The sequence below is a fragment of the Pedobacter sp. R-06 genome (assembly GCF_049913135.1).
In the GTDB taxonomy this organism is placed as follows: Bacteria; Bacteroidota; Bacteroidia; order Sphingobacteriales; family Sphingobacteriaceae; genus Pedobacter.
In genome coordinates this window covers 4,094,477-4,152,147 of record NZ_CP183977.1, presented here as the reverse complement: position 1 = coordinate 4,152,147, position 57,671 = coordinate 4,094,477, and the positions used below count along the sequence as shown (strand labels likewise).

Genomic DNA, 57,671 nt, shown 5'->3' with positions numbered 1-57,671 from the left:
GGCGCATATGCAACATATTGGGCATCCGCTTTTTAATGATGCAATGTATGGTGGTGATAAGATTTTAAAAGGAACTACGTTTAACAAGTACAAACAGTTTGTAGATAATTGTTTTGAATTGCTGCCCCGTCAGGCTTTACACGCACAAAGTTTGGGTTTTATTCATCCCACCACAAAGGAGTATATGTATTTTGAATCGCCATTACCACCCGATTTTAAAGCTGGCTTAACCAAATGGGAAAATTACATTGCTACATCATAAAATATGCTTCAAGAGTACCTTTTATTTAATGATGAATTTCAAGCAGTTGATCTTCCGATTTTAACAGCTTCGAACAGAAGCTTCAAATTCGGTGATGGGCTGTTCGAAAGCATGCGAATGATCAATAATAAGCTGCAATTTGCCGATTTACATGCCGATAGATTAACGGCTGGCATGAAAGCGCTTAAAATTGATGGTCATGTTTTAATGGACGATTATTTTCTGCGCCAGAAAACCGCCGATCTGGCCAAAAGGAACAAGTGGAATGGCAATGTTCGTTTTCGCCTTTCTGTATACAGGGGAGGAGCTGGTGTTTATACACCTGAAACTAATAAAGCAGGTTACATTTTAGAGGGAATTCCTTTAAAAGCATCTACATATGAGTTGAACAGCAAAGGTTTGATCATTGATGTTTTTGATGAAATGACTAAACCCGTTAATAAGCTCTCGAATTTTAAAACAGCCAATGCGCTGCTTTATGTAATGGCCGGACTTTTTAAAAGCCAGAACCGTTTGGATGAAGCGATGATTCTGAACCAATATGGCTTTCTTTGCGAAAGCATCAGTGCCAATGTTTTTGTAGTGTACAATAAACAGATTTATACCCCCTCACTTGCTGAAGGTTGTATAAGTGGTGTAATGCGTACAGCCATTATGCAGTTGTGCAAAATGAACGATATGCCTTTAATTGAAGCGCAGATTAATCCCGAAATATTAAAAGAAGCTGAAGAAGTTTTTATCACCAACGCCACACAAGGCATTCAATGGGTAATGGGTTACGGCAGGAAACGTTATTTTAACGAGGTATCGAAATTTTTGATCGAAAAACTGAATGCTTTGTAATCTGGTTCATTGGTCATTAAGAGATTAGTGTAATTGGTTCGTCATCTCGACTGAAGTGTAGCGAAATGGAGAGATCTTTAACCTAAATTAATTATTTTTTTGGAAAGCAATACCTGTGCTAATCGGTTCGGGCTGGTCCCGGCCTTTGCTTAATCCCGATAAAATTTCACTTCATAAGATAAATATTACTTTAATCGGGATAACGCTGCCGGTCGGGTTTATTTAAGCAAGGGCAGTTCTACTATGCGATTTAAACCCAAATAGTTGCAATTTTGTGGCCACCTAAACCCGATCAAAGCGGGATGCCTCCCGATTTTACATCGGGATCAAATTGGCAGAAGCGGGAGCGGGACTGTTTTAACCTAAAAACTACTATACCTGCTTTCCAAAAAAGAATAGTCTAAGTCGGTCGTCATCCCGATTGAAGAGTAGCGAAACGGAGGGATCTTTAAAGTTGATTCATATCCTATACAGCTAAATAGATTTAGCTTCGCTGAGCACTACGTGGTTCTCGACTTCGTTGCACTCCGCTCGAAATGACGTATCTTCTATAACCGCATTCCCCTTAAAAAATCTTCGATCAACATCCGCTTTTTTCCTTCGTACTGGATATCTAAAAGTTTGATAAAACCATCTTTAGCTGCAAATTTTAAATAAGTTTTACCATCGGTTAAAAAACCTCCGGCTACAATGCCTGGCTCTTTATCTTCTATTTCGGCCTTAAATACCTTTAAGTTTTTCTCGTTGAGCACGGTAAAAGCGGTTGGGTAAGGGCTTAAACCGCGGATTAAATTATGGATGGTTTGCGCCTGGTTGTTCCAGTCGATTTTGCAATCTTCCTTAAAAATCTTCGGAGCATGTTTTAAATCAGTATTTTGTGGCTGCGGCTGCTCTATTATATTATTGGCTTCGATAGCACGTAGTGTTTTTACCAGAAGATTTGCGCCAACAACCATTAGTTTATCATGCAACTCACCCGCAGTTTCGTCGTCGGCAATGGGAACGCTATCGCTGAGGATAATATCGCCCGTATCGATTTCCTGTTTAAGGAAAAATGTAGTTACACCACTTTCTTTCTCACCATTTATAATGGCATGGTTAATCGGGGCTGCACCACGGTATTGCGGTAACAACGAGCCATGTAAATTGATGGTTCCTTTAGCGGGCATATTCCAAACTATTTCTGGTAGCATCCTAAAAGCCACCACCACTTGCAAATCGGCTTGATATGATCTTAATTCTTCAATAAACTCAGGGTTTTTTAACTTTTCAGGCTGTAGCACAGGAATTCCTTTTTCTACCGCATATTTTTTTACTGCACTTTCATTCAGTTTTTGGCCACGGCCTGCAGGTTTATCTGGTGCAGTAACTACTGCAACTACATCAAAATTGGCTTGTACCAAGGCATCTAAAGAGGCTACCGCAAAATCGGGCGTACCCATAAAAACTATTTTCATAAAGAAAGTGTTGTGTTTCTAAAAATAACGTGGCTACCCACATTTAAGTTTTGCAAAATAACTAAAAATAAATCCATACTAATAGGCAAAAAATGGTACAAGGCAAAGATGTTGTTAAGGCAAGTGGATTGGTGTATGTAACTGATGCCATGCCTGGTATTTACCGTAAAGGAAAACCCGGAAAATTTTATTATGAAGATAAAGATGGAAACAAAATCACAGAAGAGAAACATCTCAACAGGATAAAGGCCTTAGTTATTCCACCCGCATGGCAAAATGTGTGGATTGCCAATAAGCCAAATGCATATTTACAGGTTACCGGTATTGATGCTGCAGGCAGGAAACAATATAAATATCATGCAAAGTGGACAAACCGCCGTTCGGAAGATAAATATTTTCGTTTATTGGAATTTGGAAAAGCATTACCCAACGCCCGGAAAAATCTGGAAAAAGATCTTCGCAGGAAAGATTTCGATGAGCGTAAAGTATTGGCTATTTCGGTAGACGTACTGCAAAAGACGTTAATCCGCGTAGGTAACGAGAGTTATAAACAACTTTACGGTTCTTTTGGCTTAACTACACTTCGCGATAAGCATGTTAAAATCAACGGCAGTAAAATTACGATGGATTTTATAGGTAAAAAGGGTGTTCAACAGAAAGTAGAACTGAATGATAGATCCTTAGCCAAACTGGTTAAAAAATGCAGGGACATTCCGGGGCAGGAATTATTCCAATTTTATACTCACGGAAAAGAACATAAAAGTATCGATTCAGGCAAAATAAACGCTTATATTAAAGAAATTACAGGCGATGATTTTACAGCAAAGGATTTTAGGACCTGGGGCGGAACCTTAGAGGCATTGCGTCAGTTTTCAAAGTGCAGTGCTGATGAAAGTTTTAATTTAAACTCTAAAAAGGCCATAGTTGCCGTGTTAGATTGTGTAGCGAAAAAGTTGGGTAATACCAGAGCCGTATGTAAAAGTTCTTACGTGTATCCACTGTTGCTTACCGCTTACGAAAATGATGAGCTGGGGAAATACATGAAAAAAATGAATAATAATAAAATAGCCGGAAAACTAGGTCTGGCGCACGATGAAAAAGTTTTGTTATCATTTCTGAAAGCGAATAGTAAATAGAAAACCCATTATATTTGTCTTTTCATCCCAATATGCATATTAATCTTGAAGATAAAGCTGCCGTTTTTTATACATTGATTGAAGAATCTCCGATGCCTATTGCATTGTACATTGGAGAAAAAATGGTGATCAAAGTAGCCAATAAGGCAATACTTAAAGCTTGGGGCAGAGATAATAGTGTTATCGGACAGGAACTTGCCGTTGCACTACCGGAATTAAAAGACCAACCTTTTTTAGGGATTCTGGAAGAGGTTCGCCAAACAGGCATTGCTTACGAAACCAAAGAAGACCGGGTATTGCTGCTCAATAATGGTGTACTGCAGACCTTCTATTTTGATTTTATCTATAAACCCTTAAAAGATGATCACGGGCAGGTTTGGGGTATTGTTAATAATGCTACCGATGTTACCGAACTGGTAAACGCAAGGTTGAAAGTAAAAGCGAGTGAAGAACTTTTCCGTAAAATGATCCAGGATGCACCCGTAGCCATTGGTATTTTAAGAGGTGAAAATTTTGTGATCGAACAGGCAAATGAAGACCTGTTAAAATTATGGGGAAAAACAAAAAGTGTTATCGGACTCGATTTAATTGATGGTTTACCAGAACTAAAGGGGCAACCCTTTCCCGATCTGTTGACCCATGTTTATAAAACAGGGGAGCCACATTATGGTTATGAAACCATGGCCAGGATAGAAAGAGATGGTATCCTTCAGGATTATTATTTCAATTTCGTGTATGATCCAATCCGCGATCAGCACAACGTTGTAACCGGGATTATGGTAGTAGCCAATGAAATTACTTCTTTGGTACACTCTCGGATGGAAATGGCCAAAAGCGAAGAACGTTTCCGTAACTTGTTGCTGGATACACCCATGGCCACTGGTTATTATGAAACTGAAGATATCATCATTTCTTTAGCGAACGATGAAATGCTGCGGTTTTGGGGTAAAGATAACAGCGTAATTGGTAAGCCAATGGAAGAGGCTATTCCTGAACTAAAGGGGCAGCCTTTTATCGATATTCTGAAAGAAGTTTACCGTACCGGGATCCCTTATCATGCCGATCAGCAAGAAGCTTTATTGCCTGTTAATGGTAAGCTGGAGAAAGTATGGTTCAATTTTACCTACAAACCTTTAAGAAATGCAGAAGGCGAGGTTTATGCCATTTTACACGCTGCAATGGATGTTACCAAGCAGGTACAGCTTCAGCAGCAAAAAGACGAGTTTTTGGGAATTGCCAGTCACGAACTTAAAACACCTGTAACCAGCATCAAAGCTTATGCCCAGGTACTGGAGCGGATGATCAGGAATGAAGGCGATGAAAAGAAAGCGGCAATGGTACACAAAATGGACCTGCAATTAAACCGTTTGACAGGATTGATCGGTGATCTGCTTGACGTAACCAAAATCCATTCGGGAAAAATGACTTTTAATCCGGTAAATTTTGATTTTGATCAGGCTGTAGCCGAAATTGTAGAAGAAATGCGGCACGTTAGTGCTAAACATCATATTAATGGCGAGCTAAAAAGTAAAGCTACGGTATATGCTGATAAGGAGCGGATCGGTCAGGTCATCACCAATTTCTTATCAAATGCCATCAAATACTCTGCTGACGCCAAACAGGTTGATGTGAAAACAGAAGTGGTAGACAGGGAAGTAATTTTAAGTGTTAAAGATTATGGTATTGGCATTTCAAAAACACTACAACACCTGGTTTTTGATCAGTTTTACCGTGTAGATGGAAACCAGCAGCATACCTACCCGGGCCTGGGCCTCGGACTTTATATTTCTTCGGAAATTATAAAAAGTGAAGGTGGAAGGATTTGGGTGGAAAGTGAAGAGGGGCAGGGCGCTACTTTTTACTTCGCTTTAAAAATCTGATTCCATTAATCTGTTAATCAATGGAATCAGTTATTATTATTCTTTCGGCGCCTTTTTGATCGGATGTACAGGTTGCTCCTCTTGCTCCCGCTGCTTAGCCGGATTATTGGTTTTAGGTGCCTTATTAGGTGTGCTGTCGTTTTTATGCCTCACCGTTTTATGATCAACAGGTTCTCTGCCTTTAGGTACTTCTTCCTGGTAATTGCTTCCTGGTTTATTGCTTTTAATTTTTGGACCGCTCATAGCTAAAATGATTGAATTTTAAATGATTGAATAGCACAGTATTATCATTATCTATAATAACAAACCTCTTTCTGTTAAGTTTGAAAATAATCGCAAGGGCAATCCAACTTCTCTCACTCAATAATTCAATCCTTAATTATAAAGCAAATATTTCTTACGCATGGTTTTGTAAGCACTTAGGCCCGGTTCCCAGCTTGCTCTGATTTCTGCTTCACTTTTCCCATCGATTACCTGTTGCCTGAAATCTGCCACACCAACTAATCTTTCGATAGTACCCATTTCTTTACTTAACTTGGTATTAAAGAAATCTTCTTTTCTTGGCGAAGCTTTATATAGTTCGATTAACCAGCTGATATTTACCTGCTTTGATTTTATCAGTTTTGAGGTATCGTAGGTTCTTAAATCCAGTCCATAACAAACCTGATCCTGAAACAATGGTGTTTCTGACATTCCTTTTATACTTTTTGGCGTAAAACTAAAATCGAATTTTCCTTTAAGGTATGGTGCCCCAACAATGGTAAATGGAAACATCGTTCCGCGGCCATGGTTTAAATAAGTGCCCTCAAATAAGCAGGTAGATGGATAAAGTAAAATAGATTGCTGCGTATTCAGGTTAGGAGAGGGTTTAACTGGTAAAGTATACTCCATATCATGATTGTAATTGGCATTTTTGATAATGGTAATCTTGCATTTCACCTTATCTTTCAACCAGCCTTCGCCATTTAACATCTGTGCATATTCGCCAACCGTTAAACCATGGGCAATAGGGATAGGTTGTGCGCCAATGCCCGATTTAAATTTTGGATCTAAAATCGGCCCATCAATTAAATAACCATTTGGATTGGGGCGGTCTAAAATCAACAGTGTTTTATTATTTGCTGCACAAGCTTCCATAACGTGCTGTAAGGTATTAATATAGGTGTAAAAACGGACACCAACATCCTGGATATCAAATACCATAATGTCGATATCTGCTAAATCTTCAGCCGTCGGTGTACTGTGTTTGCCATAAAGTGAAATGGCTTTTATGCCTGTTTTGGTATCAACATCATCGTTAACAGTAACGCCTGCACTGGCATTGCCTCTAAAACCATGCTCAGGGCCAAATATCTTCTGGATTTTAACACCTCGTTTCAGCAGGCTATCAACTGAAGTCTGTGTGCCGATAATCGATGTGGGGTTAACCACCATACCAACACGTTTTCCTTTTAAAAGTGGCAGGTATTTTTCGGTCTGCTCTGCACCGGTTTTAATTGTAGATGGCAGTTTAACAGTCCTGATCATCAGTTTTCTGTTTTCAGGGCTTTTCTTTCCGAGAACTTCCTGTTCAAGTGGTTTGGGTTGTCCGCAGGCCGTTAATGCAATTAAACTGGTTAAAGCAAAGCTGATGTAATTTTTCATTTTGAGTATTATTCTAATCTTCCGGTATTATAACAAAACAATTTACAATATATTTCAATTATGCTATTGGTATTTTCTTGTTACAACTTAATGATTGATGTTTAAAGTTGGTTATTTATTTTCGAAAATGCCATTTTTAAAAAGGAATTGAGCATTTTTGTTAATACAAATTGATTAAATTGAATTTCGAATATTTCATAGCTGGGCGGATAGCCATTAAATCTGAGCGTACTTTTTCAAAACTTATTGTCCGCATTGCAATAGCAGGCGTGATGCTGAGTTTGGCTGTTATGATTCTCTCTATAGCCATTATTAAAGGCTTTAAAACTGAAATCCAGGATAAAGTTAGGGGCTATTTGGGCGATGTGCAGATTACCCGTTACGACCTGAATAATTCATTTGAGCATTCTCCATTCGTACTTGATGGAGAAACAAAAAAAATGCTCAAAAACAATCCCGATATTGAATATTATTATCCTTTTGCTACAAAACCTGCTATCCTTTCGGCCAATAATGAAATTGAAGGCATTAATTTTAAAGGGATAGATAAAAACTACAAGTGGGATTATATTAAACAGCACATTATCAGCGGAACCATTATTGATTTTTCTGACAGTACGGCTGCTATGCAAGAACTGCTCATTTCGAATTATACGGCTAATCGTTTAAAACTCAAAACCGGTGACGATTTTATCATGTATTTTGTTCAAAACCAGTTGCGGCCGCGTAAATTTAAAATTGTTGGTATTTACGATATTGGTGTAGAAGATATTGATAAGGGTTTTGTATTGGGCAACCTAAATATCATTAAACGCCTGAATAACTGGGAAGCCAACGAAATTGGTGGTATAGAAATCAGGATTAATGATTTTAACAAACTTAAACCTATTGCCAATAATATTTATGAAAAGCTTCCACGCAATTTGCGCTCGTATTCTATCGAAGAAAATTTTCCAAATATATTTACCTGGCTAGGACTTCTTGATGTAAATACAAAAGTGCTTTTAATCCTGATGCTCATTGTAGGCGTAATTAATATGGTTACTGCATTGTTGATTATGATTTTAGAGAAAACAAATATGATCGGGATGCTAAAATCTTTTGGGGCCACTAACTGGAGCATTATGAAAATTTTCCTTTACAATGCAGCTTATTTAATTGGTATTGGCTTATTACTGGGGAATATTTTGGGTTTAGGTCTCGGTTTCTTACAGCAGTCCACTCACATTTTCAAACTTAACCAGGCCTCTTACTTTTTGGCTTATGCACCAATAGAATTTCATTTTATCGATGTGTTGCTGCTTAACATCGTTACCGTAGTGGTGTGTTTAACGGTTTTGATTATCCCTTCGTTATTGATCAGCAAAGTTTCTCCGCTTAAAGCAATCAGATTTAAATAAGGAAAAAACTTGGGTCACCGGACAGATCATTTTCCGATGCCCAAGCAAACCTAAACTTAAGTTCTTGTCAACTCAACTTTTACACTGTGTGTAACAATAGTTTTCTGGAGTTGAGGATATGGTGTGATATCGATTAATTTGAGTGAATAATCTATACCGTTAATTTTAATGTTTGTTACACTTCCTAAGGTGCCACATTCTCCTTTGCATAAGATAATTTCCTGATCAATATTATTGCCTGTTAACTTGAAGTATGCTGTTGCACCTCCAGCACTAATGCAATCGGCATTTATTGGGCAACGGCTATCGCTAATCGATTTTAATACTAATGTAGATGCACCGATTGATTTTGAAGTGTTGATTTCAAAATCGTAATTCGTCGTTTTTGTTTCAGATTTCTTCTCACATCCCAAAACAAAAATAGATAAGGCAATAAAGAAGAATATTAAATTTTTCATTTGAATGAGGATTAATTACTTCTTTTTAAAATATATTCATAATCTACGGTAGCGTAAGAGGTAGCCGGCGAAAGATCTGTTTTTGTAGTGAACCTTTTTCTAAGGGTTAAATCTACTCCGCTGCTTCTAATATCGTATTCACCGTTTAAAATCATATTCCAGTCAAAATCTGCTGTCCAAACGCCCTCATCGGTAAAATATCCGATCCCATTTTTAAAGTTATAGGTTCCCTTACCTCCCGATGGTTTCAGGTTAGCATCAACACCCGGTGTAATACTGAATTTTCCATCCTTTAACGAAATTGAAATTGGACGTGTTACCGGCACAGACTTAACACTATTGGTAATTACCAATACACCTGTATAATTGCCATCCAATAAAACATCCACATTTGTAGATTTTTTACAGCCTATTGATAGGATCAGTGCAAAGAGGAAAATACAGATTTGAACTTTCATACCCCTAAAACGGAGTTCAAAGTCAAAACGCTACACTTAAATTGAAATCCAGTCTATACCTTGAGTACTATGGATAAATTCAGTCCGTGGTTCGAGGTTTAAATACGGATAAGTAACTTTCGAAAGGTATAAGCCTGTTGGGTGAGCGGGCAATGATAGTTTTGAAGGTTGTAAGGTAATCAGTTCGCTTTCAAATTCGTCATAGCTAAGTTCTCCTTTGCCAACCATGAGGATTTTACCCATAATAATGCGGATCATTTTGCCTAAAAAGCGGTTGCTGGCAATATGAAACCTCAGCCTGTCGCCTTTTGGATTTACAAATAAATCGGCCTCCATTACATTGCAGATGGTATGCTCGTATTTATCAGGATGTGTACAAAAGGCCCTGTAATCTTTGTATTGGGGTAATAATTTTACAACGGCTTTCATTTTATCAAAATCTAGATTGTTTAATTGATAAAAGGAGCTTTGGGTGCTTAAAAAAGGATCTTTATAGGTATGGATAAAATAATCATATTTCCGTTGTACAGCATCAAACCGGGCATGCGGTTTCCCCTCCATTTTAATAATGTCGAATACTGCGATATTATATGGTAAAGCTTTATTCAGGATGTAAAGCAGATCGAAATCAATCTCTTTTTCTATATCGGCATGAAAAAAAAACTGACTGGCATGTACATGCGCATCAGTCCGCCCGCAGCCGTTAATAGCAGTCGGCGATTTTAAAATCTTCGATAGGGTTTGTTCAATAACTTCCTGAACGCTTTTTACCCCAGGTTGTTTTTGCCACCCACTAAAGTATTGGCCTTGATAGGCAATGTGAAAGAAATACCTCATTTTTCAGCTGCAATTTTACGGAAATTTTAGCAGCAGGAATATTAAATCATACTTTTGTGCCGTAAATTTTAATCATGGATTTAATAAACTGTCCTTGTGGAAGTGGAACTACCTTTAACCGGTGTTGCCAGCCTTATCATTTAAAAGTGAAAGCAGCACCAACGGCAGAGGCTTTAATGCGTTCCAGATATTCGGCTTTTGTAGTAGCTGACGCGGATTATCTTTATGATACCACACACATTAGTAAAAGAAAGAATCATTCGAAGACTGCATATCTAAATAGTGCGAAGAATACCAGATGGCTAAAACTCGAAATTGTTTTTTCTGATTTTGATATTGTGGAATTTAAGGCTTATTACCTCAATAAGAAGTTTCAAACAGAAGTATTGCATGAAAAATCTAATTTCAGGTTAGAAGATGGGAAATGGTATTATGTTGATGGAGAATTTTATGAATAAGGCTGAAATCGCAAAATTCATATAAAATTTGCGATTCCATTCGCAGAATTAATATAAATTTTGCGATTCCATTCGCAGAATTAATATAAATTTTGCGATTTTACTCCTTTTAGCTATATTTTCTTTGCTTCGTTCCAATAAATGTCCATTTCTGCAAGGGTCATATCAGCCAGGGCTTTTCCGTTTTCTTTTGCTTTGGTTTCGAGGTATTGAAAACGTTTGATAAATTTTTTATTGGTTTTTTCCAATGCATTTTCAGGATTGATGTTAATGAAACGTGCATAATTGATCAAAGAAAAAAGTACATCGCCAAATTCTGATTCTGCTTTTTCAATATCAATAGCCGTATTATCGGCAACGTTAAATTCAGTTTTAAACTCCTGTAGTTCTTCTTCTACCTTTTCCCAAACCTGGTTTTTATCTTCCCAATCGAAACCTACACCGCGGGCTTTTTCCTGAATGCGGGCAGCTTTAACCAGCGCCGGTAATGAAGATGGAACACCTGCCAACACCGATTTGTTGCCTTCCTTTAGTTTAATCTGCTCCCAATTGCGTTTAACGTCTTCTTCATTCTGCACTTCAACATCGCCATAAATATGTGGATGCCGGTTTACCAGTTTATCGCAAACCCCGTTTAAAACATCTGTAATGTTAAAATCATTGGTTTCGGAAGCAATTCTCGAATAAAAAACCAGATGCATCATCACATCGCCGAGTTCCTTTTTGATTTCGTCTAAATCGCCCTCTAAAATGGCGTCGCTCAACTCATAAGTTTCCTCTATAGTTAAATGACGCAGTGTTTCCATGGTCTGTTTTTTATCCCACGGACATTGTGTGCGTAGTGTGTCTAAAACAGTGAGTAAACGGGTAAAAGCATCAGCTGGATTACTGGCAACTGCAGGAATTGGATTGTTAGGCATGTTTTATGGTTGAGCTATATTTATCGAACGCTAAAGTACCAAACCCAAGCGATTAAGAAAAGCTGAAAAGGTATTCTGAACCATAAATATTTTGGTCCCGGCCCTGGTTTATGCAGATCTTCGTAATTGATGCGGTGTTTGGCAGCGTAAATATTGGCAGGTAAAATAGCAATATAAAAAATAATTAAGGCGATCCCGGTAAAATATCTGGTGCTTTCAATCGCCAGGCCAATGGCAAATAAGATTTCAAGAACACCTGTTAAAAGTACAATTTCTACTTTTTTAGGAATAAATAGGGGAACCATAGCAGCCATACTGGTTTTAAACTTGAAATGCCCTATAGCTGTAAAAAGTAACATCACGCCCATGGCGATATTACCTGCAAAAATATTTCCTTTATCAAATGTGGTATGGCCACCAAAGGCTAATAGGGCAACATAAACGATAAGTAATACAAATAAAGGTTTCATTTATTATAATTTTTAACTTACTTGATCAAATTAAAGGCAATTAAAATCGTTGCTACGAATAAGACAACCAAGCCCGATAGAAAGACAAAATCGGCAACTTTTTCTAACTTTTTACTTGTGTTTCTTTCTCTTCTCATAGAGATAAAAGATAAGATACAGCTGGTCATAAAAAACATTACGGCAGCTACAGCAAATTCATCAATTATGGAACCATCGGTCAGTGCGAGTTTTTTTAATGAAGTAAGCACAATAAAGCAGATGCCCAACAGATTGGCAGAAGTGCTTAAAATATGAGGCGATCTATTTTCGGACATACTAATCCTTCTCTTCTAATTTAATCTTTTTTGTAATCCGATAAATGCGTTTCTTTTTGTCGGGCTTATGCTCTTCGCCCATTAAAATGCCCCAAGGTTTTAAATTATCGACTCTATCGAAGATTATTTTTAATATGGCCAGATAAGGTATACATAAAAACATACCCGATATTCCCCAGATCATTTCGCCAACTACAATACCAATAAAGGCAAATAATGCATTTATTTTTACTTTCGAACCCACCACCAAAGGCATTAGGATGTTTCCATCTATGGCATGAACACCAACAAAAGCAATTAAAACCAGAAGTACTTTCCCTGCACCTGCTGTTGCAAAGGTGATTAAACAACTTATCAGTAAAGCAAAAAATATCCCTAAATAAGGTACAACGTTAAAAATCCCGGCCACCAGGCCTAACAGCACTGCGTATTTAACCCCTAATAAACTCAGTACAGTAATCATTAATACCGTAACAATAAGCATCTGCAGAAATAAACCGATGATGTATTTTTTAATGATATACTGGATCTGGCTAACAATTTCTGAAACTTTTTCTTTGTGTTCTTCTTTAAAAACAGAGGTTAAGAAAGTGAATAAAACACGGCGGTAATTTAAAATGAAGAAAGTAAATAAAAGCGTGAAGCCCAAAAATAATAGGGTAGAAGACAGTGTGGCCAGGGTTGTAGCAACAATAGCAGCACTGGTAGCCAAAGCTTTTTCGGTACTATCATTTAAATAATCGAGTTGTTTCTGAGAATTTACACCAAAGGTGTGCGAAATCCATTTCTGTAGTTCATGGTAAGAAACATTAGCTTTCTCTTTAAGCAAAGGCCAATCGGCCCATAAATCGCTCAGCTGATTGCCAAAAAAATATATGATTCCACCAATTACAGCTATCATTAGCACTACTGAAACAAGAGTAGATAAGCTTCGTTTAAACTTAAATCTCTGCTCCAAAAAATTGCCCACAGGCAACAGTAAAATTGCCATTAAAAAAGAGAAAAGCAGCGGTGCCAACAGCGATTGACCTAAAATGGCGATGTAGGTTAAGCTTATCAAACAGAAAAGAACCAAGGCAAGCTTGGGTAGGAACGATAATTTGTCTTTCATATAATTTTAAATCCTGTTTAATACAAAATGCCCGATTAATTGTTTCACCAATCGGGCACTTAAATATAAGAGATTATTTTTTAATAGATACTTGCTTTGTCTAAAAGTGAAATATCTTCTGGCGATAATTTCAGATTCGCTGCATCCGTAAAAGATTTTAACTGGCTTAAATCGGTAACGCTTGCAATAGGCGCTGTAATTGATGGATGATAAATTAACCAAGCCAGTGCTACCGAAGCCGGCTCAACATGGTGTTTTTCTGCAACCTCATCCAATGCCGCTAAAATTTTAAAGCCACGTTCGTTCAGGAATTTTTTAATGCCTCCACCACGCTGGCTTTTATTTAAATCATCTTCGCTACGGTATTTTCCGGTTAAAAAACCACTGGCCAACGAATAATAAGTCACTACGCCCAAGCCAAAATCCAGGCAGATCTTTTCGTGTTCCTGCTCAAAGTTTTCTCTGTCGTAAAGGTTATATCCTGGTTGGTAAACTTCGTAACGAGGCAAGCTATGTTGGGTGGCGTAAACCAACGATTCTTTTAACCGATCTGCAGAAAAGTTTGAGGCCCCGATCCAACGTATTTTGCCAGCTTTAATTAACGTTTCGTAAGCACTTAAAGTTTCTTCAACCGGGGTATTTTCATCATCGTAATGAGAAAAATAGAGATCGATATAATCTGTTTGCAGGCGCGATAAAGAATGTTCTACTTCATTAATGATATAATCTTTCCTTAACGATTTACCCTGGCCCATATCTGAGCCAACTTTTGTCGCAATAATGATATCATGGCGTTTGTTTTGTTTTTTAAGCCAGTTACCAATAATCGTTTCCGATTCACCACCTTTATTTCCAGGTGCCCAACGCGAATACACGTCGGCTGTATCGATAAAGTTGAATCCACTTTCTACAAAATGGTTTAATATTTCAAACGACTTTTGTTCATCGATTGTCCAGCCAAAAACGTTTCCTCCAAATACAATAGGCGCAATATTTAAATCGGTTTTTCCTAAAATTCTTTTTTCCATGGTATGAATGTTAATAGTATACTAACAAATCCTAGTGCAAGCGGTTTTCGCGTGGGGCTAAATTATATTAAAATGAGAGGAGGATAATTTTTGGAAAGCAATCAATTAAGCTGGGCAAGCGCGAGCCGAAACAATCTTGCATCACAAGCCTATTACTTTTTTAAGAAAAGCAATACCTGTGGTGCTTCGGTTTCGGCTGGTCCCGCCCTTTGCTTAATCCCGATAGATAAAAGGTTAAATACAATCATCATCAATCGGAATAACGCTGCCGGTCGGGTTTATTTTACCACAGATAATAGTACTTTTTAAGCCTCCTAAACTCGATCGAAGCGGGAGCGGGACTGCGGTAAGCTAAAAGCTTCTGTACCTGCTTTCCAAAAAAAACTGATTTAACAATCTTCGTTCGATAGTTATCGGTGAGGCTAGATGATGGTGTGCTGAAGCAATTTTCTGTCGTAATTTCTGTAATTGCTATTATTAAACCTTTAAACTTCAGCCTTGGTTGCCCTAAGCATTTCCCTTTTTCCGGGGGCACCAGGTAATTTTTCGATGGTAAATCCGCAGGCTTTAACGGCTCTTTTCAATTTTCCGGTAATGGCGTAGGTAACAAAAGTTCCGCCTGGTTTTAAGAAACTGCAGGCATGTGCAATAATTTCATCGCTCCACATTTCGGGCTGGTGCTGCACAGAAAAGGCATCATAATAAATCACATCAAATTTTTGGTCGCTCTGGTATTCGGCCAATGTAGTATGCGGAATTTCCAGGGTGCAAAGTGATGTTAATTGTTGAGGTGTTTTTAATGCATCAGGATAATTTGAAATAAAATCGGCCCATATTACTTCAGGAACATATGCAGCGTAACCTGTTTGCTCAATTACTGCTGTAGTAAGCGGAAAGGCTTCGATACTGGTATAGTTAAGTTTAATGTTATTCGCTGTACAATGCTCAAAACTCAAGATAAAGTTCAGTCCGGTGCCAAAACCAACTTCCAAAACCGAAATTTCAGTTAAATTAGCAGAGGCAAATTTTAATCCTGCATCAATAAATACGTGTTTGCTTTCCTGTAATGCGCCATGTTTACTGTGGTAATGTTCGCCTATAGTTTCATTGTAGAGTGTATTCGAACCATCAGCAGTAGGCGTTATAATATTCATGAGCTAGGATTTAAAGGATTCTTGGATTTCAAGATCATGGTGCAAATATAGGCACAGGATTAATATGATTTCTGGATTTCAGGATAAATTGGCCAGAGATAGAAATAGGATTAATATGATTCTTGGATTTCAGGATCATAGGGCAAATACAGGCACAGGATTAATATGATTTCTGGATTTCATGATAAAATTTGACCGGAGAAAAGTAAATCTGCCGTAGTTTTCGGACCTCGGACTCCCGACCTCCGACTTTTTCTCTTTCTGCTTTAATCTTTTGTTCTTAGCTTTGGTCTTACCCTAAACCCTAAACCCTAAACCCTAAACCCTAAACCCTAAACCCTAAACCCTAAACCCTAAACCCTAAACCCTAAGTATGGATATAGAATCTTTCAGAGAATATTGTTTGAATTTACCTGGTACAACCGAGGGAATGAAATGGGGACATTTATGCTTTATGATTGAAGAAAAAATGTATTTCATTATCGCTATTGATGAAGATAACAGTTTCTCTATAAAGTGTGATCCCGAAGAGTTTGATGCATTAACGGCTAGAGATGGCATACAGCAGGCCCATCATATGGCTAAACGACAATGGATACGTGTTGATAACCTGGAGGTGTTTAATGAAACAGAACTGAAAAAAAGAGTGGCCGATTCGAGAGCCATGGTTTTAGCTAAATTACCGAAGAAAACACAGGCAAAGTACGCCTAAGTTTTGCCATAGAAGCATTGAAGAAAAGGAATGTCTTTATTGCAAGTTTTTTTATACAAGTTTCTTTAAGGCCATAATGTAGCCGATATGCATGCCCTCGTGGAAAGGGATAAAATTTATCGCATCTTCTATTGAGTTTAATTTCATGCCGTAACGTTTATCCCAAGAATCGAATTCTACGAAAATCCCACTGGTATAATCTGCTGCCAGACGATCCATACTGTTTAAGAGCATATCAAAAATCGAAGCAATCTCTTGTTTTTCAATAAATTTATCTGGTTTTGTACCGCTTAAAAATGCCGAAAAGTGTTCTTCTTTAAGGGTTACTGCTAAGCCTGATCTTACATAACACATATTTTGCTGCGCAGCGGTTAAATGCGCAATATTCCAGATGATGTTATTGTTAAAACCTGTAGGGATTTTATTTAACTGTTCGATGCTCAAATCCTTTACCAGTTCTAGTATAAAAGCCCTGGTGTTTTTGATCTGGGTAATGGTAGCAAGTGTATTAGTCATATAATTGTTTTATAGACAGTAACTTACTGCTCGTTTTTGGTTTCTTTCTTTTGCGTATCATCTTTTTTTATGCCTTTATCAGCATTCAGTTCTTTCGACTTCATAATATTAAAACGATACATTTCTTCAATCCCGACAAGTTTCCGCGTGCATTTATCAATATCGGTACCTTCTTCCCATAAATAAGGGCGGAAGCTATAAGTTTTGGTGCCATCTAAATTTGCAATAAACTGGTTCCAGCTGCTCCAACGTAAGCCTTTATAAAATTTAGAAAGATCACTATCAAAACAAAAAACAAGAAACTCGCCATAGCCGGCCCCAAGTGGCTGCCAGGTTAAGCTATTAGGCTCCAGGTAATACACATTTTTAATATCTTTACCCAAACCGCCATAATTGATAGCAAAGAAACCACCCACAGCATCATCGGCAATTAACAGGTAGGGGATGTTATCGCCATATTCTTTTATGGTTTTTCCTTTGTTCCATTCGGCAACATTTCGGCTCAATCTTTCACTGCCCGAGCCTAAAATTCTAATCCAGCCATTATCAACCATAATGCCACCGGTATTGTAAATTACCGAGCCAAGTGTTGCATAGGTCGTCATTTGCGAGTTATATAAAACTTCTTTTGCTTTTGCAGAATCAACGGGCAGAACCTCCACCTTATTTTTGGCAGAGTCGATCCACTTTTTTACCAACGGCCAGGCCGGATCGGTTTTATTTACCAATGCTTCGAGACTGATTAACTTATTATCTTGAGCAAAGGTTATTGAAGAAGATAAAGTTAAACTTAGGATAAGAATTGTTTTGAATGCGCTTCTCATGAAAAAGGGGCTTATGTTTTTCCAAAGATAGAATGATAATTAAGAATTGTTGAAAGGAGTGGGATAATTTTTGATTTGCTAAATCAATTGAATGATCGTGCAGTCGGATGTTAACATCCGACTGATTTATTCAATATCTAAAAAGAATTGATTAATCCGCTGAATTCAATTGATAATTTCAGCCAGTGTCAGATGGTAACATCTGACACCACACTTATAAAACAAAACGCCCCAATTAAATCGGGGCGCTTGTAATATAGGGATGATAAATAATTGATTTCAAACTATTAAGTGGAAAAGCCTTAAAGCCTCCGCCTTTTAACCTTCTACCTCAATCTACCACATTCTAATTCTGTCTTCTGGTTTTTTATATAATTTATCGCCAGGTTTAACATCAAAAGCATTGTACCATGCATCCATATTTACAGGTGCACCAATGGTACGGTACGGGCCTGGAGAATGCGGATCGGTTTTAATTAACTGAGCAGCACTTTCAGGTAAAATATTACCTCTCCATACCTGTGCCCAGGCAAGGAAGAAACGCTGATCTGGCGTAAAACCATCAATTTTCTCATTGCTCTGGCCTTGTTTAGTCATTTTAAAAGCAGTATAAGCGGCATTTAAGCCTCCTAAATCGCCAATGTTTTCGCCCATGGTTAATTTACCAATTACATGAACTGTATCCAATACGGTATAGGCATCAAACTGCTCGCCTAAAGCTTTTGTTTTAGCATCGAATTTTGCTTTGTCTTCGGCTGTCCACCAGTTTTTTAAGTTACCAGCAGCATCGTACTGGCTTCCGCTGTCATCAAAACCATGGCTCATTTCGTGACCGATTACCGCACCGATACCACCGTAGTTAACGGCATCATCAGCATTTGGATCGAAGAAAGGGAACTGTAAAATACCTGCAGGGAAAACAATTTCATTCAAAGTGGGGCTGTAGTAGGCATTAACCGTTGGAGGGGTCATGCCAAAACGTTTGCGATCCACAGGTTTACCTAACTGATCAACCATTTCGTTGTAACCCCAAACACTTGCATTGCGTAAGTTTTGGAAGTAGGTATCTTTATTAATCACCAAACCATCGTAGTTTTTCCATTTTTCCGGATAACCTACTTTTGGCGTAAATGCATGTAATTTAGCTAATGCCTTTTGTTTGGTTTCAGGGCTCATCCACTCTAGACCATTAATCCTGATTTCGAAAGCTTTACGCAAGTTCACAATCATCTGGTTCATCCGCTCTTTAGCCTCTGGCTTAAAATACTTGGCTACATAAAGCTGACCTAGTAATTCGCCAATAGTGCCGTCAGTTAAAGATGACATCCGTTGCCAACGTGGTGTTTGTACTTTCTGACCAGTTTGCGCCTGTGTAAAAGCAAAACTTGCCTTAACAAAAGGAGAACTTAAGCTCGATGCCGAACCTTTTAAAATGTTCCACTCCAGATAAGTTTGCCAATCTGTAACCGGAACCGATTTCAACATTCCATCCAGGCTTGCCATAAATTTAGGTGAAGAAACCAGAACGGTATCTTGATTTTTGATTTTGAATTTAGGCAAATATGTTGTCCAGTTAATATCCGGAGTTTTTTTGTTTAGTTCTGCAACAGTAAGTTTGTTGTAGGTAGCGTAAGGATCACGCATTTCTAAACGGCTCATCTGTGCTTCCGCAAATTGCTTCTCGATTTTGTAAACAGTAGCTGCTTTTTGTTTTGCTTCTTCAGGTGTACTTCCCGTTAAAGTAAATAAAGTAACCATATAGGTGTTATATGCTTCGCGGATCTTAACACTGCGCGTGTCATCTTTCAGATAATAATCGCGATCGGGCAGGGTTGTACCGCCCTGACCAATATTTACCATGTATTTGTTTACATTCTTGCGGTCTTGGCCAACACCCAAACCGAACATTCCACCGCCTAAACCATTGGTTCGCATATAAGCCACCTGATCTAGCACGCCCTGGATGTTTTTAATCTGTTTAATTTTTTCTAAATCGGCTTTTATTGGTGTATAGCCTAGTTTTTCTATGGTTGCACTATCCATGGCAGCCGTATAAAAATCGCCAACTCTGCGCTTAACGGAGCCTGCAGGAGCAGATTTATCAGCAGCTGCATCTTCAACTAAAGACTTTACGGCGTTGATGTTGAAATCGCGAAGTTCGTTAAATGAACCCCAACGTGTTTCTTTAGCGGGAACAGGGTTGTTTTTTATCCACGTACCACTTGCGTAGGTGTAGAAATCGTCGCCTGGCTTAACGGATAGATCCATGTTGGCAGGGTCGATAAATTTTTTGGTTTGTGCATTTGCAGAAAAGCTGGCAGCGACTATACCTAGCGCCGCAAAATATCTTTTCAAATTTTGGTATCTCATTCGCTTAATAAGTTAGTAATTATGCGAAATTTATGAAATACTAATTAATACTGGTGTTATATATTAAGAATATTACTTGTTAAACCAGTAGTAAATTTTTGCTAAACCAAGTCGCCTAATAAGTTCGGACGCTGAAAAAGAAATTTTAATAGATTTCATGATTTTAAATCTTTTATACTCTATTAACATTTTTTAACAAAATTTATTGTGTGCTTGTAAAAAATATTGCTATTAAGAATGATTCGGGATAAAGCATTTTATTTTCCATAAATTTGAAAACGGTTATCTAAACCCGCGAGGTTTAATCGATAATAAATAAAAATGATGTTTAGCATACAATAGATATAATGAGCCACTCACACGATAAAGAAGATAGCTGTTGCAGCAGTAAAGTACATTCCACCCCAAAACATAACCACGATCATGTACACGAAGAAGGCGACGAACACGACCACGATCATGGTGGAGATCCATCGGCCTTTCAAACTTATCTGCCAGCCATTGTAACATTGGTTATGCTGCTGATCGGAATAGCGTTTGACAATCTTTTTACGGTTACTGCATTTCAGATCATCCGGCCTTATTGGTACATAGTAGCTTATTTACCTGTGGGCATTCCGGTTTTACGTGAGGTTTGGGAAACTTTTAAAGCCAAAGATTTCTTTACCGAATTCTCTTTAATGTCTATCGCTACAATCGGTGCTTTTGCCATTGGTGAATATCCGGAGGGGGTAACGGTAATGCTTTTTTATACCATTGGAGAGTTGTTTCAAATGGCTGCGGTAAACCGTGCCAAAAGGAATATCAAGGCTTTACTCGATGTCCGTGCAGATGTGGCACATGTGTTCCGAAATGGAAAATACGAAGATGTTAATCCCGAAAAGGTAGAAATTGGCGAAACCATACAAGTAAAGGCTGGAGAAAAAATTCCTTTAGATGGGGAACTGATCGGCGATAAAAGCAGTTTTAATACCGCTGCTTTAACAGGCGAAAGTAAACCACGTACAATTAATAAAGGTGAATCGATTTTAGCGGGAATGCTTAATTTGGATAAGGTAGTTGAAGTAAAAGTAACCAAGGTTTTTGCCGATAGTGCATTGTCGCGCATTTTGGAAATGGTGCAGAATGCCACTACGCGTAAAGCTAAAACCGAACTCTTTATCCGCAAGTTTGCGAAAATATATACACCAATTGTTTTCTTTTTGGCCCTCGCACTGGTTACTATCCCAATTTTGGTTTTAGGGAGCGAATATCATTTCCAAACCTGGTTGTACCGTTCACTGGTTTTCCTGGTAATATCTTGCCCTTGTGCGCTGGTCATTTCCATCCCATTGGGTTATTTTGGTGGCATTGGTGCAGCATCGGCAAATGGCATTCTTTTTAAAGGCTCTAATTTTCTTGACTTAATTACCAAACTGAATACTGTGGTAATGGATAAAACGGGAACCTTGACAAAAGGTGTTTTTAAGGTTCAGAAAGTAGAAAGCAGTATCGATGAAGCAGAATTTTTAAATTTGTTAACTGCGGTTGAAGCAAAATCTACCCATCCAATTGCTAAGGCCATTGTAGAATACGCAGGCCAGAAAGAAATTCATCCCGCCGAAAATATTGAGGAAATTGCTGGAATGGGCCTAAAAGGATCGGTAAATGGCAAAGTTGTTTTGGCAGGGAACACAAAGCTTTTAGCGAAATTTAGTATTGCCTTTGATGCCAAGATTACAGCTATTGAAGAAAGTATTGTGGTTGTTGCAGTTGACGAAAAATATGTAGGGTATGTTTTAATTGCCGATGAAATAAAAGAAGACGCAGCAGAAGCCATCAAACAGCTCCATGAAAACGGAATAAAACAGGTAGTGATGCTGAGCGGTGATAAAACTTCAATTGTTAAAAAAGTAGCAACAGGTTTAGGTATTGATACTTATTTTGGCGATTTATTACCTGAAGATAAAGTAGCCAGGCTAGAAGAAATTAAAAGCGACAAAAGTAAGGTAGTGGCTTTTGTTGGCGACGGAATAAATGACACGCCTGTATTGGCCATTAGCGACATTGGTATTGCTATGGGTGCAATGGGAAGCGATGCTGCTATTGAAACGGCCGATGTGGTTATCCAAACCGATCAGCCTTCTAAAATTGCAACTGCAGTTAAAATCGGTAAGGCAACCAAAAAGGTTGTGATCCAGAATATCGTATTGGCATTCGCGGTAAAAGCACTGGTTTTGATTTTAGGTGCGGGCGGTATTGCTACCATGTGGGAAGCTGTTTTTGCCGATGTTGGTGTTGCACTTTTGGCCATTTTAAATGCGGTGAGAATTCAGAAGATGAAGTTTTAATACGCTATTTGTATGCGGGAGCCTATATCGTTTGCCATTAATGCATTTAGATATTAATAAAATTACATAAAGCCTTAACCTTTCTTAACTTCTTAATGATGAAAAAACAATGGAGATCAGTTTACCATTAAGAAGATTATGGAGGAACAATTTTCTAATCTTTCTTAACTTCTTAAAGATAAAGAAACAATGAAGATCCATTTACCATTAAGAACTTAAAGGCATTAATAGGATTATGGTAAAACAACTCTTTATCTTTCTTAACTTATTAATGGTATTATGATATGTTGAAAAGTAGAAAGGCGGATTACTATAAAAATTAGTATATTCGTTTATGTCTAAACCTGTTCCATATCCAGTTTTAAACGATGATGAGCCTGTTAGGCAATTCGAGGAACTTGATGCATCATTAACTTATAGCTATTCTAATTATTTAAACTGGCTTTTTCCTGAAAGAGTAGAACTGATTAAAGGTAAAATCTTTAAAATGAGTCCTGCGCCTTCAAGGGTACATCAGGAAGTTGCTCGTAATATTTTCTTGAAACTAGGTAATTTTTTGGAAGGCAAACCATGTAAGGTTTATTCTGCCCCGTTTGATGTCCGTTTCCCTAAAGAAAGTAAAGCCGATAAGGACGTATATACAGTATTACAACCCGATATTTGTGTTGTCTGTGATAAAAGTAAACTAGATGCCCGCGGCTGTATCGGTGCGCCCGATCTTGTTATTGAAATTTTATCTCCCGGCAATACCAAAATGGAACTGCTTAATAAATACCGCGTTTACGAAGAATTTGGTGTTAAAGAATATTGGGTGGTTAGCCAAAGCGATCAGAATATTTTAATCTATACCTTAAACGATTCTGGTAAATTTCAGCCTTCTAAAATATTTACCCATAGCGAAAAAATCACTTCATCGGTATTACCAGGCTTTGAATTGGAATTAGACGATGTTTTTAACGATATTGATTAGCTCGTTTTTCCGTTTTTGATTTTTGGGCCGTACCATTCAAGTCAGAATTCAAAAAAATAATAGCGGTTAGTACGCATATCAATACGAAGTTATACTCCATGCCATTTCTTCCCCCACCCACAACAAACCAGCCTTCTTTAAAGTGAACCATAATTATGCCCATAATCAATATGAAAATGGTTGCAAAACATGCTAGCCGGATATATTTGTTCATGATTAAAAGCACTGCACAAACTACATGCAACAGTTTAATTAGCCATGCAATAGCTACTCCATAGGGCGCGAACCCAACGTTATTCAAATAGAGATTGCCAAAATCATTAATTCCGCCATTAAACATGCCCAAAACACTGTGCGACAATAAAATGATGGCGATTGTTATGCGCAAGATGGCATAAGCGATTTTAGCGTTTTTAGTATTCATATCGTTTGAATGTTTTTTCTATCCTAAAATACAATTATCTATTGAAGGGTATGTATTATAATATAATTTAGTGGCACAAGCTTATGTTTATAAACCTGATTGAAGTGGAAAGCCCGCATTCCGATTCTTTACCGATGAATCGGCGCTAAATTAGCAGCGGGAGCGGACTTGTAACGAAAAGCAGGACTCACTTTAAAATGGAATGCTGCACCTGCTTTCTCAAAAATAAATACTGCAAGAGGAAAGAATATTAAAACGCCTTGATTTTGCTTGAGTCTTTCGGCCTGCTCTGCTTTGGTCTTTCAGCTTAATTAGCTATTTTTGGACTTTTAATATCATTCATGAGTATATCCACCAAGTACAATCCTGCAGAAACAGAAGATAAATGGTATAGCTATTGGCTATCGAAGAAATTTTTTCACTCCGAACCCGATGAACGCGAGCCTTACACTATTGTAATTCCACCGCCAAATGTTACCGGTGTGCTGCACATGGGGCATATGCTTAACAATACCATTCAGGATGTATTGATCCGTAAAGCCCGTATGCAAGGTAAAAATGCATGCTGGGTACCGGGAACTGACCATGCCTCTATTGCTACCGAAGCTAAGGTTGTGGCCATGTTAAAAGAGCAGGGTATCAATAAAAAAGACCTTTCTCGTGAAGAATTTTTGAAGTATGCCTGGGAGTGGAAAGAGAAATACGGTGGTATTATTTTAGAACAGTTAAAGAAATTAGGGGCAAGTTGCGATTGGGACCGTACACGTTTCACCATGGAAGAAGATCTTTCTGAAGCGGTGATCGATTCGTTTATCCATTTGTACAAAAAGGGGTGGATTTACCGCGGTATCCGTATGGTAAATTGGGATCCGGCCGGTAAAACTGCCGTTTCTGATGAAGAGGTAATCCGTAAGGAAGTAAACCAAAAACTATATTACATTAAATACCTGATTTCAGGAACGGAAGACCAGTTTTTAACGATAGCTACAACGCGTCCGGAAACGATTATGGCCGATGCAGCAATCTGTATCAACCCGAATGACGAACGTTTTACACATTTAAAAGGCAAAAAGGCTTTTGTGCCCCTGATTAATCATGAAATTCCGGTTATTGAAGATGAATATGTTGATATTGAGTTTGGTACAGGCTGTTTAAAAGTTACACCAGCGCACGATCTGAACGATTATGAGCTTGGTGTTAAGCACAATTTACCAGTTACCGATATCTTAAACGATGATGGAACTTTAAATGAATTAGCGGTTATTTTAGTTGGCGAAGACAGGTTTGTTGCCCGTAAAAAAATTGCCAAAATGCTGGAAGAGGCTGGTCATTTAGACAAAGTTGAAGATTATAAATCGCAGGTTGGTTTTTCTGAACGTACTGATGCCGCTATCGAACCAAAACTTTCCATGCAATGGTTTGTGAAGATGAAAGAAATGGCCCAGCCCGCTTTGGATGACGTTTTAAACGGAGACGTAAACCTGATCCCGAATAAATTTGAAAATACCTACCGCCATTGGATGGAGAATGTCCGCGATTGGAACATTAGTCGCCAGTTGTGGTGGGGGCAGAGAATCCCGGCTTGGTATGATGATAAAGGGAATTGGGTGGTTGCCAAAACTAAAGATGAAGCATTAGAAGAATTCTGGAAGAAAAAACATTTGGACGAAAGTTGCTCAGAAGCTGAAAAAGTAGGATTCAAACATCAGTTAGAGCCATTTTTAAGGCAGGATGATGATGTGATGGATACCTGGTTTTCGTCATGGTTGTGGCCGATTTCAGTTTTCGACGGCTTTAAAAGCCCTGAAAATAAAGACATCAATTATTATTATCCAACCAACGATCTGGTTACCGCGCCTGAAATTTTATTTTTCTGGGTGGCCCGTATGATTATGGCCGGACATGAGTTTATGGGTAAAAAACCATTTACGAATGTATACTTAACAGGTATTGTACGGGATAAATTAGGCCGTAAAATGTCTAAATCATTGGGTAACTCGCCTGATCCGATTGGATTGATCGAAAAATATGGTGCCGATGCCGTTCGTGTAGGGATGTTAATGTCGTCACCTGCAGGAAACGATCTGATGTTCGATGAAAGCTACTGCGAACAGGGGCGTAATTTCGCCAGCAAAATCTGGAATGCTTTCCGTTTGGTAAAAGGATGGGAAGTTGACGAAAACTTAGCAAATCCGAATACCCAGGCCATATTATGGTTCGAAAATAGATTTAATGAAGCACTGGTAGAAATCGAAGCCAATTTTAAACAATACCGCCTGTCGGAAGCATTAATGATCACTTACAAATTGGTTTGGGATGATTTCTGTGCATGGTATTTAGAAATGGTGAAGCCTGCTTACCAACAGCCAATTGATGAGGAGAGTTACAAAGCTACGATTGCCTTTTTCGAAAATATCATCAAATTGTTGCACCCGAACATGCCTTTCTTAACTGAAGAGCTGTGGCATGATGATCTGTTTGGCGAACGTGGAGAAATGGACTGCTGTATTGTTGCCGAATTCCCGAAAGGCGGCGCTTTTGATGAGCAATTATTGAAAGATGCTGAGGTAATTAAAACAGTGGTGGCTGAAATTAGAAATGTAAGGAACCAGAAGCAGATTTCTCCTAAAGAAGCATTGCCTTTGAGCATCAAAATAAATTCTGATCTTGATTACGAGAAATGGTTAAATATTGTTTTCAAATTGGCCAATGTATCAGAAGCTGAAATTGTAAACGATAAAATTGTGGGTGCAACTGCTTTTATGGCTGGTAAAGACGAATTCTTTATTCCGTTAACCGAAAACGTTGATATAGAAGCAGAACGCGAACGCTTAAATGCCGATTTGATTTATTTACAAGGTTTCTTAAAATCAGTTGATGCTAAACTGAGCAACGAACGCTTTGTTCAGAATGCAAAGCCTGAAATTATTGCTAACGAACGTAATAAAAAGGCCGATGCTGAAGCTAAAATCAAAATTATTGAAGAGAGTTTAGCGGTTTTAGGATAATAACCCCCAATAGATCTATAAGGTTCTAAAAACCTTATAGATCTTAATTAAAAAAATATGATGCGCGCTCGAAATTTATTATACATCTTTTCCTGCCTGTTATTATTTATTGTTTCCTGTAAAAAAGAAAGCGATAAGGAAGAAGAACTGAAATATCCAATTTCCTTAAATTATAAATCTTATAGTAGGGGAAAAATGAGGATGTGGACCAGAGATGGCGAAGTTTTGGATCAACAAAAAATCACCAATTTTGCGGGAAATGCCTTTGCCAATTCTTTTGATGCAAATTTTTATCAGATAAAATTTACCAAACCCGATTCTGCTGAAATTAAATATCCAGGCGCATTAGAAGGATTTTGGACTTATAAAGTGAAAGATTCTTCCAATATTGATTTTAAGGGAGATATTCATCTATTTCCTGGAACGGTGTTCGGAAACCAGGCATCGCTTGACCGGGCTTTTTTAATATATAGGACAAGTATTTATACCCAGTATGTAAGGGTAATCAACCAGCCAACATCAACACCTTCAGTTATTTACAGGGCAGATTTAGGATTTAAAGCTACTGGGAACAAAAAAGCCCTTACTATCCCCGGTTATCTTTATAAATTGCGCTTGTATAATAGAACTGCTCTTTTTAGTGGTCACCTGTTTGGTGATTTCAATGATCGTTTCTTAAATGAGCTACAAGATCGAGATACTTTGGTTATTCAAACAACAACGAATAACTGGAGGCAATAAAAGCCTTTCAGATTGTTTTCTGGAAGGCTTTTTTCGTTTTGATTAAAATTATTTCAAACGTTTTCCTACATATTGATAAAAATAGGTTATTACCTTAAATATTGGCTTCCTGGCTATTTATTTAAGGTTAATATGATGATAGCCATTATTTTTAGTATAAGGTTTCAAAAATATTACTTACTAAAATTTAAGGTTTGTTTTTATTAACCATATTTTAGGTTTTATTAAAATAGTTTGTCAAATGGCAAACTAGTTAAGTGATAATCTAACCTAATATCCGCAAATGGAAAATTCCAGAAGAAAATTTATTAAACAATCAGCAATATTTGCTGCGGCAACCTATGCAGGTACCATGGGTATGAGTGCTAAAAGTTATGGTCGTATTATTGGCGCAAACGATAGGGTACGTGTTGGTGTTGTTGGATTTTCTGATCGTTTTAAAGAAACGCTGTTACCTTGTTTTTTGAATCATCACAAGGAGCTGAATTTCGATATAGTTGGCCTTTCTGATCTGTGGAACTACCGAAGAGATCTAGGGATCGCCCATTTAAAAGCAAAATTTGGTCACGATATTAAAGCCTGCCGGAACAATGATGAGCTTTATGCCACAAAAGATCTTGATGCGGTGATTATCAGTACGGCCGATTTTCAGCACGCACTTCATACCATCGAAGCTGTAAAAGCCAGTTGCGATGCCTATGTAGAAAAACCCTTTGCCGAAACCATGGACGATGCCAAAGCCGCATTTAAAGCCGTTAAGGCAAGCAAACAGATTGTACAGATTGGTTCGCAAAGAAGGAGTGGTGAGAATTATACCAATGCAGCAAAATTTATTCAGGATGGAAAATTTGGGCCGATCACCGCTGTCGATTTAGTGTGGAATGTAAACCAGCCAGGGCGATGGCGCAGGCCCGATTTAGTAGCCAAATTAAAAGAAGAAGATATCGATTGGAAAAGATTCTTATTGAACCGCCCAACCGAAGCCTTCGACCCAAGAAAATATTTAGAATACCGCTTGTTCTGGCCATATTCTTCAGGTATGCCCGGGCAATGGATGTCACACCAGATTGATACGGTGCACTGGTTTACCAATTTAAAACATCCGCGAAGTGTAGTGGCAAACGGAGGTATTTACACTTGGAAAGATGGCCGCAGAAACTGGGATACGATGGTAGCGGTATTCGATTACGGCCAGCCCGATACAACAGATGGTTTCCAGGTTACTTTTACCTCACGGATGCAGAATAGTGTGGGTGATGTAGGCGAGGTTTACTATTCGAACGGTGGTGAGTTGAATCTGATTACCAATAAAGTATCACCGAAAGGTGGTTTAAAGGAGAAAGAGGCTGCAGCCATGGGTTTAAAAGCCAATCTTTTGCCTGAGTTCGATTTAAGTAAAAGTGAAATTAAAGCGGCAACCGGTGCCAATATGGGAGGGGATGCGTTAACCTCTGGCCATATGCGCAACTGGATGGAATGTGTGCGCAGTCGTAAAACACCGAATGCGCCTGTTGAAGCTGGTTATTCACACTCTATTGCCAATATCATGACCAATGCCGCGGTACGCACGGGTGCAAAAGCAATTTTCGATGAAAGCAGACAAGAAGTAATCGCAAACGGAAAAGTATTTAAATATTAAAAAAAATATCGTCATGGGAAGCGCAAAGCAATCGGACCTTCAAAGAAAAGGTTGCTTTGTCATTCTTCCTAGCAATGACGGCAAAAAAACAAATCATGTTAAATTTTAAAAAATATAGTATTCTGGCCCTTTCGCTAATCAGTTTATCAGCCGCTGCCCAAAAAGCAAAACCATTATTTGATGGTAAAACCTTAACCGGTTGGAAAGCAGTTGCAGGAGCCGCTCCATACAAAGTTGAAGATGGAATGATTATCGGGACGATGACCAAAGGCACACCAAATTCGTTCTTAATCACTGAAAAGGAGTATGGCGATTTCATTTTAGAACTGGATGTAAAACTCGAAGGTGAAACCACCAACTCGGGCGTACAAACACGCAGCCATATTAAACCGGAAGGAAATAACGGTAAAGGATTGGTTTTTGGCAGGCAAGTAGAAATAGACCCTACACCAAGGGCATGGACCGGGGGAATTTACGACGAAGCCAGAAGATTGTGGCTATACCCTTTAGAACTTAACCCTTCGGCAAAACCATTGTATAAAAAGAATGAGTTTAACCATTACAAAATCGAATGTATTGGCAACGAAACCAAAACCTGGGTAAATGGAACACCTGTTGCTTATGTGATCGATACGTTGGATAAATCAGGATTTATCGGCTTGCAGGTTCATGGCATTGGCAATAACCTCGATAATGATGGCAAGAAAGTTTATTTCAAAAATATCAACATTCAAACGGAAGGGTTAAAAGCCAAAGCTTTTCCAAAAGGAATTTATACAGTTAATTTAACACCAAATACCTTATCTGCCTACGAAAAATCGGAAGGTTATAAACTATTGTTCGACGGTAAAAGCAATGCAGGCTGGGTTGGTGCTTATAAAACTACTTTCCCTGCCAAAGGATGGAAAATTGCTGATGGTGTAATCAGCGTAGAACCATCAGGAGGTGCAGAATCGACCAACGGCGGCGATATTGTAACCAAGGATGAATATGCTGCTTTTGATTTGTCGTTCGAGTTTAAGCTTACCCCTGGTGCCAATAGTGGCGTGAAATATTTTGTTACCCTGAGCGAAAAGAACACAGGTTCTGCCATTGGTCTCGAGTATCAGGTTTTAGATGATGTTTTACATCCCGATGCAAAATTGGGCAGAGATGGAAACCGAACCTTAGCATCTCTATACGATTTAATGACTGCTAAAAAAGAGGCCCGTTACCTGCGCCCTATTGGTAGTTGGAATAATGGACGTTTGGTGGTGTATCCAAATAACAAAGTAGAGCATTATTTAAATGGCGTAAAAGTTTTGGAATATACCCGTGGTTCAGAAGAATTTAAAAAACTGGTTGCCATCAGCAAGTATAAGGATTGGAAAAACTTTGGTGAAGCACCAAAAGGGCATATTTTGTTACAGGATCATGGTAATAAAGTAGATTTCAGGACTATTAAAATCAAGACTTTATAAGTTTTTGATTTGAAAATGAGCGTTGATCTAACATGGCGGGCGGTAGTCCCGATTAAGCTAAATAGCCTTGTTCGTACCTCACTGCGGGCTATTTAGCTTAATCGGGTTTATCATTAGCGTTTGTGCCGGGAAACAAACCCATAGGCACTAAATGATGTTAATTAGCCCCGACATACGCGGAAATACTTTTTGTGCATTTTCGTTAATGTAGTAGATACCGGCAACAAAAAGATTGCAGCATTGGCGGGACTACCACTAAATTGCAGCATTATCCTGTCGCTCCAAATCATCATTTTAAAAAAATAAAATATTAACATATCATGCATCGTCGATCTTTTGTAAAACATAGCACATTGTTAGGCTCTGGTTTGCTTCTTGGCAATCAGGGTTTTGCCAGTTTAATAGCCGATGAAATCATTAATGTAGCCATGATTGGTTGTGGCGACCGGGGCAAAGGTGTTTTGTCGGTAATTAAATCAATGCCTGCAAAATATAAAATTAAAGCCTATTGCGATTTACTCGATTTTAGGCTTAAGGAAACCGAAAAGTATGTTCCTGCTGATGCAAAAGCCATAAAAGATTACCACAAAGTTTTAGACGATAAAACAATTAATGCGGTTTTTATTGCCACTCCTTTAAGTGAGCATTTCAGAATTGCCAAAGACGCTGTGCTGGCTGGCAAACATGTGTATGTAGAAAAAACCATGACCTACAATATTGCCCAGGCACTCGAACTTAAAAAACTGGTAAAACAATATCCCAATCAGGTTTTTCAGGTGGGGTATCAGTATCGTTATTCGCCTTTGTATTTTAAGGTGAAGGATATGATCCAAAGTGGTTATTTGGGCAAGGTTAGCCAGATCGATTGCCGTTGGGACCGTAATGGTAATTGGCGTAGGGCAGTGCCAGATCCAGCTTTAGAACGCAAAATTAACTGGCGGATGTATAAGGAATATTCCGGCGGATTAGCTGCCGAACTTTTATCGCACCAGATCGATTTTATCAATTGGGCTTTCGAAACGCAGCCTGATGAAATTATGGGCGCTGGGGGGATAGATGTGTTTAAAGACGGGCGCGAAACCTACGATAATATTCAGGCTATTCTGCGTTATAACGAAAAAGGAATGATTGGCAATTTCGGGGCCACTTGTGGCAATGCCCATGATGGCTATCTGTTTAAAATAAAAGGCACCAAAGGTTCGGTTTCTTTGCTTACCAATACTGGCTTGTTTTATCCCGAAGAAAGTGTTAAAAAAGAATTAGGTATTGTTGATGGCGTAACCGGAGCCACAAAAATTGTGGTAAATAAAGATGGTGGAATCCCGATTTTGGATAAAGCCACCATTGATGGTACAAATTATGCCCTAGATGAATTTTATAAATCGATAACAACCAAGAAAGAACCAGCATCAAATATCAATACCGGAACCCAGGCGGCTATCTGTGTAGCCATGTGTAATGAGGCGATTTATAGCGGGAATAAACAGGTTTGGAAGACGGAATATAGTGTTTAGATCATATTCTCTTTAGTCATTCTGAAATGCATTCGAAATATCGTCATCTCGACTGAAGCGCAGCGTAATGGAGAGATCTGCTACTGTTGATTTTTTTCTATTGGTTGGTGTCTCAACGGCCAAGAAGAATATTATTCTACTTTCATTTTATTTTGGAAAGCAATTGCAGTAGATCTTTTTAACGTTTGTCCTGCTTTCTGCTCCAATCTTTTTTGCCCTTCGACTCCGCTATCATTGAAGTTATTTGCAAATCATTATTAGTCAAAACTTTAGCTGCTTTAGTATTTCCATCCAGCTAGGCCATAGCACGATATCTCCGTTCTGCTTAAATCCGGCCTAACAAATTTTTCGGGCTGCACTGTCTAAGCCAACCCACTAGCTTCGAAAGAAAAATTTTCAGCCGGCAGTTTTTGTTTCTTTTTGATGCCAAAAAGAAAGAGCCCTTCGGCGGCGGCGAGCCGAGGCAAGACCGAGCAGTAGGAAAAGGGAAACGATTGTACGTCACTCATATTGATTTTTATAAAATAAATTACCCCTCAGGGTGACAAAAAAGGATTTTCGCGTCAATCAGGTTTAGAATCAGAAGGCTTTTGCTGCTATTGGAGATTGCATAGCATGATTCAGGAAGATGTTATTCCTGTCCCACCGACCAAGAAGAATATTATTTTACTTTCATTTTATTTTGGAAAGCAATTGCAGTAGATCTTTTTAAGGTTAGTCCTGCTTTTGCTCCAATCTTTTTTGCCCTTCGACTCCGCTACCATTGACGTTATTTGCAAATCATTATTAATCAAAACTTTAGCTGCTTTAGTATTTCCATCCAGCTAGGCCATAGCACGATATCCCCGTTCTGCTTAAATCCGGCCTAACAAATTTTTCGGGCTGCACTGTTCAAGCCAACCTACTAGCTTCGAAAGAAAAATTTTCAGCCGGCAGTTTTTGTTTCTTTTTGATGCCAAAAAGAAAGAGCCCTTCGGCGGCGGCGAGCCGAGGCAAGACCGAGCAGTAGGAAAAGGGAAACGATTGTACGTCACTCATATTGATTTTTATAAAATAAATTACCCCTCAGGATGACAAAAAAGGATTTTCGCGTCAATCAGGTTTGAGATCGGAAGGGATGTTGCTACTATTGATGGATATAACTTGATTCAGAAAACGATCTTATTCCTGCACCTTGCAAACCACTAATAGTTCTGCTGACCGTGCCAATTAAACCCGATCAAAGCGTGATGCTCCGATTTTTCATCGGGGCAGAAGCGGGAGCGGGACAGGAATAGGCCTAAATACTGCTGTTCCTGCTTTCCAAAAAAAAAAGAATCATTTTATTAAAGCTGTGATTGCCCCTGTACCTTGGTAATAAAGAAACTATACACCTCATAATCCCAAATATTCCGGCATTTCTTGTACGAAGTTAAAGCTGCCCTTTTCCATATCCATCTTCGCATAAACATGCTGCAAACCATTGGTCAGCACAATCCATTTCGCTTGATGGATAGAATTATACCGCGAAGCCTGATCGAAAACCGATTGCGTAATCTTTACTTTGGGTGCCTTACATTCAATTAACATCAGCTTTTCGCCAGCGGTATTGTACACCAAAATATCGCTCCGCTTTTGCAATTGGTTTAACACCAAACCACCCTCAATCTGGATTAATGTGCGGGGGAATTTCTTTTCCAAAACCAGGTGCTGTATAAAATGCTGACGTACCCATTCCTCGGGTGTAAGCACCAGGTGCTTTTTCCTCAACTCATCGAAAATAAAAACCACATCATCCTTTTGGGTAATTTTAAATGGATAGGGCGGTAGGTTAAGCGGAGTAGGGGTAAACATTTTCTCAGTTGGTGGTTATCGGTTTGCAATTGGCAGTAATCAGTTTTCAGTTAACAGTTGGAAGTTCTCCGTTAACAATGGAACAGGCTATCAATTATTATTGCGCCAAAGTTAATTAATTCTAAGCGATGCAAGGAAATTTCCAATCATCTCACCTCTCAAATCTGGTATCTCAAACCTGGTGTCCCAAATCTAGTGTCTCAAATCTCACTTCTAATATCTCACCTCTCTTAAATTATAAACATTTACCCAAATCGTTAAACCTAAATCGTAATTTTACGGGCAATGACTGCTGCCGAAATTATTAAAGATATCAAAGCCCGAAAATTCAAACCTGTGTACTTATTACATGGAGAAGAATCTTACTACATCGATCAGGTGACTGATTACATTGAAGATAAGCTGCTGAACGATGCCGAAAAAGGTTTCAATCAGACGGTTTTATACGGAAAGGATACGGATATGGCTACGGTTTTGGGTGCTGCAAAGCGTTATCCGATGATGTCTGACTATCAGGTTGTAATTGTTAAAGAGGCACAGGATTTAAAGTGGGGCAAGGAAGATTCGAGCAGCAAAGAGGGCGAATTTGTACTCAATTATTTTGAAAAACCTTTACCAAGTACCATATTGGTATTGGCCTTTAAGTATGCGAACTTCGATAAGCGCAAAAAAATCTACAAAGCCATTAATAAAAGTGGACTGATTTTTCAATCAGATCCTGTCCGCGATTATAAACTGGTGCCCTGGATTGAAGAGTTTATTAAAGATAAGGGGTACAAGATCGATCAGCAGGCATCGGCTTTAATGGCCGAATATTTAGGAACCGACCTTTCTAAAATTGCCAATGAGATTGAAAAGTTAATGCTTAATGTTCCGAAAGAGGTAACCATTAATACCGATCTGGTTCAGAAAAACATAGGTATCAGTAAAGAATATAATGTTTTCGAATTGCAGAAAGCACTGGCCATCCGCGATGTACTGAAATGCAATAAAATTATCAATTACTTCGCCAGCAACCCTAAAGCCAATCCAACAGTAATGGTTTTGGCCAATTTAGGTGGTTACTTTACTAAACTTCTAAAATACCACTATATCCCCAATAAGGCCGATGCAGCATCGGCTTTGGGTGTGCCTCCATTCTTTATTAAAGATTATGAGGTAGCTGCAAGAAATTACAATACAGGCAAAGTTTTCCAGGTGATTGGTTTACTCCGCGAATACGATTTAAAAAGCAAGGGTTTAGATAGCACCGGAAATGTTGAAGATGGAGAACTCTTAAAGGAACTTGTTTTCAAGATTGTGCACTAATCTTTTATTAGCAAGAAAGTATTCTATATTACCCATCAAACGTTTGCGCAAATTTTAGCGGTTTTATTGTAATTTAATATCATTATTTTAGAAATTGATACAACACCACGAGTGCTAACCATTTCTAAACAAACAAATGAAAACTAAATTTACCCTATACTTTTTACTCCTGTGCTTTTCTTCCGCAGGTTATGCCCAATCATTAAAACCTTATAATCTTTCCTTTCCTAAACTCGCCAACAAGTGGGATGAAGCCATGCCTTTAGGAAATGGTATGTTAGGCGTTTTAATATGGGAAAAGAACAATAAACTACGTCTTTCATTAGATCGTGCCGATCTGTGGGACGAACGTAAAGCGCTGGATATTTCGAAACTTAACTTTAAATGGGTAGAAGAGCAGGTTCATCAAAATAACTATGCTGCCGTTCAAAAAATAGGTGATGAACCTTATGATAGCAGTCCATATCCAACCAAATTACCAGCAGCTGCAATGGAATTTGATATTGCTAAATTAGGTAAAGTAGTGTCGAACGAATTGGATATCGAAACGGCCTTAAATACGGTAAAATTTGAAAATGGTACTGTTTTTAACTGTTACATCCATGCAAAGCGGCAACGGGGATATTTTAGTTTCGAAAATCTTAAATCTACGGCGGTTATACCTAACTTGATTGTGCATAATTACGCCAATAATCTGATAGAAAAAGGCGATAACAGCCATGCAGGTGAGGGGTTACAGAAACTGGGCTATGCAAAAGGAACAGTTAACAATACGATAAATAGTGTCCGTTACCATCAGCCTACTTATGATGGCCATTATTATGAAGTGTTGTTTAAATGGAAAACAATAGCAAACGGGAATGTAATCGGTTCCTGGACCATTAGTAATGATGAAGCGGCAAAATTACCTGGTATTTCTTCAACAGCGAAAGAGCCAACAGGCTGGATTTCTCATACCAGATGGTGGAAGGATTTCTGGAATAAATCGAATATCGCTGTTCCGGATCAGCTTATTCAAAAACAATACTATTTAGAAATGTATAAATTAGGTTGTGTAGCCAGAAAAGGAGCACCGGCCATTACTTTACAAGCCGTTTGGACAGCCGATAATGGCAGCTTACCGCCCTGGAAAGGCGATTTCCACAATGATTTAAATACCCAATTGAGTTATTGGCCAACATATACCGCTAACCACCTGGCCGAAGGAGCCACTTTTACCGATTGGCTATGGAAAATCAGAAAAAGTAACCTTGTCTATACCAAACAGTATTTTGGTGTTGAAGGCTTAAACGTTCCTGGTGTAGTTACCTTAAATGGCGATCCGATGGGTGGATGGATCCAGTATTCACTTTCACCAACCGTAAGCGCATGGACTTCGCAACATTTTTATTGGCAGTGGAAATATAGTATGGATAAAGCGTTTCTTAAAACCAGGGCCTATCCATACATCCATGAAGCAGCAACTTACCTGGAGAATATTACAAGGCTGAAAGATGGCAAACGTTCACTGCCTTTAAGCTCTAGTCCTGAGTATAACGATAACAGTATTAAAGCCTGGTTCCTAAATTGGACCAATTTCGATTTGGCATTAGCTAAATTTTTATTTAAAGCTGCGGCCGAAGTAAGCCGGGCAAAAGGTAAAATAGATGAAAGCAAACATTGGACGGAAATACTGAATCAGTTACCGGATTACGAAATAAATGAAACTGGTTTTACCATTGCTCCTGGATCTAATTTAACAAGCTCGCACAGGCACATGTCGCAGTATATGGCCATATATCCGCTCGATTTATTGGATGTTAACCGCGAGCAGGATAAAGCCATTATTGTTAATTCTTTAAAACGTTTAGAAGAAATTGGTACAAGGGCATGGTGTGGTTATTCTTTTAGCTGGATGGCTTCTATATATGCAAGGGCTTACCAGGCCGATAAGGCGGTAAAGCAACTGGAAATTTTTGCATCCAATTTCTGTTCGGCCAACAGTTTTCATTTAAACGGCGATCAGAAAGGTGGGCAGTACTCTGGCTTTACCTACCGCCCTTTTACGCTAGAAGGCAATTTTGCCTTTGCACAGGGTGTTCAGGAACTTTTATTGCAAAGCAGAAATGGTTATATACAGGCATTTCCGGCTGTACCACAAAGCTGGAAAGATGTAGCTTTTAATAATCTACGTGCTGAAGGTGCCTTTTTAGTTAGCGGGAATAAAGAAAACGGTGTGCCAACAAAAGTAAAAGTTTATGCAGAAAAAGCGGGTATACTTAGAATTAAACTGCCTTTTAAAACCTATGTGGTAAGAGATATGCCTGTTGGAAGTGTAAAAATGGGCGATGATGGAATTGCCGAAGTGAATCTTAAAAAACAGCAGACCATCGTTTTTGAAAATGGATATGAATAATGCCTTTAAATTTAACGAAATCATCAATGAGAAAAATAATATTGATCACTGCGCTGTTATGCTGCAAATTAAGTTATGCCCAGCAAAAACCAAATATTGTAATCATCATTTCTGATGACCACGCTTTTCAGGCCATAAGCAGTTATGGTAGTAAATTAACGCAAACACCCAATATCGATCGTATTGCCCGGTCGGGGGTAACCTTTAACAAAGCTTACGTAACCAATTCTATTTGCGGGCCAAGCAGGGCCGTTATATTAACAGGATTATATAGCCATAAAAATGGCTTTAAAGATAATGAAACCTCTCATTTTGACCACGGTCAGGATAACTTTGCCAAACACCTTCAGGCAGGGGGCTATCAAACTGCATGGATAGGCAAGTTGCACCTGGGTAATAAACCTCAGGGATTCGATTATTACAGCATCCTTCCAGATCAGGGGCAATACTACAATCCCGATTTTATCGATATGGATGGTAAAACCGTGCATAAAGAAGGTTATGTAAGCAATTTGATTGAGGATGCCTCTGAACAGTGGTTAGATAATAGAGACCAATCGAAGCCGTTCTGTTTGGTTATTGGGCACAAAGCCACGCACCGTACCTGGCTTCCGGATACGGCTGATATGGGGAAATTCGATAAAGTGAAATTCCCTTTGCCTAAAAATTTTTACGATAATTATGTAAACCGGGAAGCGGCAAAAGTACAGGATATGACCATTGATAAAACCATGTTAATGGGCTACGACCTGAAAATGCTTTCTTTTAGCAAAAATGGAGAGGGCAGCGTTAACCGAATGAACTTAGCACAAAGGGCCAGGTTCGATGCCTACTATAAACCAATTGAAGCCGATTTAAAAAGCCGGAATTTAACTGGCAAAGCCTTGGTAGAATGGAAGTATGAACGTTATATGCGCGATTATTTAAGCACCGCAGCATCGCTCGACCGAAATATTGGACGTACACTCGATTACCTTGAAAAACACAATCTTACTAAAAATACCATTGTAATTTATCTTTCAGATCAAGGCTTTTATTTGGGCGAGCATGGTTGGTTTGATAAACGTTTTATGTATGAAGAATCTTTCAGAACACCAATGGTGATGAGCTACCCGGGGGTGATTAAACCGGGAAGCAAAAGCGAGGCTTTTGTGATGAATCTTGATATTGCGCCAACTTTGCTTGATGCAGCCAAGCTTAAAGTGCCACAGGCTATGCAAGGGAAATCGATGCTACCTTTGTTTCAATCAAAAAAAGTGGCATTCAGGGATGCCATGTTTTATCATTATTATGAAAATGGTGAACATTCCGTATCTCCTCATTTTGGCGTTAGAACCGAACGATATAAATTGATCCGCTTTTACAAACGTGTTAATAGTTGGGAATTATACGACCTGAAGAATGATCCCTCAGAAGAAAATAATTTATACGGCAAAAAAGAGTACGAAAATATTGTGGCTCAATTAAAAGGCAGATTAAACAACCTTATCGATCAATATGACGACCAGGATGCCAAAAGTATTATCGCAGAACTTTAAATATCTGCTGAGGTTGTTGCCAATAATTTAATGCTGAAGGCGGCCAATGCGCTTTTGAGCGCATTTGGCTGTTTTGTGTTTTTAATGGCTATATATTGACCCTTCAATAGTGCAATTTTTTCAAAATCACCTCTCCAATTTTTTAAGGATTTTGCTTTGTTAAATTTAACCAGATCATCGATTATTTCAGGCCAGACACCACGATAAACGGTCTGCTGATTTCCTTTCCGTTTTGATCCATTATCGTTTCCATCATTTTCTTTACTTCAATATTCGAAAATCCCGATTGTTTGAAAAATGTTTTTACCTCGTCAATCTCATAAAATGTAAAATCGAGCTGTGTCCAGGGCAGGTCGCCACCAAAGTTTTTTTCAACAAAGGCCAGGTTCATTTTTCCCCCTGGTTTTAACACACGGTAGCTTTCAGCTAGGTATGTTAGCGGATCCGGCCAGAAATAGACGGTATTTGCCGTAAAACAACAATCGAAGAAATTATCCTTAAAATTGAGTTTATTATCCGTTGTTTTAATCAATTCTATATCATTATCATCAGCTTTATAAGCAGAAAAGGCGTCTGTTATTGCGGATTCGGTAGAATAAGTGCCGGAATAACTGATATTTTTTGCTTTTTGAAACAGATAAGAGAGGTATTCGGTGCCGGCTGGGCTGATTTCCAGTACTCTTGCATTCGTTTTTAGCGGTAAATCTTGTATGAGTTTAAAAATTAGAGTGTTTTTGGGTGGGCGAGCGTTAATTTTTTGGTCTGGCGTTAATATGTTCGGATCTTCTTGCTCCTCCATGGTATAGTTATTAGTCTCTTGCGGTACATTTCGCAATTCGGGCAAAATTGAAAAATAGCGACTGTACGCTTTTACATATAAAGGATTTTCTTTTACAGAAAACCGAATTGTGGATAACCCCATTATTTTAGCTGGGCTTTTTTTGTGATAATTGCCTTTATGGGAATCAATGTTGGTAAGGATTACGGTGCCTGGAAAAAGGTAGGGGGCAGCTTTGATGATCTTCCTGTTCGGGGAGGATTGGTAACAGAAAAGAAGGAGAAATACAGTTTTTCTTTTAGCGATGCCGAATTGGTACAGATCAATATCCCTGGCATCTATATCGTATATGGCGATATCATATTTAAACAGCAACAGATGTATTTCAGGCCTACTTACGATGTGCCCGATATGGTTAAACTGCGTTTTACGCTCTCTGGCAATGGCAAGATCTTTAACCGGGTAAATAAGCAGCAGTATATCTTTAATTCCAACCAGCAGAATATTATTTACATGCCTGAGCTTGATGGTACCGGCGAATATGATACCGGCCATAGCTACCGCTTTTTTGAGGTACATTTTGCTAAAGAAAAGTTTTTGCAGCTGGCAGAACATTCCACCAAAGCATTGCAGGTGTTGGCAGATTACGCCGATACCGGGCGTTATACGCAGCTGGCGGAGCAAAACCTTCCCATTTCATGGGCCATGCAGCACTGCATCCGCAATATTCTAGATTGTGATTACCCCGAAGGCCTGAAAAGTATGTTTATCGAATCGAAATGTATTGAGCTGCTTGTGCTCCAGGCCGAAGCTTTTGAACGTGCAATTAACCAAAAACAGCCTGCAGCGTTACATTCTGCTTACGAGAGGGATTGCCTTTATCAGGCAAGGGATTACCTCATTGCCAATATCCACCAACCACCATCGGTTGCCGAACTGGCTAAATTATGCGGCATTAACGAATTTAAACTTAAACAGGGCTTTAAAGGACTGTTTGATAACAGCATATTCGGTTATTTGAGCGATTACAGGCTTAACCATGCAAAAGAGTTACTGCTCGAAGGCCTACCCATAAAATCGGTGGCATTTATGCTTGGTTATTCATCTGTACAACACTTCAGCAATGCTTTTAGAAAGAAATTTAGCTTAACACCGGGTAAGCTGAAGGGGTAGGATGGGAATTGATTAATACTCTACAGCCTGGATATTCTGCTACCGCTCTATGCCGCGGGGGCATCAAACTTTTGAGGCATCAAAAGTATGCAAAAATGCTTTGTCATCCGATAGCTATCGGATCCAACAATGAGCCTTTTGCACAATCTAATGCTCATCAAAAAAACAGCGGCACTTCGTTTTGTGTTCAATATTTTCTAAAATTAAATCATCGTTATGAACACAAAACCACTGCGTTTCAGGTTTGTTAGTGCCAATTTACCTGAACTGCACCTGTTTTTTTGATTCCTCCGGCTCTTGGGATTGACGGGCGTGCTTCGGTAAGGGTTGTGTTTTTTCAAAGCAAGCCAGCATAATGCCCTAAACAAGTTTTACAATATGTTTTTTCATGATAGGCTTAAAGGACAGAAAAAAATAATTGCTAATTTTAGGTGATATCTGATCAAAAATAGCCACATACTAAATAAAGCATAGTAATCATGACAGCAACATCAACTAAAGAGCAGCCCAGCCACCGCGAAGCGCTTTTTATGAAACTCTACAAAGAAGCCTTTCCTTTGGTGGCAAGGCATGTAAGCAAGATGGGCGGATCATTTGAGGAAGCGAAAGATATTTTTCAGGATGCACTGGTGGTGTATTACGAGAAAGTACAGGTTTCTGGCCTGCGGCTGAAGTATCAGGAGAAAGCCTATTTATTTGGGATCGCCAGATATTTATGGATTAAACGTTATAAAGAAAACGACAGGCAAGTTACCCTTAATCCGCTTGGCCTTGTTCTTAATGAAGAGATCGATTTGGCTGATACCGGATATGAGGAAGTTTCTTCGGGGAAACTGATGCAATTACTGGAGCAGGCCGGACAGAAATGTATGCAGTTGCTCAGTGCTTTCTATTACGAAACACTGGATATGGAAACACTGGCAGGGCGTTTTGGCTTCTCGGGTGCACGCTCTGCAACCGCCCAGAAATTTAAATGCCTCGAAAAAGTGAAAGAAACGGTTAAAGCAAAATCCTTAAAATATGAAGACATCGTTGAATGAACTCCGTTTGATAGAGCATTACCTGCTGTCGGACAATAAGGATGGAGAAAGTTTCCTGTTCGAAGCCAAAATGATCTTACAGCCTGAGCTAAAGCAGCAGGTTTACTGGCAAAACAAAACCTATCAAATGGTGCGTGACTATGGTCGGAAGCAGCTGAAAAATGAAATCGATAACATACACGAAACGTTGTTTAATACCGATGAGCATCATAGCTTCAGGCAAAAGGTAATGCGTTTCTTCAGCAAATAAACAATCAGTTTAATTTATAAATCGTGCCTTATTATCGGGGCAGGGGCATTGTTATGCCTAAAATTTAAAATCAATATGATGGATATCAACAAAGAATTCCGCCTTTATGCGGTAAAACACCAGCGCTTAAACAGCCTTTATGTAGATCAGTATATGGGCAGAACAGCTGCTTATACCATGCCTGTTGCCATGACGCCCTATATTACGGAAGAACGCCAGCTGAATGTGGCACAAATGGATGTTTTCTCCCGATTGATGATGGACAGGATTATTTTTTTAGGGGAAGCCGTTGATGAGCGTAATGCAAATGTGATACAGGCACAGTTGCTTTTTTTGCAGTCGGTTGATACCAAAAGCGACATTCAATTGTATATTAATTCGCCTGGTGGATCGGTGTATGCAGGCTTTGGCATTTATGATACCATGCAGTATATCGCGCCTGATGTGGCCACCATTTGTACGGGTATTGCACTTTCTATGGGTTCGGTATTGTTGTGCGCTGGAGCTGCGGGTAAACGTTCGGCCCTGCAGCACTCGAGGGTCATGATTCATCAAACCTCGGGTGGGGCAGAGGGAACCGCTATTGATATGGATATCAGGATCAGGGAGGTGTTAAAAGTCCAGTCGGATCTGTACCACATTTTGGCGAAACATAGTGGACAAAGTTATGAGCGGATAAATGAAATTGCCAGCCGCGATTATTGGATGACCGCCATCGAAGCAAAGGAATTTGGAATGATAGATGAGGTGTTAACGCGTGGAGAATAGGGGCTTGGTTTGGTTCAAATATCTTTATTAAATGTATCTAGCAAGGGTTAAAAATCTTAACCACCCCGCCCTTTGGGCACCCCTCCTAAATTAGGAGGGGAGTTGCCCCTCATAGCTGTATAATTTAAATGGCCAATTAAATATTGAACGTTTATGGTGTAGCTGCTAAACCGATCGTTTCATTATTATATTCATTATACTCAACAGCATTACACCAGGCATCGCAGTCTGACAGCCAATCATAAATCATTTTATAGGCAGCAGTAATTTCGGCAGAAAATTTTAAGGTTGCGCCTTCAAAATCATCCTCCTGAAAGATGTAGGCATTTAATCCAACATATAATAGTTCTGAAAGATGCTCCACATCAAATTGGCCAACGGCTTGTAGGTGATAACCCAGGTTTATGGCATAACGCTGAAAGATTTCTTCATTGGCCAAAAGTTTTGCTTTGGGAAGCAGGCTGATGATGTTATTTACATCGTAAAGGGCGTTGGCAATGGTAATGGGTTTGTGTTTGCCAGAGCGCGGATCGGGCCCGATAGCTGCGCTAAGCATTTCAGTAAGGAATTTATTAACTTCTGATAAACCAATCATATCGAAATAGGCTTCAATCAGTTTCCGGAACTCGGTTACAGCTGCTACCTGATTTGGGAGCTGTGTGTTTTGGTTTTTAAAATTGTCGTTTAGCATAACATTGATAAAAAGATCCTGAGACGCTGCTAAACGACAATTAACTCTTTACAGAGAAAATATAGATACGGGACTACCGCTCGTCTCAGGAATATTGTTTAAAAATTGATTTACTTATTGGCTTCTCTTTTAAGATTTGTAAAATATGTTAATTATCATTTAGCATAGGCAAGATAAATAAAATAAGTCGATCTACAAAATCTTGTTGTTCAAATAATGCATAAATGAAGGCGGTTTAATCTTGCAGTCGATAGTTCAGAGGGTGCAGTCGTTAGTTCAGACGTTGCGGTCGATAGTTCAAACGTGGCAGTCGATAGTTCAGACGTGGCAGTCAACAGTTCAGACGTTGCAGTCGATAGTTCAGAGGTTGCAGTTGATAGTTCAGAGGTTGCAGTCGATAGTTCAGAGGTTGCAGTCGATAGTTCAGATGTTGCGGTCGATAGTTCAGACGTTGCGGTCGACAGTTCAGACTTTGCAGTCGATAGTTCAGACGTTGCGGTCGATAGTTCAGACGTTGCAGTCGACAGTTCAGACGTTGCAGTCGACAGTTCCAACGTTGCAATCGACAGTTCCAACGTTGCAGTCGACAGTTCCAACGTTGCGGTTGACAGTTCAGACGTTGCAGTCAGTAGTTCAAACGTTGCGGTCGATAGTTCAAACGTTGCAGTCGATAGTTCAGACGTTGCGGGCGTTAGTTCAGACTTTGTAGTCGATCGTCAGTTAGTTGAGTTAGTCATTGTACTACCATGAGCTTGTTCTTTGATATTGATAAATTTCATTTCTCCCTGTTTTTTGTATTCTTAAGTTTTTACAGTTTTTGGGTTCGTAACTGTTAGTATGTATTTCTTCTTTCAAACTATTGGTCTATCTGGTTTGTTATGTTTTTGTTTATTTTATTTATTTCGTTTATTTCGTTTGTGTTTTTTGTTTAACTTCGTAGAAAATTGCAGCATGATTTCAACTGATCAAACACGCCGTCCTTCCAAAACAGAGCAGAAGATGGCCATAGAATCTTTACCAGCTTTATCATCGATACTCTCCAACATCCATTCTGAACAGACTGAGATTGAGATTGAGGAGACGGGTGAACGCATTAAGATACCTGCCAGGGCTTTGGTATTTCTTGGCGATATTTTAAAGGCTATGGGTGAAGGCAAGCCTGTTTCTATAGTTCCAATGGCAACAGAGGTAACTACCCAGAAGGCAGCCGAAATATTGGGATGTTCAAGACCATATTTAGTAAAATTACTGGAAGAGGGGGCTATTGAGTTTATCAAAGTGGGCAAACACCGCAGGATAAAATTCGAGGATGTAGTGGCTTACAGAGAAAAGATGAAAGTGCAGCAGAAGAACAATATTATCGACATTATGAGCGCTGATGAGGAACTCGGAATGTATGATTCATAGTGTAAGGTTTAAGGCAGTACTGGATACCAATGTAATCTATCCAGTTGTGATCAGGGACCTGCTTTTCTGGTTTGCCCATTATGATCTTTATACGCCCAAGTGGGGTACTAATATTTTCTGTGAGTGGAAAGAAGTGATGCTCAGGCATGGCGTGGAAGAGAGGGAAGCTGAAAAGCGGGTGCAAAAGGCAAACCAGGCTTTCCCGGATGCTTTGGTGGGTAATTATGAAGGTCTTATTTCGCAGCTTCAGTTATCGGATGAGGATGACCGTCATGTGCTTGCGGCTGCAATTAAAACGAACGCAAATGTGATTGTTACCAATAACCTCAAGGATTTTCCAGAGGAATATCTGGACACTTTCGGTCTAAAGGCCAAAAGTGCTGATGATTTTCTCACCGATATTATCGATCTGAATCAGGAGCAGGCGATTAAGGCTTTCCGCGAGATGGTGCTGAACCGGAAGAATCCCGCAATGGATGAATATCAAGTATTGGAAAGCCTGCGTAGGAATGGGCTTATCGATACTGCAAATTATTTGCATGCGCTATTGTAAAATCCTCGTACTATCCTTATTAATTAAAGCACAAGTCATCCAGGCTACTAGCATAGAACTAAAACTTGCGCTAGTAATGGTGCCGCGTATGCATTTTGAGAATAGCTGTATATTAATAGTGAATTATTAGACGCATGAATGCGCTAATTCAATAACATTCCTATTCTGAATAATATGTGTAGGATTGGCTAAAAGCCTTCTTATCTGAAAGTATTATCATTTTTTTTGACAACAGCTTACAGAATATAACATTGGTAATCTTTTCTGCAAGTTCAATATCTATTTCTCCAGGTTCTTTGAAAACTAAAAATAGATAATATCTCTTTTTTTCTTTTTTTGAAAAGTCAGTAACACTTACATTTTTTTTCTTTAAAAACTCATCAACCTTGAGATAAAGATCTTTATCTCTAAGGTGAGTATTAAATTCATTGTCAAATGATTGATAATAATTAAGGACAAAATCTATCATGTCGTCTTTCGTAAACCTGTAACTTGGTTTATAAGTTTCTGTATTGTAATCCACAGAATTTGGATACGTTGAGTGCAACCAAGCTAAGAATAATTTAAAAATTGCATTTTGTGTTGATTCAAGATTATAGCTTTTTTTGATAAGATCGTCTTTATTTTCAAGACTTTTAGCATAAATCCAAATTAGAGAAGTAAGTATTAAGCATGTGAACCAAATTATCGTAAAAGAAAGATGCTCAAAATTAATCCACATTTTCAAAATTTTATGTCTTTCTACTATGGAAGGAAATAACCATAGGGTTGTGATGACTGATGTAATTACTAAGGAAGAAATTTTGTAAGAGAAATGTTTTTTCTGAAATTTAATTACGCTTGTATTTATACTTGTGTCAAGTTGTTTTGAAATTTCGTCCTCGGTGATTAAATCATTTTTAGTTTTGATTATATATGCATCTTCTATTTTTTGGAGAAAATTTGTAAGATCTTTCCTTGTCAGTGCAAAATTTGTATTTTGGTTATCAATAAAATCTTTAGCATTCGATACTTCTTCATAATCTTTCTCTTGTTTTTTGTTTATGTACTGTCCCCCGTTTTTGTCCGGATGTAATTTCGCAAGCATGTTAATTAGTTGTTTACGAATTTCATCTATTTCGGTAGCTTCAAATCCGAAATATTCTTTGATGTCTTCAATTGATTTGAATTCCATTATTATTAGGTGCTGTTTTAGTATAACTAAATGTCGAGTATAAAATATATGTCTCTGAAAATTTCCCCACATCTAGCGCAAGTCTTAGTGCCCCTGGCCAAAGTATTGACCTGACTTGTGCTTAATAAATCCGTCAATCAAATCTCTGTTAAGCACAAGTCATCAAGCCCACTAGCTTAAACGCTAAGACTTGCGCTAATAATGGGTTAAATCAGATTATATTCAATAACATTCAGGTTTTTGGACATTGTTTCAATCAAAAGTTATTCTTCACAAAGATTATCAAACTTTCTAATAAACGCTTTTTTTCTTTTGTTTGAAGACATTAATTCAGATTTGTAATGAATGTTTATGAATTCTAATATAGAGGCATAAAACTCATCCCTGTAAATAATTGTTTCAATAGGAGTTTTTTTTAGTAAAGTTCCATCACCTGAATTCCCCCAAATAGTCCAATTGCCGTTAGTTCTCGATTCGTGTAATAATCCACATCGTACGTTTCTATAAAATTCTCCAGCATTGATCACGTTAAAATGAGTGTTAAATGGAATACGATTAGTTAAAAAATCAATGAAAATTTGCCCGCTTGCGCCATATTCATATTGTCCTAATAACGGGTCGCCTTTTTTTCTATATCTATAACTTTTACCTTGATAGGTTGCCTCTAAAAATTCGATAAGGGAACAAATAATCGTCATTATTGAAAACCCTTCGCCAGTGTAAGCATCGTTCTTCTTTATTGATTTAATAGGGTTTAAATATCTGTCATTCAGTCTTTTGATATAAAAGTCATTATAAGCCGTAGTCCACAAATCGGTGTTGTTGAAATCAGTCAAATCTGATTTTATTGAATCCCAGTCAGCAACTGTTTTTCTTCCAGCTATTGATGTTGTTAATGATAATCGCACTCTATTATTTAATCAATATCAATGTATGTTAACTTGGCCATTTCTGTTTTGTTCTGCAAGTTAATGTCACTTGTTACCAGACAGACTGCAGAAGAGGGGTTTTCTCTTTGGATTTCTAGAGCGCTTGCGATAATTCTGTCATCATTGTTTTCTTTATCAAGCCAAGATAGTGTCTTATCAAAGTTTGGTTCTGATGCAACCATTTTAAGCTTAATCGACTTTTCAACTGTGACACCATTAATTAAGTTCCCTTGCTGTCTGTAACCTTTTAATCTCGTAATTACAGATTTGACTTTTTTCTGAAAATCAGGATTTGAAGATTTGACTTTCAACTCATCAAGTTCACTCAAAACCGTTGGCAAAAAAATGATTGTCAAATTGTCGGAACTTGCCAACTCTTTGTACTTTTTAGGGTCTGGTTTTTGAATAAGGGCATTCGTATCAGGTATAAGTATTATTTCATTGTTACCGCTATTCGAATAAATTCGCAAGGTGTCGTAATAGAATTCAATTTCACTTTCAAATTTTAATTTAGCTTCTTGGATAGTGTTAGGGATGCTCCAATCACTTATTTTTTCAATCCAATTAGTTACAAATTTATTCGTCTCCTCAATTTTTCGTTTGGATGCTTCTGGTGAATTTTCGGTAAAAAGTTTAAATGTTTCAATCCATTGTCCGAATGCTTTCTTTATTTTAATTTGTACTGTCTGTTCAATTTCCGTTGGATTATCCCAATACTGAGATGGAGTAATGATAATAACATTTGAATAATGATCTTCCCTCCGAATTTTTATTCTTGAATTGTCCAACAGCTCCAACATTAAATGTTTGATATTATCAAGTTCAATTGTTAAATGTTCTACGAATGTCTTCATTGTATTGGAAGTAAGTGAAAAATGAATGTTTAATTTTATTAAATTTCTGATTTGGGTAATAGGAGAAGCTTCTTAAATGATTTTTTAAATTTGGAAGATTGAGAAGAGGCATAATTCATAATTTAATTATTCCAAGATATAGATAAAAACTAACATTTTATTGCGAACCTATCTGCGAAATGAGAAAATTTGTGAGAACTGGCAATTACGAAGCAATGAGGTTCGATTGGTATTCTTTGCACGAGCAACTAGCGAGATATGCTTAAATTAACTACAATCGAACTCATATTATCAGAATTGCTGGATGCTAGTCTCTCCACCTATTTCCTAATCCATTCCCTTTTATTAGTTTTGAGGGAAAATAATCGAAATAAATACGAAGTAGCATGAATCATTGGTTAGTCAAATCAGAGCCTTTTAAATACAGTTGGGAAAAATTTAATGAAGATGGCCGTACCTTTTGGGATGGCGTGCGTAATTACCAGGCTCGTAATAACCTGAAAGCCATGAAAGAAGGAGATTTGGTGCTTTTTTACCACAGCAATGAAGGTAAAAACGTGGTTGGGATTGCTAAAGTTGTGAGAGAGTTTTACCAGGACCCTACTACTGATGATGCCAACTGGGTAGTGGTTGATTTATCGCCTGTAGAAAGCCTGAAAAATCCGGTTTCTTTAGAGCAGATCAAAGCAGAACCCAGTTTGGTTGATATTTCATTGGTTAGACAAGGCCGTTTATCGGTAATGCCGCTTAAAGCTGCTGAGTTCGATAAGATTTTGGAAATGGGAAGCTAAATCAGTTGGCAGTTTTCAGTTAGCAGTTGACGGTTTTCAGTTGGCAGTTTTTAGTTAACAATTTAATCGGTTAACACGCTTAAGGTGGAGTTTAATCGTTGGAATGCTGATTGTACTGATGACCTGCAGGGTCGTAAACGAAAGCAGGTCGCAGGATTTATTAATTATCAGGTAAAGGTTCACAAAATTATTTAGGTATCCGTTAAGGGATTTTGGCGAAAGTTAACCCAGAAACTTGAAAATTCTTCAAATTTTATTATATTGATAAACCTTAACGTCTTGATATGAAAACCATCTGTTTTACACTCCTGTTTTTTCTTTCCTTTACTTTGGCAAATGCTCAGGGTATAAAACCTTACATCGCCATTCTAAAAACCCAAAATGGAAAATACAAAGGGATTTTATACAAAGTAGATTCGGTAAATGCGATCCTGAATCATGACGGCGAATTTATTAAGGTTCCGATTAGTGAAATCAAAACAGTACAGATCAGAACGATTAAAAAGGGCTATAAAGGAACGAGTTTTATTAAAATAGGTGAAGATCGGGCAGAAGAATATAAAATGAATACAGCTGGTAAAATGGTTGATAAATGGGGTAAGGAAGAGCCGGGTCTGAAGGAAGATGCGGCAGCAACTGCATACTCTGTGGTTTTTACAACACTTGCAAATGCTATTGCAATGCCTATCCATGCCATTAATCCGAATCTGGCACGTTTTAACTTTAATAAAATAGATCAAAATAAGTTAAACGAACTCAGTTATTATTCTATTTATTACCAGGCCAATCCGAATGTTTTGGCAGAATTGAAGCAGCTGAAAAGCATTTCAGCCTCATTTAAACCTTAGGTGTCTGGCGTGTGGCGTTGGGCGTCGAATGAAGCTAAATCTGTCTTGATAGATCTCTCCATTTCGCTGCGCTACAGTCGAGATGACGATCATTCTATTGGAGTTTGTCTATACGATTAACCCAATCAACTAATGACTAATGACCAATGAACCAATGACTAATGAACCTTACCATTTCTTTTACTTAGCGTTATCCCCAGCGTCATTACAATACTCGATCCCAGTACAACCAGGAACAAAAACGGCGTACCCACTTCAGGTATTTTTAAAGATGCTGGCAGGTTGAAATAAAGCAAAATGCTAATCAAGCCGCGGGGGGCAATGTATAAAATCGGGCTCAGGTTTTCTTTTTTGAATATTTTGAGAAATACCACTCTGATGATGTAAATCGATATCAAAATGAAAAGGCCATTGGCCAGTACAATTTTGTTGTTCAGGTCGCCGATATTCATGGTAAAACCAAAAATAACGAAGAAAAAAGTACGCAGAATAAAAGCGCTTTCGGCGGATAATTGATAGAGCTGGGATAAGTCGGCTGTTAAATTTTTGTATAAAAAGACACTTTTAAACCAGGCATTCTCAATGGTATCGGCATTGTTTAGGAATAGGCCCGTACTTAAAATCAACACCAGGGAGGATAGGTGGTAAGACTGACCAATGGCATAAACCAGAATCAGTATGGCTATAATTAAGAAGAACTTAATGTGGTGTACCAATCGGCCCATTACGTACAGCAACACCACACAGGCAATGGCCGATAGTAAAAGGATGAGGAAGGTACTTAACCCCAAACCAATAAAAGCAGATGTATTGATCGAATGGTTGGTAATGGCAAAATTGAAGATGATAATCCCTAAAATATCAGAGAAAGAAGATTCATAAATTACAAATTCTTTATCGGTATTGTTTAATGCCGCTGCAGAAGGGATGGCAATGGCTGAGCTGATTACACTAAAGGGAATGGCATTTGCGATACAGGTATATAAATCGCGATGGGTGATCTGGTAAATAATGCCTGTGATCACTACAATGGTTCCGATTAAAATGGTTAAGGCAGAGAAAAAAGCACTGCGAATAACCTTGTTTTTATGCCGGTCGTATTTAAGTTCGAGCGAGCCCTCAAAAACAATTAAAATTAAGCCTACAGTACCCAATGTTGGTAGGATAGAGAGGAAATTGAAGGTATGTATCTTCAGGTTATCGACCAGTAAACGTAAACCAATACCTAAAAGGAGCAGCAATAAAACCGATGGTACTTTGGTTTTACTGGCCACTAAATCAAACAGATAAGAGAAAATAACTAATCCGCTTAAAATAATAAGTATGGTATAAGTTGTCATATTTTTCAGCGTAGGGTAAACCGCTAAAATAAAACAATCGTGCTAAGCAAAAAGAAATTTAGTGTAAAAATTATGCTTTAAAGAAAAGTGCCTTCAGTTCGCTCGCATCATCAGGGCTCATTTTTCCCCCTAACACCAAACGCAATTGCCTGCGGCGCAGTGCACCATCAAATAGATCAATTTCTTCGGGTGTTTCTGGTATTAATTCTGGTACAGGGATGGTACGGGCACTCTGATCTACTGCAACAAAGGTATAATAAGCCTCGTTGCTTTTTTGGCGGGCACCACTTGGAATATTCTCCGCCCAAACATCCAAACGAACTTCTACTGAAGTATTAAAAGCCCTGGTCACTTTGGCCTCAATGGTAATTACATCACCTAATTTAATGGGTTGTTTAAAAGAAACGTTATCAACCGAAGCCGTTACCACAATACGGTTACAGTGTTTTTGAGCCGAAATTGCCGCTGCAATATCCATCCAATGGAGCAAGCGCCCACCCATTAAGTTGTTCAAGGTATTGGTATCGTTTGGTAATACCAATTCGTTCATGATTGTAAAACTTTCTCTGGCAAATTTCTTTTTTAAACTCATTTGATGGCAAAAGTAAGTAAAATGTGGTAAAATGGTATTACAAATAGATGCTGGCGGATGGAAAGGATGTTTTTTCTGCGGTGATCTGCGAAATCAACGGGGGATGGCAAGCTAAAGCAAGCTGTTTTGTAATTTATGATTAAAAAGATTGCTTCACTCCAATGCAAAGTTCCTTCTTCAGTTCGCAATGACGAAATATGTTCCCGCAGATCAGGCCGTCATGCTGAATTCATTTTACAAGCAGAAGTAGCGTTTTCAATTGCCTTGTAGTTACTACATAGTCAGCATCTTAATAGCAGGGAAGACCCTGAAATAAATTTACTTCGTAGCTTTCCGCTTCGCTACAGGTCAGGGTGACGACCGCTCGCAGATTGATGTTTTCTGCGGTGATCTGCAAAATCAGCAGGAGATATTTTGCGGATATCTTCCTGCAAATCCCAAAACAATTCAACAACTATCATGTTATCCATACAAAAAAAAATCGAATTAATGCAAAACCAGACCCTGATCCAATTTTTCCATTGGTATTATAATGAAGAACAAAATTTGTGGACTAAAGTGGCTGCCGAAGCCAGTCACTTAAAAGAAATTGGTATCACATCTGTTTGGCTGCCCCCAGCCTATAAATCAAATAATGCAGCTTATGATGTTGGTTATGCCGTTTATGATTTGTTCGATTTGGGCGAGTTCGATCAGAAAGGAAGTGTAAATACTAAACATGGTTCGAAAGACGAATATATCAAAGCGATTGAAGCACTTCACGATAATGGGGTTGGTGTTTTAGCTGATGCCGTTTTTAACCACAAAGCCGGTGGCGATGAACTGGAGAAAATAGCCGTTAGAACGGTGAATCCAGAAAATAGAAACGAATTTACCAGCGATGTTTTCGAAATAGAAGCCTGGACGAAATTTACGTTTCCCGGGCGGCAAGGTAAATATTCGGAATTTATCTGGGATCATGAGTGTTTTAGCGGGGTAGACTGGGCTGAAGACCTCCAGGAAACAGCTATTTATTCGATCCAGAATTATTTAGGTGAAGGTTTTGAAGAGGTACCTTCAACCGAATTAGGCAATTACGATTATCTGATGTACAACGATATCGATTACCGCAACAGGGCTGTAATTGAAGAATTAAAATACTGGGGAGAATGGATAGTGGAAACCACAAAAGTAGACGGTTTTCGATTAGACGCCGTTAAACACATTAATCCTGATTTTATTGTCGAGTGGATCGATCACCTCAACCAGAAATTTAACCGGGAGTTTTTTATTGTGGCCGAAGATTGGAATGTGTCAGATATAGCAGGGCAATTGAATTATATTGAAATTACCGGCGGCAGGACGCAAATATTCGATTCGCTCCTGCACCATAACTTTTTCCTGGCCAGTAAGGATGAAGCCTTTGATATGCGGACGATTTTTAATGGAACCCTGGTACAGGTTAAACCCGATCTGGCAGTAACCTTTGTTGATAACCATGATTCGCAACCTTTGCAGGCACTGGAATCTTATGTTGATTTTTGGTTCAGGCCTTTGGCTTACGCCATGATCCTGTTACGTGTACAAGGTATTCCATGTTTGTTTTTTCCTGATCTGTATGGAGGTATTTATGATGACAAGGACAAGGAAGGTGAGGAGGTACATATTGAGCTGGCGGCCATCCCTGCGGTCGAAACCATGAGTAAAATCCGTGCCGCCTTAGCGTACGGTGAGCAACGCGATTATTTTGACCACGGCATTTGTGTAGGGTGGACCCGCGCAGGTGATGAGGAACATGAAAATAGCGGTCTGGCCGTGTTGTTAAGTACAGGAGAAGAAGGTTTTAAAGAAATGGAAATTGGTAAACACTTTGCCGGAAAAACCTTTGTTGATGCGTTAGGTTATAGGGAGCAGGAGGTAACCATTGATGAAAACGGCTGGGCAGAGTTTCACTGTAATGCCGGAAGTGTATCGGTTTGGGTGTTGAAGGTGGGGTAGGTATTGCAATCTGTCAACGCAATGGCCTGTGTCCTCACAGAGCGTTTATCCGCAATTTCATCACAAGTGGTCTGTGGAGACACAGACCACGGAACGAACATTGTAGTGCCGATGATAGGCCACGTAGAATCGTCATTTCGAGCGGAGTGCAACGCAGTCGAGAAATCTATTAGCTAGATTTCTCCATTTCGCTGCGCTTCAGTCGAGATGACGACGCTTTATTTGAACATATTAATTACAAAAAGTTATCCTCCGTTCTGTAAGCCGAAATAACAGCCAGTTCCCCCTCTTTTCCACCTTTCGAATTGCCATGCTCCATGCCCATAACCCCTTTATAACCTTTTTTATGCAAGTGTTTGAATAGGTTTTTATAATTGATTTCTCCGGTTGTAGGTTCTTTCCGGCCTGGGTTGTCACCAATCTGGATGTAGGCAATTTCATCCCAGCAGCGGTCGATGGTTTTAATTAAGTCGCCTTCTGTACGTTGCATGTGGTAAATATCGTATAGGATTTTACACGAAGGACTTTTAACTGCTTTGCAAACGGCATAGGTTTCATTTGTTTTTTGAAGGAAAAGCTCCGGCGTATCGCTCAGGGTTTCCAAAACCATAATCAAACCATGGGGTTCAAAAATCTCTGCTCCGGCACGCATGGCATCAATTACATTGGCAAATTGATTGCCATAAGGCAGGTTGCGTTCATAAAACCCGGGTACAACGGTAAGCCATTTTGCATTACAACGTTTTGCTGCTTCAACCGATTTTTTGCAGGTTTCTACAAATTTGTCTTTAAACTCCTTTTTGCCAGTGGTTAAAGAGGTTTTCCAGTTATCGCCACCATCTACCACAAAAACGCCCATGCGCATACCCAGTTTCGCCAGCAGGTTCCCAATTTTTTCCTGTTCTTCTACTGAACGGTTTAGGTAGCCGTTATCTTCGATGGAACGGAATCCTTTATCGTACATAAATTGGATCTGATCTAAAAAACTCTTGCCTGCGTGGTTTTCGAACATGCCCTGGTGTGGTGCATAATCGAGGTTGAAAGTTTTATCGCTTAATGTATCATTTGTTTTTCCGGCAGCAAAAGTATTGGTCAGCCCTGCTCCTGTGGTTAGGGCACCTGCAGTAAGCAGGCTATTTCTTATAAACTCACTTCTTTTCATCGGTTTGGTTTTAACAGATATTAGTGTGTAATTAATTTTTTAAATCCACTTGTTAAGGTATCAGCCACTTTGCCATCTTTTTGATGGTACACAAAATAAGCTTCGAGATTTTTTCTGCTTTCTACAAAGGCAATTGCATCTTTAAGGTGCATGGCCATTAGGGCATTGTCGTAACCATCGGCTGTAATGGCATCATTAGCGTACACTGTTACACTGATCATTTCATTATCTAGCGGATAACCTGTTTTGGGATCGATCAGGTGTGAAATCTTTTTCTTTCCGCTCTGGTGGAATTTCCGGTAGTTACCAGAGGTGGTAATTGCTCCTGAATTAATGGCGGCGATATGCCTGATTACCGGCGTTCCATCCTTATCAGGTCCTTCAATACCGATCTTCATGGTTTCGCCATTGGGCTTAGGTCCTGAAATACGGATTTCGCCTCCCAGTTCGGCCACGTACTGTTTAATTCCTTTTTTTTCGAGATAAGCGGCAATTAAATCAACGCTGTAACCCTGGGCAATTCCGTTTAAATCGATCTGCACGCAAGGCTTTAGTTTGCTTAATAAGCCGTTCCTTAGTTTCAGGTTTTTCATGCCCACACAGGCGAGTATCGATTTAATTACTGCTGGATCGGGTTCATTTTTAGCCTCTTTTGGTCCAAAACCCCAGGCTTGCACTAATGGCGCAACCGTAATATCGAAAACACCTTTTGTATCCCGATTGATCTCGAAACTCCTTTTGAGCACATCGTTTATAAAACGATCGGTTTTGATTTCCTTTTTGGCAGCATTAAATTGATTTATCAATGATCCCTTTTTGTAAAGCGACATCGATAAATCAATTTCGTTCAATAAACTATCTATGCCTGCCTTAGTGGCTAAACTATCGGTGGCATAATACATGATGGCATAATCGGTTCCCTGTGCATAACCATTGATTTTATATTGCCTCACTTCTTTTTTCAAGGAGAAAGCAAAAATAACCGGCAAAAGGAAAAGCAAAAACCTATAACGCATCAATTTAGTTTTAGATCACCTTTGCTTGTCCGGGCATGGCGATAGGGTATAGTCCTTTTTCATCAGGCATTAACCTTGGGTTCGCATCCCATGCAAAACGCTCCGGCATTAAACTGATGTTCGAAGCTAAAGCCTCATCCCATTTAATGGTTTGACCAGAGTAAGTTGCATAACGACCGATAATTGCAGAGAATGTGCTGGTTGCAGCATAGTCTACATTACTGAATCTATATTCTCCTTTAGAAACCGCATCGAACAGTTCGTCGTGTTCTGTTTGGTAAGGATTTGCATTTCCTTTGGTATTGTGGTTATATAATTCTTTTCCGCTGTAATCTTTCATAATGGCCTGATTGCTGCCTGAAAGATAAATCTTGCCTTTTGTACCTTGAAAAGATTCATCCACACGGTTACTGATACCCTCGAAATGTCGGCACTGGCTATTAATTACCGCGCCGTCGGCATAAGTTAATTCGATAGAGTGGTTATCGTAAATCTCCCCGTAATCTTTTCCTGTTCTCCAGGCACGGCTACCCGTTCCCTGTACCGAAACCGGATGTCCGTTTTTTATCCAGTTAGCAATATCGATATTGTGTACATGTTGCTCAACGATATGATCGCCGCATAACCAGTTGAAATAATACCAGTTTCTCATTTGGTATTCCATTTCGGTTTGGTTTGCTTTACGCGGACGTACCCAAACGCCACCACTGTTCCAGTATACCTGGCCCGACATGATATCGCCAATGGCACCATCGTTAATGCGTTTCATCGACTCGCGATAGTTGGTCTGGTAACGACGCTGTAAGCCTACTACAACATTTAATTTTTTCTTTTTAGCTTCTTCGGCTGCGGCCAATACCTTTCTAATACCAGGTGCATCTACAGCAACAGGTTTTTCCATGAAAATCTGTTTATT

At 38.8% G+C, this 57,671-nt stretch carries 54 protein-coding genes (2 of these 54 running past the window's edge); 26 read left to right on the top strand and 28 right to left on the bottom strand.

Annotation, left to right across the window (positions count from 1 at the left end; translation table 11 throughout):
* Both ACN9MR_RS16525 and ACN9MR_RS16520 read left to right on the top strand, forming a co-directional pair.
* Positions 1 to 262: the final stretch of an RluA family pseudouridine synthase gene (locus tag ACN9MR_RS16525; protein WP_131032353.1), read on the top strand. It extends 767 nt beyond the left edge of the window; 262 of the gene's 1,029 nt are visible here — the last part of the coding sequence; its start codon lies off the left edge, out of view; it ends in the stop codon at positions 260 to 262.
* 3 nt (positions 263 to 265) lie between these two features.
* On the top strand, positions 266 to 1,105 hold the full coding sequence (locus ACN9MR_RS16520; protein ID WP_426325212.1) for an aminotransferase class IV: 840 nt from the start codon (positions 266 to 268) through the stop codon (positions 1,103 to 1,105).
* 548 nt (positions 1,106 to 1,653) lie between these two features.
* Here the strand turns inward: ACN9MR_RS16520 and fmt are convergent.
* Positions 1,654 to 2,562, bottom strand: a complete 909-nt coding sequence (gene fmt / locus ACN9MR_RS16515; protein ID WP_426325211.1) for a methionyl-tRNA formyltransferase — start codon at positions 2,560 to 2,562, stop codon at positions 1,654 to 1,656.
* Positions 2,563 to 2,654: 92 nt separating this feature from the next.
* On the opposite strand from fmt, the gene ACN9MR_RS16510 reads away from it, so the two are divergent.
* Together ACN9MR_RS16510 and ACN9MR_RS16505 are read left to right on the top strand one after the other, a co-directional pair.
* Complete coding sequence (locus tag ACN9MR_RS16510) at positions 2,655 to 3,698, top strand: DNA topoisomerase IB (RefSeq protein ID WP_426325210.1); 1,044 nt, start codon at positions 2,655 to 2,657, stop codon at positions 3,696 to 3,698.
* Between the two features lie 32 nt (positions 3,699 to 3,730).
* Positions 3,731 to 5,578 (top strand): PAS domain-containing sensor histidine kinase, encoded by a 1,848-nt coding sequence (locus ACN9MR_RS16505; RefSeq protein ID WP_426325209.1) that lies wholly within the window; start codon positions 3,731 to 3,733, stop codon positions 5,576 to 5,578.
* Between the two features lie 36 nt (positions 5,579 to 5,614).
* Here ACN9MR_RS16505 and ACN9MR_RS16500 read toward each other — a convergent pair whose 3' ends face one another.
* Positions 5,615 to 5,821: a hypothetical protein gene (locus ACN9MR_RS16500; protein ID WP_426325208.1), complete on the bottom strand. Its 207-nt coding sequence runs from the start codon at positions 5,819 to 5,821 to the stop codon at positions 5,615 to 5,617.
* Positions 5,822 to 5,953: 132 nt separating this feature from the next.
* Positions 5,954 to 7,222 (bottom strand): exo-beta-N-acetylmuramidase NamZ family protein, encoded by a 1,269-nt coding sequence (locus ACN9MR_RS16495; protein WP_426325207.1) that lies wholly within the window; start codon positions 7,220 to 7,222, stop codon positions 5,954 to 5,956.
* A 179-nt stretch (positions 7,223 to 7,401) separates the two neighbouring features.
* Between ACN9MR_RS16495 and ACN9MR_RS16490 the strand changes: the two genes are divergently transcribed.
* Entirely contained in the window at positions 7,402 to 8,622 is a 1,221-nt protein-coding gene (locus ACN9MR_RS16490) for an ABC transporter permease (protein ID WP_426325206.1), read from the top strand.
* 56 nt (positions 8,623 to 8,678) lie between these two features.
* Here ACN9MR_RS16490 and ACN9MR_RS16485 read toward each other — a convergent pair whose 3' ends face one another.
* From ACN9MR_RS16485 to ACN9MR_RS16475, 3 genes are read right to left on the bottom strand one after another with little or no spacing between them, the layout of a single operon-like run.
* Positions 8,679 to 9,080, bottom strand: coding sequence for a hypothetical protein (locus ACN9MR_RS16485; RefSeq protein ID WP_426325205.1), 402 nt, complete (start codon positions 9,078 to 9,080; stop codon positions 8,679 to 8,681).
* 11 nt (positions 9,081 to 9,091) lie between these two features.
* Positions 9,092 to 9,538 (bottom strand): hypothetical protein, encoded by a 447-nt coding sequence (locus ACN9MR_RS16480; protein WP_426325204.1) that lies wholly within the window; start codon positions 9,536 to 9,538, stop codon positions 9,092 to 9,094.
* A gap of 36 nt (positions 9,539 to 9,574) precedes the next feature.
* Positions 9,575 to 10,375, bottom strand: a complete 801-nt coding sequence (locus ACN9MR_RS16475; protein WP_426325203.1) for a tRNA pseudouridine synthase A — start codon at positions 10,373 to 10,375, stop codon at positions 9,575 to 9,577.
* A 74-nt stretch (positions 10,376 to 10,449) separates the two neighbouring features.
* Between ACN9MR_RS16475 and ACN9MR_RS16470 the strand changes: the two genes are divergently transcribed.
* The gene (locus tag ACN9MR_RS16470; protein ID WP_426325202.1) at positions 10,450 to 10,833 is read left to right on the top strand and encodes a YchJ family protein; all 384 of its coding nucleotides are present in this window, start codon (positions 10,450 to 10,452) and stop codon (positions 10,831 to 10,833) included.
* 113 nt (positions 10,834 to 10,946) lie between these two features.
* Here ACN9MR_RS16470 and mazG read toward each other — a convergent pair whose 3' ends face one another.
* The 6 genes from mazG to mnmD form a co-directional block, all read right to left on the bottom strand.
* Positions 10,947 to 11,753, bottom strand: coding sequence for a nucleoside triphosphate pyrophosphohydrolase (gene mazG / locus ACN9MR_RS16465; RefSeq protein ID WP_426325201.1), 807 nt, complete (start codon positions 11,751 to 11,753; stop codon positions 10,947 to 10,949).
* Positions 11,754 to 11,773: 20 nt separating this feature from the next.
* Positions 11,774 to 12,223: a DoxX family protein gene (locus ACN9MR_RS16460; RefSeq protein ID WP_426325200.1), complete on the bottom strand. Its 450-nt coding sequence runs from the start codon at positions 12,221 to 12,223 to the stop codon at positions 11,774 to 11,776.
* Between the two features lie 17 nt (positions 12,224 to 12,240).
* Positions 12,241 to 12,537 (bottom strand): hypothetical protein, encoded by a 297-nt coding sequence (locus ACN9MR_RS16455; protein WP_426325199.1) that lies wholly within the window; start codon positions 12,535 to 12,537, stop codon positions 12,241 to 12,243.
* Between the two features lies 1 nt (position 12,538).
* The gene (locus ACN9MR_RS16450) at positions 12,539 to 13,648 is read right to left on the bottom strand and encodes an AI-2E family transporter (RefSeq protein ID WP_426325198.1); all 1,110 of its coding nucleotides are present in this window, start codon (positions 13,646 to 13,648) and stop codon (positions 12,539 to 12,541) included.
* A gap of 80 nt (positions 13,649 to 13,728) precedes the next feature.
* Positions 13,729 to 14,676: an aldo/keto reductase gene (locus tag ACN9MR_RS16445; RefSeq protein ID WP_426325197.1), complete on the bottom strand. Its 948-nt coding sequence runs from the start codon at positions 14,674 to 14,676 to the stop codon at positions 13,729 to 13,731.
* A gap of 485 nt (positions 14,677 to 15,161) precedes the next feature.
* Positions 15,162 to 15,830: a tRNA (5-methylaminomethyl-2-thiouridine)(34)-methyltransferase MnmD gene (mnmD, locus tag ACN9MR_RS16440; protein ID WP_426325196.1), complete on the bottom strand. Its 669-nt coding sequence runs from the start codon at positions 15,828 to 15,830 to the stop codon at positions 15,162 to 15,164.
* A gap of 373 nt (positions 15,831 to 16,203) precedes the next feature.
* On the opposite strand from mnmD, the gene ACN9MR_RS16435 reads away from it, so the two are divergent.
* Positions 16,204 to 16,542 (top strand): MmcQ/YjbR family DNA-binding protein, encoded by a 339-nt coding sequence (locus tag ACN9MR_RS16435; protein ID WP_029279813.1) that lies wholly within the window; start codon positions 16,204 to 16,206, stop codon positions 16,540 to 16,542.
* Positions 16,543 to 16,593: 51 nt separating this feature from the next.
* On the opposite strand, the gene ACN9MR_RS16430 is transcribed toward ACN9MR_RS16435, so the two are convergent.
* The 3 genes from ACN9MR_RS16430 to ACN9MR_RS16420 all read right to left on the bottom strand — a co-directional run bounded on the left by ACN9MR_RS16430 (position 16,594) and on the right by ACN9MR_RS16420 (position 20,252).
* Positions 16,594 to 17,058: a DinB family protein gene (locus tag ACN9MR_RS16430; RefSeq protein WP_426325195.1), complete on the bottom strand. Its 465-nt coding sequence runs from the start codon at positions 17,056 to 17,058 to the stop codon at positions 16,594 to 16,596.
* A 23-nt stretch (positions 17,059 to 17,081) separates the two neighbouring features.
* Positions 17,082 to 17,882 carry a DUF2625 domain-containing protein gene (locus ACN9MR_RS16425; RefSeq protein WP_426325194.1) on the bottom strand — a complete coding sequence of 267 codons (801 nt, stop codon included), beginning with the start codon at positions 17,880 to 17,882 and terminating at the stop codon, positions 17,082 to 17,084.
* Positions 17,883 to 18,218: 336 nt separating this feature from the next.
* Positions 18,219 to 20,252 carry a M13 family metallopeptidase gene (locus tag ACN9MR_RS16420; protein ID WP_426325193.1) on the bottom strand — a complete coding sequence of 678 codons (2,034 nt, stop codon included), beginning with the start codon at positions 20,250 to 20,252 and terminating at the stop codon, positions 18,219 to 18,221.
* A 347-nt stretch (positions 20,253 to 20,599) separates the two neighbouring features.
* Between ACN9MR_RS16420 and ACN9MR_RS16415 the strand changes: the two genes are divergently transcribed.
* Both ACN9MR_RS16415 and ACN9MR_RS16410 read left to right on the top strand, forming a co-directional pair.
* Complete coding sequence (locus ACN9MR_RS16415) at positions 20,600 to 22,582, top strand: heavy metal translocating P-type ATPase (protein ID WP_426325192.1); 1,983 nt, start codon at positions 20,600 to 20,602, stop codon at positions 22,580 to 22,582.
* 334 nt (positions 22,583 to 22,916) lie between these two features.
* Positions 22,917 to 23,552 (top strand): Uma2 family endonuclease, encoded by a 636-nt coding sequence (locus tag ACN9MR_RS16410; protein WP_426325191.1) that lies wholly within the window; start codon positions 22,917 to 22,919, stop codon positions 23,550 to 23,552.
* On the opposite strand, the gene ACN9MR_RS16405 is transcribed toward ACN9MR_RS16410, so the two are convergent.
* Positions 23,536 to 23,976 carry a DoxX family protein gene (locus ACN9MR_RS16405; protein ID WP_426325190.1) on the bottom strand — a complete coding sequence of 147 codons (441 nt, stop codon included), beginning with the start codon at positions 23,974 to 23,976 and terminating at the stop codon, positions 23,536 to 23,538. The genes ACN9MR_RS16410 and ACN9MR_RS16405 overlap by 17 nt on opposite strands.
* 341 nt (positions 23,977 to 24,317) lie before the next feature.
* Here ACN9MR_RS16405 and ACN9MR_RS16400 point away from each other — a divergent pair, with 341 nt between their 5' ends.
* The 5 genes from ACN9MR_RS16400 to ACN9MR_RS16380 all read left to right on the top strand — a co-directional run bounded on the left by ACN9MR_RS16400 (position 24,318) and on the right by ACN9MR_RS16380 (position 32,338).
* Entirely contained in the window at positions 24,318 to 26,984 is a 2,667-nt protein-coding gene (locus ACN9MR_RS16400) for a valine--tRNA ligase (protein WP_426325189.1), read from the top strand.
* 57 nt (positions 26,985 to 27,041) lie between these two features.
* Entirely contained in the window at positions 27,042 to 27,725 is a 684-nt protein-coding gene (locus ACN9MR_RS16395) for a hypothetical protein (protein ID WP_426325188.1), read from the top strand.
* Positions 27,726 to 28,008: 283 nt separating this feature from the next.
* Positions 28,009 to 29,364 carry a Gfo/Idh/MocA family protein gene (locus ACN9MR_RS16390; protein ID WP_426325187.1) on the top strand — a complete coding sequence of 452 codons (1,356 nt, stop codon included), beginning with the start codon at positions 28,009 to 28,011 and terminating at the stop codon, positions 29,362 to 29,364.
* Positions 29,365 to 29,459: 95 nt separating this feature from the next.
* Entirely contained in the window at positions 29,460 to 30,824 is a 1,365-nt protein-coding gene (locus tag ACN9MR_RS16385; RefSeq protein WP_426325186.1) for a 3-keto-disaccharide hydrolase, read from the top strand.
* Between the two features lie 320 nt (positions 30,825 to 31,144).
* Positions 31,145 to 32,338, top strand: a complete 1,194-nt coding sequence (locus ACN9MR_RS16380; RefSeq protein ID WP_426325185.1) for a Gfo/Idh/MocA family protein — start codon at positions 31,145 to 31,147, stop codon at positions 32,336 to 32,338.
* Between the two features lie 1,374 nt (positions 32,339 to 33,712).
* On the opposite strand, the gene ACN9MR_RS16375 is transcribed toward ACN9MR_RS16380, so the two are convergent.
* Positions 33,713 to 34,171: a type I restriction enzyme HsdR N-terminal domain-containing protein gene (locus ACN9MR_RS16375; RefSeq protein WP_426325184.1), complete on the bottom strand. Its 459-nt coding sequence runs from the start codon at positions 34,169 to 34,171 to the stop codon at positions 33,713 to 33,715.
* 285 nt (positions 34,172 to 34,456) lie between these two features.
* Here ACN9MR_RS16375 and holA point away from each other — a divergent pair, with 285 nt between their 5' ends.
* From holA to ACN9MR_RS16360, 3 genes are all read left to right on the top strand, one after another.
* A complete protein-coding gene (gene holA, locus ACN9MR_RS16370) occupies positions 34,457 to 35,479 on the top strand; it encodes a DNA polymerase III subunit delta (RefSeq protein ID WP_057933598.1) in 1,023 nt (340 codons plus the stop codon).
* Between the two features lie 136 nt (positions 35,480 to 35,615).
* Positions 35,616 to 37,874, top strand: a complete 2,259-nt coding sequence (locus tag ACN9MR_RS16365; protein ID WP_426325183.1) for a glycosyl hydrolase family 95 catalytic domain-containing protein — start codon at positions 35,616 to 35,618, stop codon at positions 37,872 to 37,874.
* A gap of 26 nt (positions 37,875 to 37,900) precedes the next feature.
* Complete coding sequence (locus ACN9MR_RS16360; protein WP_426325182.1) at positions 37,901 to 39,412, top strand: sulfatase family protein; 1,512 nt, start codon at positions 37,901 to 37,903, stop codon at positions 39,410 to 39,412.
* A 181-nt stretch (positions 39,413 to 39,593) separates the two neighbouring features.
* Here ACN9MR_RS16360 and ACN9MR_RS16355 read toward each other — a convergent pair whose 3' ends face one another.
* Positions 39,594 to 40,334 carry a class I SAM-dependent methyltransferase gene (locus tag ACN9MR_RS16355; RefSeq protein WP_426325180.1) on the bottom strand — a complete coding sequence of 247 codons (741 nt, stop codon included), beginning with the start codon at positions 40,332 to 40,334 and terminating at the stop codon, positions 39,594 to 39,596.
* 36 nt (positions 40,335 to 40,370) lie between these two features.
* Between ACN9MR_RS16355 and ACN9MR_RS16350 the strand changes: the two genes are divergently transcribed.
* From ACN9MR_RS16350 to ACN9MR_RS16335, 4 genes are all read left to right on the top strand, one after another.
* Positions 40,371 to 41,363: a helix-turn-helix domain-containing protein gene (locus ACN9MR_RS16350; RefSeq protein WP_426325179.1), complete on the top strand. Its 993-nt coding sequence runs from the start codon at positions 40,371 to 40,373 to the stop codon at positions 41,361 to 41,363.
* A gap of 479 nt (positions 41,364 to 41,842) precedes the next feature.
* Complete coding sequence (locus ACN9MR_RS16345) at positions 41,843 to 42,403, top strand: RNA polymerase sigma factor (RefSeq protein WP_426325178.1); 561 nt, start codon at positions 41,843 to 41,845, stop codon at positions 42,401 to 42,403.
* Positions 42,384 to 42,653, top strand: a complete 270-nt coding sequence (locus ACN9MR_RS16340; RefSeq protein ID WP_426325177.1) for a hypothetical protein — start codon at positions 42,384 to 42,386, stop codon at positions 42,651 to 42,653. The genes ACN9MR_RS16345 and ACN9MR_RS16340 overlap by 20 nt, the downstream gene beginning before the upstream one ends.
* 78 nt (positions 42,654 to 42,731) lie before the next feature.
* Positions 42,732 to 43,421, top strand: a complete 690-nt coding sequence (locus tag ACN9MR_RS16335; protein WP_426330233.1) for an ATP-dependent Clp protease proteolytic subunit — start codon at positions 42,732 to 42,734, stop codon at positions 43,419 to 43,421.
* Positions 43,422 to 43,572: 151 nt separating this feature from the next.
* Here ACN9MR_RS16335 and ACN9MR_RS16330 read toward each other — a convergent pair whose 3' ends face one another.
* Positions 43,573 to 44,112: a hypothetical protein gene (locus ACN9MR_RS16330; protein WP_426325176.1), complete on the bottom strand. Its 540-nt coding sequence runs from the start codon at positions 44,110 to 44,112 to the stop codon at positions 43,573 to 43,575.
* A 951-nt stretch (positions 44,113 to 45,063) separates the two neighbouring features.
* On the opposite strand from ACN9MR_RS16330, the gene ACN9MR_RS16325 reads away from it, so the two are divergent.
* On the top strand, positions 45,064 to 45,519 hold the full coding sequence (locus ACN9MR_RS16325) for a helix-turn-helix domain-containing protein (RefSeq protein WP_426325175.1): 456 nt from the start codon (positions 45,064 to 45,066) through the stop codon (positions 45,517 to 45,519).
* Entirely contained in the window at positions 45,509 to 46,072 is a 564-nt protein-coding gene (locus tag ACN9MR_RS16320; protein ID WP_426325174.1) for a PIN domain-containing protein, read from the top strand. Before ACN9MR_RS16325 ends, ACN9MR_RS16320 begins: the two co-directional genes overlap by 11 nt.
* A 160-nt stretch (positions 46,073 to 46,232) precedes the next feature.
* On the opposite strand, the gene ACN9MR_RS16315 is transcribed toward ACN9MR_RS16320, so the two are convergent.
* The 3 genes from ACN9MR_RS16315 to ACN9MR_RS16305 all read right to left on the bottom strand — a co-directional run bounded on the left by ACN9MR_RS16315 (position 46,233) and on the right by ACN9MR_RS16305 (position 49,029).
* Positions 46,233 to 47,246 (bottom strand): hypothetical protein, encoded by a 1,014-nt coding sequence (locus ACN9MR_RS16315; protein ID WP_426325173.1) that lies wholly within the window; start codon positions 47,244 to 47,246, stop codon positions 46,233 to 46,235.
* A gap of 263 nt (positions 47,247 to 47,509) precedes the next feature.
* A complete protein-coding gene (locus ACN9MR_RS16310; RefSeq protein ID WP_426325172.1) occupies positions 47,510 to 48,154 on the bottom strand; it encodes a hypothetical protein in 645 nt (214 codons plus the stop codon).
* Between the two features lie 8 nt (positions 48,155 to 48,162).
* Entirely contained in the window at positions 48,163 to 49,029 is an 867-nt protein-coding gene (locus ACN9MR_RS16305) for a PIN domain-containing protein (protein ID WP_426325171.1), read from the bottom strand.
* Between the two features lie 386 nt (positions 49,030 to 49,415).
* Between ACN9MR_RS16305 and ACN9MR_RS16300 the strand changes: the two genes are divergently transcribed.
* A complete protein-coding gene (locus ACN9MR_RS16300) occupies positions 49,416 to 49,820 on the top strand; it encodes an EVE domain-containing protein (protein ID WP_057933585.1) in 405 nt (134 codons plus the stop codon).
* A 284-nt stretch (positions 49,821 to 50,104) separates the two neighbouring features.
* Complete coding sequence (locus ACN9MR_RS16295; RefSeq protein ID WP_426325170.1) at positions 50,105 to 50,668, top strand: hypothetical protein; 564 nt, start codon at positions 50,105 to 50,107, stop codon at positions 50,666 to 50,668.
* Between the two features lie 158 nt (positions 50,669 to 50,826).
* Here ACN9MR_RS16295 and ACN9MR_RS16290 read toward each other — a convergent pair whose 3' ends face one another.
* The 3 genes from ACN9MR_RS16290 to ACN9MR_RS16280 all read right to left on the bottom strand — a co-directional run bounded on the left by ACN9MR_RS16290 (position 50,827) and on the right by ACN9MR_RS16280 (position 53,070).
* Positions 50,827 to 52,008, bottom strand: coding sequence for a cation:proton antiporter (locus tag ACN9MR_RS16290; protein ID WP_426325169.1), 1,182 nt, complete (start codon positions 52,006 to 52,008; stop codon positions 50,827 to 50,829).
* A gap of 70 nt (positions 52,009 to 52,078) precedes the next feature.
* Complete coding sequence (locus ACN9MR_RS16285; RefSeq protein WP_276904114.1) at positions 52,079 to 52,600, bottom strand: acyl-CoA thioesterase; 522 nt, start codon at positions 52,598 to 52,600, stop codon at positions 52,079 to 52,081.
* Positions 52,601 to 52,941: 341 nt separating this feature from the next.
* Positions 52,942 to 53,070 (bottom strand): hypothetical protein, encoded by a 129-nt coding sequence (locus ACN9MR_RS16280; RefSeq protein WP_426325168.1) that lies wholly within the window; start codon positions 53,068 to 53,070, stop codon positions 52,942 to 52,944.
* A gap of 19 nt (positions 53,071 to 53,089) precedes the next feature.
* On the opposite strand from ACN9MR_RS16280, the gene ACN9MR_RS16275 reads away from it, so the two are divergent.
* Positions 53,090 to 54,577 (top strand): alpha-amylase, encoded by a 1,488-nt coding sequence (locus ACN9MR_RS16275; RefSeq protein ID WP_426325167.1) that lies wholly within the window; start codon positions 53,090 to 53,092, stop codon positions 54,575 to 54,577.
* A gap of 235 nt (positions 54,578 to 54,812) precedes the next feature.
* Here ACN9MR_RS16275 and ACN9MR_RS16270 read toward each other — a convergent pair whose 3' ends face one another.
* The 3 genes in view from ACN9MR_RS16270 to ACN9MR_RS16260 are tightly spaced (at most 20 nt apart) and all read right to left on the bottom strand, a layout consistent with a single transcriptional unit that may run on beyond the window.
* A complete protein-coding gene (locus ACN9MR_RS16270) occupies positions 54,813 to 55,739 on the bottom strand; it encodes a hydroxypyruvate isomerase family protein (protein ID WP_426325166.1) in 927 nt (308 codons plus the stop codon).
* Positions 55,740 to 55,759: 20 nt separating this feature from the next.
* On the bottom strand, positions 55,760 to 56,755 hold the full coding sequence (locus ACN9MR_RS16265; RefSeq protein WP_426325165.1) for an FAD:protein FMN transferase: 996 nt from the start codon (positions 56,753 to 56,755) through the stop codon (positions 55,760 to 55,762).
* Between the two features lie 10 nt (positions 56,756 to 56,765).
* A protein-coding gene (locus ACN9MR_RS16260) for a Gfo/Idh/MocA family oxidoreductase (protein WP_426325164.1) crosses the window boundary here: on the bottom strand, positions 56,766 to 57,671 show its 3' portion. The gene runs 414 nt beyond the window's last position; only the last 906 of its 1,320 coding nucleotides appear in the window; its start codon lies off the right edge, out of view — the gene reads right to left on this strand; it ends in the stop codon at positions 56,766 to 56,768.

Coding starts and splice junctions, on each gene's coding strand:
- ACN9MR_RS16520 (WP_426325212.1), top strand. CDS start 266: ATGCTTCAAGAGTACCTTTTATTTAATGATGAATTTCAAGCAGTTGAT.
- fmt (WP_426325211.1), bottom strand. CDS start 2,562: ATGAAAATAGTTTTTATGGGTACGCCCGATTTTGCGGTAGCCTCTTTA.
- ACN9MR_RS16510 (WP_426325210.1), top strand. CDS start 2,655: ATGGTACAAGGCAAAGATGTTGTTAAGGCAAGTGGATTGGTGTATGTA.
- ACN9MR_RS16505 (WP_426325209.1), top strand. CDS start 3,731: ATGCATATTAATCTTGAAGATAAAGCTGCCGTTTTTTATACATTGATT.
- ACN9MR_RS16500 (WP_426325208.1), bottom strand. CDS start 5,821: ATGAGCGGTCCAAAAATTAAAAGCAATAAACCAGGAAGCAATTACCAG.
- ACN9MR_RS16495 (WP_426325207.1), bottom strand. CDS start 7,222: ATGAAAAATTACATCAGCTTTGCTTTAACCAGTTTAATTGCATTAACG.
- ACN9MR_RS16485 (WP_426325205.1), bottom strand. CDS start 9,080: ATGAAAAATTTAATATTCTTCTTTATTGCCTTATCTATTTTTGTTTTG.
- ACN9MR_RS16480 (WP_426325204.1), bottom strand. CDS start 9,538: ATGAAAGTTCAAATCTGTATTTTCCTCTTTGCACTGATCCTATCAATA.
- ACN9MR_RS16475 (WP_426325203.1), bottom strand. CDS start 10,375: ATGAGGTATTTCTTTCACATTGCCTATCAAGGCCAATACTTTAGTGGG.
- ACN9MR_RS16470 (WP_426325202.1), top strand. CDS start 10,450: ATGGATTTAATAAACTGTCCTTGTGGAAGTGGAACTACCTTTAACCGG.
- mazG (WP_426325201.1), bottom strand. CDS start 11,753: ATGCCTAACAATCCAATTCCTGCAGTTGCCAGTAATCCAGCTGATGCT.
- ACN9MR_RS16460 (WP_426325200.1), bottom strand. CDS start 12,223: ATGAAACCTTTATTTGTATTACTTATCGTTTATGTTGCCCTATTAGCC.
- ACN9MR_RS16455 (WP_426325199.1), bottom strand. CDS start 12,537: ATGTCCGAAAATAGATCGCCTCATATTTTAAGCACTTCTGCCAATCTG.
- ACN9MR_RS16450 (WP_426325198.1), bottom strand. CDS start 13,648: ATGAAAGACAAATTATCGTTCCTACCCAAGCTTGCCTTGGTTCTTTTC.
- ACN9MR_RS16445 (WP_426325197.1), bottom strand. CDS start 14,676: ATGGAAAAAAGAATTTTAGGAAAAACCGATTTAAATATTGCGCCTATT.
- mnmD (WP_426325196.1), bottom strand. CDS start 15,830: ATGAATATTATAACGCCTACTGCTGATGGTTCGAATACACTCTACAAT.
- ACN9MR_RS16435 (WP_029279813.1), top strand. CDS start 16,204: ATGGATATAGAATCTTTCAGAGAATATTGTTTGAATTTACCTGGTACA.
- ACN9MR_RS16430 (WP_426325195.1), bottom strand. CDS start 17,058: ATGACTAATACACTTGCTACCATTACCCAGATCAAAAACACCAGGGCT.
- ACN9MR_RS16425 (WP_426325194.1), bottom strand. CDS start 17,882: ATGAGAAGCGCATTCAAAACAATTCTTATCCTAAGTTTAACTTTATCT.
- ACN9MR_RS16420 (WP_426325193.1), bottom strand. CDS start 20,252: ATGAGATACCAAAATTTGAAAAGATATTTTGCGGCGCTAGGTATAGTC.
- ACN9MR_RS16415 (WP_426325192.1), top strand. CDS start 20,600: ATGAGCCACTCACACGATAAAGAAGATAGCTGTTGCAGCAGTAAAGTA.
- ACN9MR_RS16410 (WP_426325191.1), top strand. CDS start 22,917: ATGTCTAAACCTGTTCCATATCCAGTTTTAAACGATGATGAGCCTGTT.
- ACN9MR_RS16405 (WP_426325190.1), bottom strand. CDS start 23,976: ATGAATACTAAAAACGCTAAAATCGCTTATGCCATCTTGCGCATAACA.
- ACN9MR_RS16400 (WP_426325189.1), top strand. CDS start 24,318: ATGAGTATATCCACCAAGTACAATCCTGCAGAAACAGAAGATAAATGG.
- ACN9MR_RS16395 (WP_426325188.1), top strand. CDS start 27,042: ATGATGCGCGCTCGAAATTTATTATACATCTTTTCCTGCCTGTTATTA.
- ACN9MR_RS16390 (WP_426325187.1), top strand. CDS start 28,009: ATGGAAAATTCCAGAAGAAAATTTATTAAACAATCAGCAATATTTGCT.
- ACN9MR_RS16385 (WP_426325186.1), top strand. CDS start 29,460: ATGTTAAATTTTAAAAAATATAGTATTCTGGCCCTTTCGCTAATCAGT.
- ACN9MR_RS16380 (WP_426325185.1), top strand. CDS start 31,145: ATGCATCGTCGATCTTTTGTAAAACATAGCACATTGTTAGGCTCTGGT.
- ACN9MR_RS16375 (WP_426325184.1), bottom strand. CDS start 34,171: ATGTTTACCCCTACTCCGCTTAACCTACCGCCCTATCCATTTAAAATT.
- holA (WP_057933598.1), top strand. CDS start 34,457: ATGACTGCTGCCGAAATTATTAAAGATATCAAAGCCCGAAAATTCAAA.
- ACN9MR_RS16365 (WP_426325183.1), top strand. CDS start 35,616: ATGAAAACTAAATTTACCCTATACTTTTTACTCCTGTGCTTTTCTTCC.
- ACN9MR_RS16360 (WP_426325182.1), top strand. CDS start 37,901: ATGAGAAAAATAATATTGATCACTGCGCTGTTATGCTGCAAATTAAGT.
- ACN9MR_RS16355 (WP_426325180.1), bottom strand. CDS start 40,334: ATGGGGTTATCCACAATTCGGTTTTCTGTAAAAGAAAATCCTTTATAT.
- ACN9MR_RS16350 (WP_426325179.1), top strand. CDS start 40,371: ATGGGAATCAATGTTGGTAAGGATTACGGTGCCTGGAAAAAGGTAGGG.
- ACN9MR_RS16345 (WP_426325178.1), top strand. CDS start 41,843: ATGACAGCAACATCAACTAAAGAGCAGCCCAGCCACCGCGAAGCGCTT.
- ACN9MR_RS16340 (WP_426325177.1), top strand. CDS start 42,384: ATGAAGACATCGTTGAATGAACTCCGTTTGATAGAGCATTACCTGCTG.
- ACN9MR_RS16335 (WP_426330233.1), top strand. CDS start 42,732: ATGGATATCAACAAAGAATTCCGCCTTTATGCGGTAAAACACCAGCGC.
- ACN9MR_RS16330 (WP_426325176.1), bottom strand. CDS start 44,112: ATGCTAAACGACAATTTTAAAAACCAAAACACACAGCTCCCAAATCAG.
- ACN9MR_RS16325 (WP_426325175.1), top strand. CDS start 45,064: ATGATTTCAACTGATCAAACACGCCGTCCTTCCAAAACAGAGCAGAAG.
- ACN9MR_RS16320 (WP_426325174.1), top strand. CDS start 45,509: ATGATTCATAGTGTAAGGTTTAAGGCAGTACTGGATACCAATGTAATC.
- ACN9MR_RS16315 (WP_426325173.1), bottom strand. CDS start 47,246: ATGGAATTCAAATCAATTGAAGACATCAAAGAATATTTCGGATTTGAA.
- ACN9MR_RS16305 (WP_426325171.1), bottom strand. CDS start 49,029: ATGAAGACATTCGTAGAACATTTAACAATTGAACTTGATAATATCAAA.
- ACN9MR_RS16300 (WP_057933585.1), top strand. CDS start 49,416: ATGAATCATTGGTTAGTCAAATCAGAGCCTTTTAAATACAGTTGGGAA.
- ACN9MR_RS16295 (WP_426325170.1), top strand. CDS start 50,105: ATGAAAACCATCTGTTTTACACTCCTGTTTTTTCTTTCCTTTACTTTG.
- ACN9MR_RS16290 (WP_426325169.1), bottom strand. CDS start 52,008: ATGACAACTTATACCATACTTATTATTTTAAGCGGATTAGTTATTTTC.
- ACN9MR_RS16285 (WP_276904114.1), bottom strand. CDS start 52,600: ATGAGTTTAAAAAAGAAATTTGCCAGAGAAAGTTTTACAATCATGAAC.
- ACN9MR_RS16280 (WP_426325168.1), bottom strand. CDS start 53,070: ATGGATAACATGATAGTTGTTGAATTGTTTTGGGATTTGCAGGAAGAT.
- ACN9MR_RS16275 (WP_426325167.1), top strand. CDS start 53,090: ATGCAAAACCAGACCCTGATCCAATTTTTCCATTGGTATTATAATGAA.
- ACN9MR_RS16270 (WP_426325166.1), bottom strand. CDS start 55,739: ATGAAAAGAAGTGAGTTTATAAGAAATAGCCTGCTTACTGCAGGTGCC.
- ACN9MR_RS16265 (WP_426325165.1), bottom strand. CDS start 56,755: ATGCGTTATAGGTTTTTGCTTTTCCTTTTGCCGGTTATTTTTGCTTTC.